The 57,671-nt window shown below is 39.2% G+C and carries 61 protein-coding genes and 2 riboswitches (2 of these 63 cut by a window edge); of the genes, 44 read left to right on the top strand and 17 right to left on the bottom strand.

Annotation, left to right across the window (positions count from 1 at the left end; genetic code table 11):
* From C9J37_RS03995 to C9J37_RS04010, 4 genes are all read left to right on the top strand, one after another.
* Window positions 1–180, top strand: partial view of an aminotransferase-like domain-containing protein gene (locus C9J37_RS03995; RefSeq protein ID WP_107894347.1) — the end only. It extends 1,224 nt beyond the left edge of the window; only the last 180 of its 1,404 coding nucleotides appear in the window; the start codon falls outside the window, past its left edge; the stop codon is at window positions 178–180.
* Window positions 181–482: 302 nt separating this feature from the next.
* The gene (locus C9J37_RS04000; protein ID WP_107894348.1) at window positions 483–947 is read left to right on the top strand and encodes an N-acetyltransferase; all 465 of its coding nucleotides are present in this window, start codon (window positions 483–485) and stop codon (window positions 945–947) included.
* A 22-nt stretch (window positions 948–969) separates the two neighbouring features.
* A complete protein-coding gene (argJ, locus tag C9J37_RS04005; protein WP_107894349.1) occupies window positions 970–2,157 on the top strand; it encodes a bifunctional glutamate N-acetyltransferase/amino-acid acetyltransferase ArgJ in 1,188 nt (395 codons plus the stop codon).
* A 206-nt stretch (window positions 2,158–2,363) separates the two neighbouring features.
* A complete protein-coding gene (locus tag C9J37_RS04010) occupies window positions 2,364–3,596 on the top strand; it encodes a DNA polymerase IV (protein ID WP_107894350.1) in 1,233 nt (410 codons plus the stop codon).
* A 40-nt stretch (window positions 3,597–3,636) separates the two neighbouring features.
* Here the strand turns inward: C9J37_RS04010 and C9J37_RS04015 are convergent, their stop codons facing one another.
* Window positions 3,637–4,185, bottom strand: coding sequence for a GNAT family N-acetyltransferase (locus tag C9J37_RS04015; protein ID WP_107894351.1), 549 nt, complete (start codon window positions 4,183–4,185; stop codon window positions 3,637–3,639).
* A gap of 197 nt (window positions 4,186–4,382) precedes the next feature.
* Here C9J37_RS04015 and C9J37_RS04020 point away from each other — a divergent pair, with 197 nt between their 5' ends.
* Together C9J37_RS04020 and C9J37_RS04025 are read left to right on the top strand one after the other, a co-directional pair.
* On the top strand, window positions 4,383–4,628 hold the full coding sequence (locus C9J37_RS04020; RefSeq protein ID WP_024361120.1) for a YkuS family protein: 246 nt from the start codon (window positions 4,383–4,385) through the stop codon (window positions 4,626–4,628).
* Between the two features lie 177 nt (window positions 4,629–4,805).
* Complete coding sequence (locus tag C9J37_RS04025; RefSeq protein WP_107894352.1) at window positions 4,806–5,246, top strand: GNAT family N-acetyltransferase; 441 nt, start codon at window positions 4,806–4,808, stop codon at window positions 5,244–5,246.
* 313 nt (window positions 5,247–5,559) lie between these two features.
* On the opposite strand, the gene C9J37_RS04030 is transcribed toward C9J37_RS04025, so the two are convergent.
* From C9J37_RS04030 to C9J37_RS04050, 5 genes are all read right to left on the bottom strand, one after another.
* Window positions 5,560–9,078, bottom strand: coding sequence for a S8 family peptidase (locus tag C9J37_RS04030; protein ID WP_107894353.1), 3,519 nt, complete (start codon window positions 9,076–9,078; stop codon window positions 5,560–5,562).
* 371 nt (window positions 9,079–9,449) lie between these two features.
* Window positions 9,450–10,286 (bottom strand): energy-coupling factor ABC transporter ATP-binding protein, encoded by an 837-nt coding sequence (locus C9J37_RS04035; protein ID WP_107894354.1) that lies wholly within the window; start codon window positions 10,284–10,286, stop codon window positions 9,450–9,452.
* Window positions 10,279–11,055 (bottom strand): cobalt ECF transporter T component CbiQ, encoded by a 777-nt coding sequence (cbiQ, locus tag C9J37_RS04040; protein WP_107894355.1) that lies wholly within the window; start codon window positions 11,053–11,055, stop codon window positions 10,279–10,281. The genes C9J37_RS04035 and cbiQ overlap by 8 nt, the downstream gene beginning before the upstream one ends.
* A 3-nt stretch (window positions 11,056–11,058) precedes the next feature.
* Complete coding sequence (locus C9J37_RS04045) at window positions 11,059–11,331, bottom strand: energy-coupling factor ABC transporter substrate-binding protein (protein ID WP_024361115.1); 273 nt, start codon at window positions 11,329–11,331, stop codon at window positions 11,059–11,061.
* A gap of 1 nt (window position 11,332) precedes the next feature.
* Window positions 11,333–12,079 carry an energy-coupling factor ABC transporter permease gene (locus tag C9J37_RS04050; protein ID WP_107894356.1) on the bottom strand — a complete coding sequence of 249 codons (747 nt, stop codon included), beginning with the start codon at window positions 12,077–12,079 and terminating at the stop codon, window positions 11,333–11,335.
* Between the two features lie 142 nt (window positions 12,080–12,221).
* Window positions 12,222–12,405: riboswitch (cobalamin riboswitch) on the bottom strand.
* A 254-nt stretch (window positions 12,406–12,659) separates the two neighbouring features.
* Window positions 12,660–12,839, top strand: a riboswitch (cobalamin riboswitch).
* 136 nt (window positions 12,840–12,975) lie between these two features.
* Here C9J37_RS04050 and C9J37_RS04055 point away from each other — a divergent pair.
* The 24 genes from C9J37_RS04055 (at window position 12,976) to C9J37_RS04170 (ending at window position 35,805) form a co-directional block, all read left to right on the top strand.
* Window positions 12,976–13,347 carry a (2Fe-2S) ferredoxin domain-containing protein gene (locus C9J37_RS04055; RefSeq protein ID WP_024361113.1) on the top strand — a complete coding sequence of 124 codons (372 nt, stop codon included), beginning with the start codon at window positions 12,976–12,978 and terminating at the stop codon, window positions 13,345–13,347.
* A 3-nt stretch (window positions 13,348–13,350) separates the two neighbouring features.
* Entirely contained in the window at window positions 13,351–15,021 is a 1,671-nt protein-coding gene (gene cobJ / locus C9J37_RS04060; RefSeq protein ID WP_107894357.1) for a precorrin-3B C(17)-methyltransferase, read from the top strand.
* 14 nt (window positions 15,022–15,035) lie between these two features.
* Window positions 15,036–16,013: a sirohydrochlorin chelatase gene (locus C9J37_RS04065; protein ID WP_107894358.1), complete on the top strand. Its 978-nt coding sequence runs from the start codon at window positions 15,036–15,038 to the stop codon at window positions 16,011–16,013.
* Window positions 16,010–16,771 carry a precorrin-6A reductase gene (gene cobK / locus C9J37_RS04070; protein WP_024361110.1) on the top strand — a complete coding sequence of 254 codons (762 nt, stop codon included), beginning with the start codon at window positions 16,010–16,012 and terminating at the stop codon, window positions 16,769–16,771. The genes C9J37_RS04065 and cobK overlap by 4 nt, the downstream gene beginning before the upstream one ends.
* A 12-nt stretch (window positions 16,772–16,783) precedes the next feature.
* Window positions 16,784–17,443, top strand: a complete 660-nt coding sequence (locus C9J37_RS04075; RefSeq protein ID WP_004231303.1) for a precorrin-8X methylmutase — start codon at window positions 16,784–16,786, stop codon at window positions 17,441–17,443.
* Window positions 17,443–18,576 carry a cobalt-precorrin-5B (C(1))-methyltransferase gene (locus C9J37_RS04080; protein ID WP_107894359.1) on the top strand — a complete coding sequence of 378 codons (1,134 nt, stop codon included), beginning with the start codon at window positions 17,443–17,445 and terminating at the stop codon, window positions 18,574–18,576. The genes C9J37_RS04075 and C9J37_RS04080 overlap by 1 nt, the downstream gene beginning before the upstream one ends.
* Complete coding sequence (gene cbiE, locus C9J37_RS04085) at window positions 18,533–19,753, top strand: precorrin-6y C5,15-methyltransferase (decarboxylating) subunit CbiE (RefSeq protein ID WP_107894360.1); 1,221 nt, start codon at window positions 18,533–18,535, stop codon at window positions 19,751–19,753. Before C9J37_RS04080 ends, cbiE begins: the two co-directional genes overlap by 44 nt.
* Window positions 19,746–20,453: a precorrin-2 C(20)-methyltransferase gene (cobI, locus tag C9J37_RS04090; protein ID WP_024361106.1), complete on the top strand. Its 708-nt coding sequence runs from the start codon at window positions 19,746–19,748 to the stop codon at window positions 20,451–20,453. Before cbiE ends, cobI begins: the two co-directional genes overlap by 8 nt.
* A complete protein-coding gene (gene cobM, locus C9J37_RS04095; protein ID WP_069513142.1) occupies window positions 20,453–21,238 on the top strand; it encodes a precorrin-4 C(11)-methyltransferase in 786 nt (261 codons plus the stop codon). The genes cobI and cobM overlap by 1 nt, the downstream gene beginning before the upstream one ends.
* Window positions 21,231–22,352 (top strand): cobalt-precorrin 5A hydrolase, encoded by a 1,122-nt coding sequence (locus C9J37_RS04100; protein WP_107894361.1) that lies wholly within the window; start codon window positions 21,231–21,233, stop codon window positions 22,350–22,352. The genes cobM and C9J37_RS04100 overlap by 8 nt, the downstream gene beginning before the upstream one ends.
* Before the next feature lie 11 nt (window positions 22,353–22,363).
* The gene (locus C9J37_RS04105; RefSeq protein WP_107894362.1) at window positions 22,364–23,731 is read left to right on the top strand and encodes a cobyrinic acid a,c-diamide synthase CobB; all 1,368 of its coding nucleotides are present in this window, start codon (window positions 22,364–22,366) and stop codon (window positions 23,729–23,731) included.
* On the top strand, window positions 23,724–24,362 hold the full coding sequence (locus C9J37_RS04110; RefSeq protein WP_107894363.1) for a precorrin-2 dehydrogenase/sirohydrochlorin ferrochelatase family protein: 639 nt from the start codon (window positions 23,724–23,726) through the stop codon (window positions 24,360–24,362). The genes C9J37_RS04105 and C9J37_RS04110 overlap by 8 nt, the downstream gene beginning before the upstream one ends.
* The gene (gene cobA, locus C9J37_RS04115) at window positions 24,359–25,126 is read left to right on the top strand and encodes a uroporphyrinogen-III C-methyltransferase (RefSeq protein WP_024361101.1); all 768 of its coding nucleotides are present in this window, start codon (window positions 24,359–24,361) and stop codon (window positions 25,124–25,126) included. The genes C9J37_RS04110 and cobA overlap by 4 nt, the downstream gene beginning before the upstream one ends.
* A 52-nt stretch (window positions 25,127–25,178) precedes the next feature.
* Window positions 25,179–25,739, top strand: a complete 561-nt coding sequence (locus C9J37_RS04120) for a nitroreductase family protein (protein ID WP_024361100.1) — start codon at window positions 25,179–25,181, stop codon at window positions 25,737–25,739.
* 14 nt (window positions 25,740–25,753) lie between these two features.
* Window positions 25,754–26,290 carry a cob(I)yrinic acid a,c-diamide adenosyltransferase gene (locus tag C9J37_RS04125; protein ID WP_107894364.1) on the top strand — a complete coding sequence of 179 codons (537 nt, stop codon included), beginning with the start codon at window positions 25,754–25,756 and terminating at the stop codon, window positions 26,288–26,290.
* Window positions 26,291–26,370: 80 nt separating this feature from the next.
* Window positions 26,371–27,870: a cobyric acid synthase gene (locus C9J37_RS04130; RefSeq protein ID WP_107894365.1), complete on the top strand. Its 1,500-nt coding sequence runs from the start codon at window positions 26,371–26,373 to the stop codon at window positions 27,868–27,870.
* Window positions 27,867–28,703 carry a class I SAM-dependent methyltransferase gene (locus C9J37_RS04135; RefSeq protein WP_107894366.1) on the top strand — a complete coding sequence of 279 codons (837 nt, stop codon included), beginning with the start codon at window positions 27,867–27,869 and terminating at the stop codon, window positions 28,701–28,703. Before C9J37_RS04130 ends, C9J37_RS04135 begins: the two co-directional genes overlap by 4 nt.
* 97 nt (window positions 28,704–28,800) lie before the next feature.
* Window positions 28,801–29,736 carry a ribonuclease Z gene (rnz, locus tag C9J37_RS04140; protein ID WP_107894367.1) on the top strand — a complete coding sequence of 312 codons (936 nt, stop codon included), beginning with the start codon at window positions 28,801–28,803 and terminating at the stop codon, window positions 29,734–29,736.
* 354 nt (window positions 29,737–30,090) lie between these two features.
* Window positions 30,091–32,085: a methyl-accepting chemotaxis protein gene (locus C9J37_RS04145; protein WP_107894368.1), complete on the top strand. Its 1,995-nt coding sequence runs from the start codon at window positions 30,091–30,093 to the stop codon at window positions 32,083–32,085.
* Between the two features lie 97 nt (window positions 32,086–32,182).
* A complete protein-coding gene (locus C9J37_RS04150) occupies window positions 32,183–32,413 on the top strand; it encodes a hypothetical protein (protein WP_024361094.1) in 231 nt (76 codons plus the stop codon).
* Between the two features lie 168 nt (window positions 32,414–32,581).
* Window positions 32,582–33,202 carry a sporulation-specific diadenylate cyclase CdaS gene (gene cdaS / locus C9J37_RS04155; RefSeq protein ID WP_107894369.1) on the top strand — a complete coding sequence of 207 codons (621 nt, stop codon included), beginning with the start codon at window positions 32,582–32,584 and terminating at the stop codon, window positions 33,200–33,202.
* 95 nt (window positions 33,203–33,297) lie between these two features.
* On the top strand, window positions 33,298–33,774 hold the full coding sequence (locus C9J37_RS04160) for a MarR family winged helix-turn-helix transcriptional regulator (protein WP_107894370.1): 477 nt from the start codon (window positions 33,298–33,300) through the stop codon (window positions 33,772–33,774).
* A gap of 20 nt (window positions 33,775–33,794) precedes the next feature.
* Entirely contained in the window at window positions 33,795–34,736 is a 942-nt protein-coding gene (locus tag C9J37_RS04165; RefSeq protein WP_107894371.1) for a ring-cleaving dioxygenase, read from the top strand.
* Window positions 34,737–34,749: 13 nt separating this feature from the next.
* Entirely contained in the window at window positions 34,750–35,805 is a 1,056-nt protein-coding gene (locus C9J37_RS04170) for an LLM class flavin-dependent oxidoreductase (RefSeq protein ID WP_107894372.1), read from the top strand.
* On the opposite strand, the gene C9J37_RS04175 is transcribed toward C9J37_RS04170, so the two are convergent.
* The 3 genes from C9J37_RS04175 to proC are packed head-to-tail and all read right to left on the bottom strand — an operon-like array spanning window position 35,783 to window position 37,847.
* A complete protein-coding gene (locus C9J37_RS04175) occupies window positions 35,783–35,965 on the bottom strand; it encodes a hypothetical protein (RefSeq protein ID WP_107894373.1) in 183 nt (60 codons plus the stop codon). The genes C9J37_RS04170 and C9J37_RS04175 overlap by 23 nt on opposite strands.
* 19 nt (window positions 35,966–35,984) lie before the next feature.
* Window positions 35,985–36,995: an NADPH dehydrogenase NamA gene (gene namA, locus C9J37_RS04180; protein ID WP_107894374.1), complete on the bottom strand. Its 1,011-nt coding sequence runs from the start codon at window positions 36,993–36,995 to the stop codon at window positions 35,985–35,987.
* 45 nt (window positions 36,996–37,040) lie between these two features.
* Window positions 37,041–37,847 (bottom strand): pyrroline-5-carboxylate reductase, encoded by an 807-nt coding sequence (proC, locus tag C9J37_RS04185; RefSeq protein WP_107894375.1) that lies wholly within the window; start codon window positions 37,845–37,847, stop codon window positions 37,041–37,043.
* Window positions 37,848–38,236: 389 nt separating this feature from the next.
* Here proC and C9J37_RS04190 point away from each other — a divergent pair, with 389 nt between their 5' ends.
* The 6 genes from C9J37_RS04190 to C9J37_RS04215 all read left to right on the top strand — a co-directional run bounded on the left by C9J37_RS04190 (window position 38,237) and on the right by C9J37_RS04215 (window position 45,068).
* Window positions 38,237–39,184: an MBL fold metallo-hydrolase gene (locus C9J37_RS04190; RefSeq protein ID WP_107894537.1), complete on the top strand. Its 948-nt coding sequence runs from the start codon at window positions 38,237–38,239 to the stop codon at window positions 39,182–39,184.
* Between the two features lie 15 nt (window positions 39,185–39,199).
* Window positions 39,200–39,949, top strand: coding sequence for an SDR family NAD(P)-dependent oxidoreductase (locus tag C9J37_RS04195; RefSeq protein ID WP_201262130.1), 750 nt, complete (start codon window positions 39,200–39,202; stop codon window positions 39,947–39,949).
* A 169-nt stretch (window positions 39,950–40,118) separates the two neighbouring features.
* The gene (locus C9J37_RS04200) at window positions 40,119–41,312 is read left to right on the top strand and encodes an argininosuccinate synthase (RefSeq protein ID WP_107894377.1); all 1,194 of its coding nucleotides are present in this window, start codon (window positions 40,119–40,121) and stop codon (window positions 41,310–41,312) included.
* A gap of 80 nt (window positions 41,313–41,392) precedes the next feature.
* The gene (gene argH, locus C9J37_RS04205) at window positions 41,393–42,766 is read left to right on the top strand and encodes an argininosuccinate lyase (protein ID WP_024361084.1); all 1,374 of its coding nucleotides are present in this window, start codon (window positions 41,393–41,395) and stop codon (window positions 42,764–42,766) included.
* A 222-nt stretch (window positions 42,767–42,988) separates the two neighbouring features.
* On the top strand, window positions 42,989–43,381 hold the full coding sequence (locus C9J37_RS04210; RefSeq protein WP_107894378.1) for a carboxymuconolactone decarboxylase family protein: 393 nt from the start codon (window positions 42,989–42,991) through the stop codon (window positions 43,379–43,381).
* 391 nt (window positions 43,382–43,772) lie between these two features.
* Window positions 43,773–45,068: an alpha/beta hydrolase gene (locus C9J37_RS04215; protein WP_107894379.1), complete on the top strand. Its 1,296-nt coding sequence runs from the start codon at window positions 43,773–43,775 to the stop codon at window positions 45,066–45,068.
* An 83-nt stretch (window positions 45,069–45,151) separates the two neighbouring features.
* On the opposite strand, the gene C9J37_RS04220 is transcribed toward C9J37_RS04215, so the two are convergent.
* Window positions 45,152–45,760 carry a GNAT family N-acetyltransferase gene (locus tag C9J37_RS04220; protein WP_107894380.1) on the bottom strand — a complete coding sequence of 203 codons (609 nt, stop codon included), beginning with the start codon at window positions 45,758–45,760 and terminating at the stop codon, window positions 45,152–45,154.
* Window positions 45,761–46,015: 255 nt separating this feature from the next.
* On the opposite strand from C9J37_RS04220, the gene C9J37_RS04225 reads away from it, so the two are divergent.
* From C9J37_RS04225 to C9J37_RS04240, 4 genes are all read left to right on the top strand, one after another.
* Window positions 46,016–47,620 carry a sensor domain-containing diguanylate cyclase gene (locus C9J37_RS04225; RefSeq protein WP_167397253.1) on the top strand — a complete coding sequence of 535 codons (1,605 nt, stop codon included), beginning with the start codon at window positions 46,016–46,018 and terminating at the stop codon, window positions 47,618–47,620.
* 116 nt (window positions 47,621–47,736) lie between these two features.
* Complete coding sequence (locus tag C9J37_RS04230; protein ID WP_069513162.1) at window positions 47,737–47,889, top strand: YpzG family protein; 153 nt, start codon at window positions 47,737–47,739, stop codon at window positions 47,887–47,889.
* Between the two features lie 126 nt (window positions 47,890–48,015).
* Window positions 48,016–48,426 carry a GNAT family N-acetyltransferase gene (locus tag C9J37_RS04235; protein WP_107894382.1) on the top strand — a complete coding sequence of 137 codons (411 nt, stop codon included), beginning with the start codon at window positions 48,016–48,018 and terminating at the stop codon, window positions 48,424–48,426.
* A 38-nt stretch (window positions 48,427–48,464) separates the two neighbouring features.
* Window positions 48,465–48,806 (top strand): cupin domain-containing protein, encoded by a 342-nt coding sequence (locus tag C9J37_RS04240; protein WP_107894383.1) that lies wholly within the window; start codon window positions 48,465–48,467, stop codon window positions 48,804–48,806.
* A 51-nt stretch (window positions 48,807–48,857) separates the two neighbouring features.
* Here the strand turns inward: C9J37_RS04240 and C9J37_RS29525 are convergent, their stop codons facing one another.
* Together C9J37_RS29525 and C9J37_RS29530 are read right to left on the bottom strand one after the other, a co-directional pair.
* Window positions 48,858–49,172 (bottom strand): GNAT family N-acetyltransferase, encoded by a 315-nt coding sequence (locus tag C9J37_RS29525; RefSeq protein ID WP_327440773.1) that lies wholly within the window; start codon window positions 49,170–49,172, stop codon window positions 48,858–48,860.
* A gap of 43 nt (window positions 49,173–49,215) precedes the next feature.
* Complete coding sequence (locus C9J37_RS29530; protein ID WP_327440774.1) at window positions 49,216–49,353, bottom strand: hypothetical protein; 138 nt, start codon at window positions 49,351–49,353, stop codon at window positions 49,216–49,218.
* A 75-nt stretch (window positions 49,354–49,428) separates the two neighbouring features.
* On the opposite strand from C9J37_RS29530, the gene C9J37_RS04250 reads away from it, so the two are divergent.
* Window positions 49,429–49,842: an NUDIX hydrolase gene (locus C9J37_RS04250; protein ID WP_024361078.1), complete on the top strand. Its 414-nt coding sequence runs from the start codon at window positions 49,429–49,431 to the stop codon at window positions 49,840–49,842.
* A gap of 126 nt (window positions 49,843–49,968) precedes the next feature.
* Here C9J37_RS04250 and C9J37_RS04255 read toward each other — a convergent pair whose 3' ends face one another.
* The 3 genes from C9J37_RS04255 to mscL all read right to left on the bottom strand — a co-directional run bounded on the left by C9J37_RS04255 (window position 49,969) and on the right by mscL (window position 52,953).
* Window positions 49,969–51,129, bottom strand: a complete 1,161-nt coding sequence (locus C9J37_RS04255; protein ID WP_107894384.1) for an aminotransferase class I/II-fold pyridoxal phosphate-dependent enzyme — start codon at window positions 51,127–51,129, stop codon at window positions 49,969–49,971.
* A 3-nt stretch (window positions 51,130–51,132) separates the two neighbouring features.
* Window positions 51,133–52,248 (bottom strand): methionine biosynthesis PLP-dependent protein, encoded by a 1,116-nt coding sequence (locus C9J37_RS04260; protein WP_107894385.1) that lies wholly within the window; start codon window positions 52,246–52,248, stop codon window positions 51,133–51,135.
* Between the two features lie 315 nt (window positions 52,249–52,563).
* Window positions 52,564–52,953 carry a large conductance mechanosensitive channel protein MscL gene (gene mscL, locus C9J37_RS04265; RefSeq protein ID WP_107894386.1) on the bottom strand — a complete coding sequence of 130 codons (390 nt, stop codon included), beginning with the start codon at window positions 52,951–52,953 and terminating at the stop codon, window positions 52,564–52,566.
* A gap of 168 nt (window positions 52,954–53,121) precedes the next feature.
* On the opposite strand from mscL, the gene C9J37_RS04270 reads away from it, so the two are divergent.
* Window positions 53,122–53,817, top strand: a complete 696-nt coding sequence (locus C9J37_RS04270) for a lytic transglycosylase domain-containing protein (protein ID WP_107894387.1) — start codon at window positions 53,122–53,124, stop codon at window positions 53,815–53,817.
* A 39-nt stretch (window positions 53,818–53,856) separates the two neighbouring features.
* Here the strand turns inward: C9J37_RS04270 and C9J37_RS04275 are convergent, their stop codons facing one another.
* Both C9J37_RS04275 and C9J37_RS04280 read right to left on the bottom strand, forming a co-directional pair.
* A complete protein-coding gene (locus C9J37_RS04275) occupies window positions 53,857–54,114 on the bottom strand; it encodes a GlsB/YeaQ/YmgE family stress response membrane protein (protein WP_024361073.1) in 258 nt (85 codons plus the stop codon).
* A gap of 113 nt (window positions 54,115–54,227) precedes the next feature.
* Window positions 54,228–54,773, bottom strand: a complete 546-nt coding sequence (locus C9J37_RS04280) for a cysteine hydrolase family protein (RefSeq protein WP_107894388.1) — start codon at window positions 54,771–54,773, stop codon at window positions 54,228–54,230.
* Between the two features lie 433 nt (window positions 54,774–55,206).
* On the opposite strand from C9J37_RS04280, the gene C9J37_RS04285 reads away from it, so the two are divergent.
* Window positions 55,207–56,382, top strand: a complete 1,176-nt coding sequence (locus C9J37_RS04285; RefSeq protein ID WP_107894389.1) for an amino acid deaminase/aldolase — start codon at window positions 55,207–55,209, stop codon at window positions 56,380–56,382.
* On the top strand, window positions 56,370–57,671 hold the 5' portion of the coding sequence (locus C9J37_RS04290; RefSeq protein WP_107894390.1) for an FAD-linked oxidoreductase, L-gulonolactone oxidase family. The gene runs 21 nt beyond the window's last position; the window shows 1,302 of its 1,323 coding nt (coding positions 1–1,302); its start codon is at window positions 56,370–56,372; the stop codon falls past the right edge of the window. The genes C9J37_RS04285 and C9J37_RS04290 overlap by 13 nt, the downstream gene beginning before the upstream one ends.

A 57,671-nucleotide genomic window follows, 5' to 3' on the forward strand; every position in this document is an offset into this window, starting at 1 on the left:
GCTTCGAAAGCGGGCGTCCAAGTTTATGCAGCAGAACGTTTTGCAGTAGGTAATGCCAAACCAATAAATGCCGTTCGATTGGCAATTACGGCACCAGAAAATAGCGCGCAGCTTGAGCAAGCCTTAACGGTATTAAAGGAATTGCTTGAAAGTGATGGTGACTATGGGTTTGTAGATTAACAGTGAATGAGTGGAAGGGAAAAGTGTTAGATTGCATGCAATCTAACACTTTTTTACTGTTGAGCGAAACAGCGGGGTTTCTCACAGGTTTACCCGCGAATCAGGGAGATTTATCCGCGGTTTTTCACAGTTTACCCGCGAATCGGAGACATTTACCCGCGTTTTCCAAAGGTTTACCCGCGAATCACAAACTTTTACCCGCGATTCAAATATTCTGTAAATTTTCACAAAAACAAATTGCATTTTAAATCAGTTTAGTGCATATTTATAACATATTAATTTTTTGGAAGAAGGAGAAATCTATGAAAATTTATAGTGCTACAACTGCTGATGTTACACCTGTCTATGAGTTAATCAAAATTTACGCAGATAAAGAGATTGTATTACCTCGTTCCTTATTATCAATTTATCAACAGTTACAGTGTTTGTATGTTGTAAAGGACAATTCTAAGGTTGTTGGGGTAGCAGGGCTACATGTCTTAGGGCAAGATTTAGCAGAGGTTCGTTCCTTAGTCGTAGATCCAGATTACCAACAAAAAGGAATCGGTCGAATGTTAGTGGAACATATTATTCAGGAGAGTCCTAAATTAGGGGTGGAAAGATTAATATCCTTAACATATCAAGTAAAGTTTTTTTCAAAACTTGGATTTCAAATTGTCAAAAGAGATGATTTGCCAGAAAAGGTTTGGACGGATTGCGTGAATTGCCCAAAAATTAATAATTGCGATGAAGTAGCGATGGTTAAATATTTAGAAACTGCAGACTAAAAGTTGAAAGGAGGAAAAGGCAATGCAAGAACTAGGGAAAAAAGAAAATGATATGCAAACATTGATGCCGAAAGGATTTTATACTTGTGTGAAGAACCTCGGTATTAAAGATGAAACGCTAGACTTCACGGTTATTATGTCATCTACTGTAGCAAACGCAGCTGCTATGTTTACGCAAAGTAGATTTTGTGGTGCGCCTATCCCCATTGGTAAGAAAAATGTAGCGAATGGTAAATTACAATGTTTTGTCATTAATAGTAAAAATGCGAACGTCGCAACAGGGGAAGAAGGGATTCGCAATGTTCAAGAAATTGTCAACTTGGTCGCACAAGAGTTAGCAATTGCACCTGAAAATATTTTACCTTCTTCAACTGGTGTAATTGGGCATCAATTACCAATGGAAAAAATAAGAAATGGAATCATCAATCTTAAAGAACAGTTAGTAGAAGGAGGCTTAGAAAAATCAGCCCAAGCAATTATGACGACAGATACTTATCCAAAATGTAAAATATGCAAAGTCGGTAATGCTACATTAGTTGGTATTGCAAAAGGTTCTGGCATGATAGAGCCGAATATGGCTACGATGTTATCTTACTTTGTGACAGATGCTGAAATTCCCGCCGCAACTTTACAAACAATTTTTAAAGAAGCTGTCAATCAATCATTTAACATGGTCAGTGTTGATACCGATACGAGTACAAGTGACACAGTAGCCATTATGGCGAATGGATTAGCAGGGAAAGTGGATATCAAGCAATTTACTGAAGCGTTAAATAACATGAGCATTGACTTGGCAAAAGAAATTGCCCGTGATGGGGAAGGCGCTACAAAATTAGTTGAAGTCACTGTCAATGAGTCATCGAGCTTTGCACAAGCAAAAAAAGTGGCTAAAAGTATTGTGAATTCGCCACTCGTGAAAACTGCTATTTTTGGAAAAGATGCCAATTGGGGACGTATAGCTATGGCGATAGGTAAATGTGAAGATGAAGTAGACCTTAATCCTGAAAATATCTCCATCTATTTTGGTGAAACGTTAATTTATCAAGGGAAACCAATCGATACCGTCGATTTATCTGTTATCCAAGAGTATCTTGAGAATTCTGAAATCCAGATTAAAGTATCGCTCGGCTTAGGCAATGAAGAAGCTACTGTATGGGGTTGTGATTTGTCCTATGACTATGTGAAAATTAATGGTTCCTATACAACATAAAATAACAGTGCAGCTATTGTGCAATCATTGTACAGTACCTGCACTTTTTTGCCGTAAAAAATGCAAATTGGTGAAAAAAAGAACAAAAGTTCTTATATGTGATAAACTATAGAAAAAGTTTAAATTGAAGGATTAGCATGACGAAGAAACGATACATTCTTTCTTTTAAAAATGTATGTAGATAATAATTAATGAGGTGAAAGAAAATGCATAAAGGAAGAATTATTTTGCATATTGACCTGAATTGCTTTTATGCCTCAGTGGAACAAATTTACGATCCCTCATTAAAAGGAAAACCAATCGCCATTGCAGGTAATCCAAAAGAGCGTAGAGGTATCGTGATTACATGTAGCTATGAAGCTAGAAAAAGTGGTGTTTATACAACGATGAATGTCGGTGAGGCAAGAAGAAAATGTGCCGATTTAATTGTTCTGCCACCGAATTTTGAGCGATATCGAGCAGCTTCAAAAGCATTTTTTAACTTATTAAAAGAATATAGTGAAATTCTTCAACCAGTTTCTATTGATGAAGGGTATATGCAATTGCCGATGGTAGAAGGTCAAAATGTAATGGAACTTATACAAGGCATACAAGACCGCATTTGGAACGAACTCCAATTGCCTTGTTCAATAGGTGTTGCACCTAATAAGTTTTTAGCGAAAATGGCAAGCGATATGAAAAAACCGATGGGAATTACCATATTACGTAAGCGTGATGTACCATCTATACTGTGGCCATTGAATGTCATAGAAATGCATGGAATTGGGAAAAGCACAGCCGAGAAGTTGAAAAAGTTGGGCATACAAACAATTGGTGAATTAGCTGTGACGGATGAACGGCTATTAAAGCAACAATTTGGCATCAATGGTGTTCGTATGAAACAGAAGGCGAATGGTGAGGATGATCGACCTGTTGATCCCGAGGCAATATATGATACGAAAAGTGTAGGGAACTCGACAACACTTTCGCACGATACGACGGATAGAGATGAATTATATAAGCTTATTACTACACTTTCTGAAAAGGTAGCGGATCGATTAAATGCTAAAAAACTTGCTGGCGTCACGGTGAGTATTTTAATTCGTACAGCTAATTGGAAAACCTATACGCGCAGTAAATCGGTCAACAATGCTATTTATTTAAAAGAAGATATTGTTGAACACGCATGGAGCCTTTTTCAAAAACATTGGAATGAGGAGCCTGTCCGATTATTAGGCGTAACCATTTCAAATGTCAGCAATTTGAAAGAAATGACACAGCAATTAACATTTTTTAATTTTGAAGAGCATATCAAAGAGGAGCCAATTTTAAAGGTAGTGGATGAGATAGAAGAACGATTTGGCAAAGGCATCATTAAACGAGGAGCAGATATTGCTAAACGATCATCTTTTCAATCACAGACAAGCTTTAGTAAAGATTTTTTAGATGATCTTAAATAAGGTGCTTACGTTTTTATGACGTAAGCACCTAGTTTGCCCTTTATTCTTTTGGGTTAATAATTCCGTAAAAAACAATATCTTCAAATGTATTATTTTTATAAATATGATCTTTTAAAGTACCTTCATATCGCATACCACACTTTTCCATAATCTTACCAGAAGCAGGATTTGATTTAAAATAGCGAGCATAAACACGATGATAGTTTTTCTCTGTAAATACAAAATCAATTAGTGCTTTAGCAGCTTCGGTTGCATAGCCATTGCCCCAATGTTCTTCACCAATCCAATAGGCAATTTCACCATTTTTGTATTGTGGATGATTGGAAATACCGATTGCCCCGTACAACTGTCCACTTTGTTTGTCTGTTATAGCAAATTCATACATAGTATCTAGATCATAATGCTTTTCATGATTTGCAATCCATGAGAGTGCACATTCTAATGAATAGGGATAAGGTAAATTTAATGTGCTTTTATAGATATTATAATTATTACAATAATTGCTGACTGCTTGTGCATCTGATTCCTGAAATAAACGAAGCAATAAGCGCTCTGTTTCTATTGTTTTGGCCGTTTTACTATAGATCATGTTTATCCTCCCATCCTGTTAGTAATTAAAGGTAAAAACTTTTTTACAGTATATCACATGGAATTGGATTATATGTATATTTTTAGGTGATTTTGTAGCTATCTGAAGCCTGTGTTATTTGTACATAATAAAATATAAAATAAGTGAATAATTAGGTAACCTATATGGCACATTAACATATAGGAGGTGGAAGAAGAATGTCTAAAATTATTGGTGTTGAACAATCATTATCAAATGTAGAAGATGCTTTAAAAGCAAAAGGGTATGAAGTGATTCAGCTTCGTAATGAAGCAGATGCAAAAAAATGTGATGCTTGCGTAATTACAGGACAAGATAGAGATGTCATGGGCATTAGTGATCCTATTATGGCAGGTCCTATTATCGATGCAGCTGGGCTTTCCGCTGATGAAGTAATACAACGTGTAGATCAATATTTCCATTAAAGAAAGTGTGCTATTTTTGAAGTCCTTCGTGACATCAAAGGTGGCACCTTTTGAATGTCGTATAGGACTAGTGAAGTACTATTGACAATATCTTTATCCTATCATTTCCTTTATAATGAACACTAGCTACATACATTTTAAGACCATCATGGGTAGACATAAGGGGAGAAGAATGAAATGGAAATACTTCACGCAACAATGGATGAATTAGAAGATGTAACAGTGCTATTTGATGAGTATCGGCAGTTTTATGGACTAGAATCGGATATTAGTAGTGCCAAAGCATTTATCCAATTACGGATGGCTTTAAAAGAATCCATTATTTTTATTGCTGTGGAAAATGGGAAATCAATAGGGTTTGCACAACTGTACCCAACGTTTTCTTCTATCGCATTACAGCGTGCCTATATACTAAATGATATTTATGTAACGGATGAAGCGAGGGGCCAAGGGGTAGGCACAGCATTGATGGAAAAAGTGTTTCAATATTGTGGGCAGCAATCGGCACGTTATGTGACATTACAAACGGCTGCCGACAATGTACATGCCCGAAAATTATATGAAAATCTGAATATGATACAAGATCAATATTGTAATTATGTAAAGTATTTTGGTTAGTAAAAAGAGAAAAAGTGTTAGATTGACTGCCATCAATCTAACACTTTTTTGCTGCGCCGTTGTTGTCCACTTCGGTGGTGCTTTCCGCTCAGCACAGTAAGCCGCAACCTTCGCTAACGCGCGGAATGCCCGCGTCTTACGCTATGTGGGTTCTTCTCAGGAGACACCGCCTTTGCTACCAACAACTAGTTTTTCTTTCTAATTTATTATTCATTGCAAAAGAAATAATAGGGGATATTTTATATATTTTTATCTTAGCAAAAATTTATCAAAAACAACCTCTTTTGTTTTAAGAAAACGGAAAAAATGAGCTTTAATTTATTTCGAGTGTATACGGTTGTGTACTTGCTCGACCATTTGCTTCACTAACTTCAATATAGTATGTTCCTGGTTCCAACGCTACGATACCTAGTTCGGCATCATCTGCACCGTAATTATCGATGATTTTCACTGTGCGTCCTTTAGCATCAATAATACGGATGACCCCATCCAAACCTTTTTCGGTTAGTAAGGTGAACGTTACATTGCGCTTACTGTGATTGAAAAATTCAAAATAATCTTTATCGCCAAATGGTACATTAGCATTTAAATATTGGCTAGCTACCCATTTATCGTCTGTTTTCGTTAGTGAAGATGGTTTTGTAGGTATACCATTGACTAATTTAGAATCCGCATCCTCATCATCCTTTTTATGATCAAAGAGCGTTAAAGTATATGGCTGAGTCGAAACTAAACCGTTATCAATTGTATTAACAGCAATAAAGTAACCATAATCTTTTTTAACTTTAAATGAAGTATTTAGCGCGGATGTCCCTGCTAAACCGAGCAGCCTTTCAAAAAAGCTTTCACCTTGACCAAATGGAATTTCTGTTTGCATTTCATTGCCGTCAATTTGCTTATTACCATTAGTATCTTCAATGATAGAGCCCATAAATTTCAAATCTATTTGTAGCTCTCTTGGTAACGACGTTCCCTGCTTATTTGTATAGGGCTCGGAATTGATGAGAAGACTTAATACTGTATCTTCTCCCAGATGTTTGTAGTAGTAATAATTTGTATCATCATAAAAAACGAGTTTATTTTGATAGTTGGTACCAGCTTCAATTGAACGTGCATTTTCAGCTGTATTGATTTCTTTATTTTGGTCTTGGGGAATTGCTGCAATTTTAGTTGCTTTAAAAATATAGGGTTCGGTAGAACGATCTCCGAAATTTAAGACTTTAGCAACATAAGTTTTACCCTGTTTCAATGCAATTGTCTTGGGATCATTTTCATTGATTGTTATGCCGTATAGTCGTGAAATAATCGCTGGATCATTCGTTAATGAAGAAATTAGTTGCAATTCTTTCGTTTCCTCATCATATTCTAAAATACTACCAGTTGGTCTTTGATTTTTGCCTTTTTGAAGTTGAAAACTATAGATAGCATCTTCTTGTGGTGTGAAAATAAAATAATCAATATCCTCATCTGTTTGGAAGTATGCCTTGTACTCATTACCAATCGTATATGGAATTGCATGCTCCAAAATTACTTTTGAGTCCTCTTCTTCATCAGATAATTCTATATTTGAAAATAGTTTTTTGTTAAAGTCCTGTTGACGTTTTTTGGATTTAGATGGAGTGGGTGAAGAAGAATTATTTTCCTCGGCTTCTTGTGTTGGTTCAATTAATGGAAGACCGTCTTCGTCTTCAGGTAAATAAACGACTTCACCAGTTAATGTGTAAGGTAAAATGGACTCGTTAATTCTATCGTTTTCTTCATTGTCAATGCCGCCGCTTAAGAACGTTAAGAAAGAATCGAAAGAAGAATCGTTATCACTATTATTTGTAACGCTTAGGACATATTCTTCATCAGGTTCGACATCGACAATAAGACTAACTCCTTCGCCTTTTGTTTTGCTGCTTAACGCAGAGATTGGAACGGGTTCATATTCTTCTTCATCGTCACCTTGTTCTGAAGGTTCAGGTTCTAAATCTCTTTTTAGATAAAGTTCTAAAGATGCAGTTACACCAGGGATACCAGATAAATCAAATTTCAATGTCGTTGGCGTTTTAACAGAGAATGTGAAGTAATCTTGGTCGCTCTCATGATCTTTAGAAAGCAGTGTATAGTTTTTCCCTTGTGTATTGAATGGGAATTTTTGTATCCCCACTGCTTGATCGATAGTTAAATTATCAATTGGTAATGTGTTTGTTGTTTGAGCTGTAAATGTAAAGTAAGACTTGCCCTTTAAGCTATAGCCTCCATTATGGTCTTTTACACCAATAAGAAGTGTTCCTGGTTGCTCTGCTTTATATAGATAGCCCTCTTGTTGGTTCATGCGCACATCATTTACTTTAATTGGTTCTACATCGCCACTATAACCTGTAGGGTAGAAGTATAAATCAAATGCATAATCGTAATTTTCGGCACCTTTTAAAGACAATTGAGCATATTCATTCGCATTTAAATCTACCTTGTACCATTTTTTCTCTTCTGGAAGCCTGAACTCACCTTTTTCTGTATTTAGAACATTCTTTTTCAGTACTTTGGCGTTATTTAACCGTTGTTCTTTTGTTTCGTTATAGCGTTTAGGTAGATTATTGATATCAAATTGTAGTGCTTTAACAGGATTAACGAGACCATGTCCATACGTAAGGTCGTAGCCTGGCTCACCTAAATCTTTAGCAGTCAATTCAAGAATAGCCTCTATTTCATAAGGCTTTAAATTCGGGTATTTGGATTTTAATAGTGCCGCTACACCTGCAACAACAGGTGATGCCATTGATGTCCCACTAAATATAGCAAAAGATGATCCTTTTTTTTCATCATAAACGGTACTATAAATATCCTCACCTGGTGCAACGATGTCTACTGAAGGGCCATAATTTGAGAAACTTGCTAATTTATTTTGTTCATTTGTAGCACCAACGCTAATAACACCTTCAAAAGAAGCAGGGAAGGAGTATTTATCGGTTGATTCATTGCCTGCAGCGGCTACAATCGTAATGCCACTGTCAAGCGCTCTTTTAACGGCCGCCTCCATTAAAGGAGACTCTCCATAGCCACCAAGACTCATATTAATAACGTCTGCTTTTTGTTCGATAGCATAAAGAATGCCTTGTGCAATGGCAAAGTCACTAGCGTCTTCTTGTCCGTTAAAGACGTCTATTGGCAGAATCTTGGCATTTGGATATATACCGTGCCCACCAATTCCATTATCTTTTGTTGCGCCAACAATGCCCGCGACATGCGTCCCATGTGGATCAGCAACAGAAGAGTCGGCAGGTTTTACCGCATTATATGGCGGCAGCACTTGCGCTTGCAAATCTGGATGCTTATAGTCCACACCTGAATCGATAACCGCTACTTTTACATCATGATTGCCAGCTAATGCTAGTGCTTTATCAACTTCAAGCAGTTGCAAATGATACATATCTTTTTTCTTTGGATCTACAATAGTGTTAAAGGAATGATACTTGTAGCTTGGGGATACACTTTTTACGCTTTTTTGCTTGGCGTAGTAGGAAACAGCTTCTGTTAACGATTGTCCCTTTTTAAGTTGGATGACATCGTAACCTAATGAAGGAATAGAGCGAATTACTTTTGCACCTATTTTACTATGTACGTTCTTAGCAAGACCCGAATGTTTGACGATAATCGTATTATCACTAATCCATTCGTTTCCTCCTGTTTGTTGCTTGAACTGCTTCGCTCCTTGTTTGTTGTTGCTAGCGAGCATAGCTGTCACTGATTCTGGGTTCTGTGGTGCTTCAGCAAAGGCAGAAGCAGCAGGAACCAGTAATGCAGAACATGCTACGACAGCGATTGATTTCATCACCCAGTTTTTCAATTGTTTTTACCTCCTTAAGTAAATTATAAACTACAATATTTATAACGGACGGCAAAGAGAAAGGTTTCATACCACAATAAATTTTTTTTACAAGTTTTTTTGTTATAACTAGTATATTGTTTTATAAATGATAGTTTTATATGGTTTTTCGCATGAGTTGTTAATTGTTATTTTGCGGAGTGAAAGGCAGTGGTATATTAATCTTCCCGTACGTAACGGCCGGTGTTTGACAACAACACGGTTCGTTGCGTACGGGATATTGCAAGTTTGGTAGATATTCATAGAAGAGGGTGGGGACTACTAGAATTGTTCCTTAAGAAGGAGTGTATAGCGACAACTAGCATCTAGTACTCGTTATTCTCGGAAAGTTCTTAAAGTTGTTCAATAAGTTTGTGTAAATCCTTTTTGGAACGAGGCATTGCTATATTGTCGCCCAATAGTTTTTTCGTTTGTAAGGCAAGCGTCATTTCAAATACCCATGGTCGTTCAAGGTGGGCTTTTTCAAGCAATTCCTCTTGGTAGAACATGTCGATTGGATCCCCATTATAAATGATTTTCCCTGCCTCCATCACGATTATTTGATCCGCCCATTCATAGGCTAAAGCGATATCATGCGTCGCTAATAAAAACGTACGTTGCCCATCTTCTAATTTAGCTAAGTACTGTAAAAATTGTGAAGCATAATAAGTATCTAGCCCAGCAGTCGGTTCGTCTAATAGTAAGACGGAAGGTTCCATTGCGAGCACACCAGCCATGGCAACACGTTTCTTTTGTCCGACGCTTAAAAAGTGAATGGGCTTATCAAGCAATGCTTCAACCTCTGTTTGCGCAACAGCCCACGCGATTTTTTCTTCAATTTTTTCGTTTGACCAGCCAAGATTTAATGGCCCGAAAGCTATGTCTTGCTTGACGGTACCAGAAAAAAGTTGATTGTCCGCATCTTGGAATACGATGCCAACTTGTTGTCGTAATGTTGCTAATGCTTTTCTAGAATAGCTAAGCGTTTCGTTACAAAAAGAAATAGTGCCAGCTGTCGGTTTTAAAATACCATTTAAATGTTGAAATAACGTAGATTTACCTGCGCCATTGTGACCAAGCAGGGCAATTTTTTTCCCCTTTGGTATTTGCAAAGTAATATCTGTTAAAGCTTTAGTGCCGTCTGCATAAGCATAAGATAAATGTTGAAGATCAAAATATAGCTCAGTCATGAGAAATACCTCCATAGATAATGAGGGATACGAAAATAATAACAATGCCTAACCAGTTTTTCTTGTTGTAGCTACTACTTTCTTGCCAATAGACAGCTTCACCACCGCGCGCCTGCATCGCATTATTTAGTTCGCGACTGCGTTGGAACATTTCGGCAAACAGTGCTGCAATAAGCATGGAAATCGACCGAAGCCATTGCATTGGTGATTGATAACCAAGACGAGCTTGTTGTGCAAGATGGATTTTTTGCATGCTGTTCAAAAAGATAAAAATAAAACGGTATGTTAGCTCTACCAACTCTACAAATAAAGCTGGCAACCGCCATTGCCGTAAGACATAACAAATGGATTGTACGGAAGTCGTTAAAATTAAAAAATATAAACAACTAATACTGCCCAAAACGGTGAAAAACAGGTGCTGCGCTGTGATCAAGCTGTTATTTCCTATAAAAATCGTCCACTGGCTTAGCGAAAATGTCCATAGATGCGCCGGCAAAATACTAGCAGTAGGTGCAATCGAAATCAAAATAGATAGTAAACTGGAGAGCAAGAAAAAACTCGGTAAAAGCAGTAGTTTTGCATAATATTGTAAAGGAATTTTAGCGCCTAAAATGATAAAAGCACTCATTACAAGAAATGTAATGAGTGAAATTTGTTCATCTCTCATGATAAGTGTCAATAGCAACAATCCAAGGGAGAACGTCATTTTTTCTAACGGATGAACGGACGCTAGTTTATTCATATAAGCATACTTATCAATAAGTAACATTATTTAACCTTCTTTATGCTTACCGCGCATATAGCCCACGAAATAGCCAATAAAACCAGCGCCAATAGCGGCTTGTAAGACGAATAATAAACTTTCAATTTCACCACTTGGTGGCTCCCATAAGCTTTCAAACCATGGTTCGTATTCTTTGTTTATTTCACCAATGGCTGCTTCAGCTTCACCGTCAGCACCGCCGAATTCAGCGCCTTTTTGGATGAATAGAGGGATGATTGCTAAAAATATCACAATAGCTAGTAACAGTAAATTTTTCTTCATGTTAATGTGCCTCCTTTGCAGAGAAAACACGTAAAGCTTTTAATTCGCTTACATTGTATTTTTTTAAGAAATTCATCACAATGACAGTTAAAATCCCTTCACTAATCGCTAGAGGAATTTGTGTTAACGCGAAAATCCCTGCGAATTTAGTGAATGAAGCCATAAAGCCTCCCACTTCTGAAGGGAAGGCAAGTGCAAGTTGAACGGACGTGACAACATATGTACCCAAATCCCCAAGCATTGCTGCAAAAAAGACAGCGAGAGAAAAGGATAGACCGATTTTTTTTGCACCTTTAAAAACAGCATACGCAATCATTGGTCCTACAATCGCCATTGAGAAAGCATTTGCACCAAGAGTGGTAATGCCACCATGCGCTAAAAGTAACGATTGGAATAACAAGACGATTGTCCCAATCACACTCATTGCTAATGGGCCAAACAGGACTGTGCCAAGTCCAACACCAGTAGGGTGTGAGCAACTGCCTGTAACAGATGGAATTTTTAATGCAGATAAGACGAATGCAAATGCCCCTGATAGCCCTAATATCATTTTCGTTTCAGGGTTTTCATCAATTGTTTTGCGAATTGAGCGTAACCCTAAAATAATAAATGGAATCGAAATAATCCACCAGAATATCGCCCATTCAATCGGTAAAAATCCTTCCATGATGTGCATGGCAAATGCTCGTTTTGGTACTAGTAAAAATGCTAGTAGGAAGTAACTAAGTTTCCAAAAAGATAATTTCAAAATCTCTCCTCCTTAAATCAAAATTTTCGAATGTAGCGTGCGCAATAAAAAAAGCACTTCTCCTAATTTAGGAAAAGTGCATAGCTGAAAAAGCAAATAGAATCATCATCTGCCAAGCCGCACACCTATCCTCGTAGGTTGAAACGATCACGTTTTTTCGGCAGGTCTCCTGGCTTTAGTTCAACGTTATATAGGCCTTCCCGTCCATTGGACAGTGACATTCTCTATAAAACTCCCTAATACAGTGGCGGGACCGCGCCGGACTTGAACCGGCTTCCCTTTTAAGCGAAGTGAATACACTTCGCACCGAAAAAAGATGAAATTGTGAGATTTCACGACACAGTGTAACATGTTTTTCCGTTTATAAGCTATCCTTTTTTATAAAAAATTTTTTTGTTATTTGACATTCTAGAAAATTCAGATAAATATAAGAGAATAACGGTCGCTTTCAATGAAATACTTGTTGAAATTTTATTAAAAATCTAATAAATGAAAAAGAAATGTTGAAAAGTATGAAAAAAATAGGCTATGATAGAGACAGTTTTTCAATTCATTTTAAAAACTTACAGCATTTCAATTTAATATAGATACATCTATAAGTGCTCGAAAAAGTTCGAGATAATAGGGAAATCGGTGTAAATCCGATACAGCCCCCGCTACTGTAATAGCTGATGAAATCGCAATGCCACTGAAAACTTGGGAAGGCGCGAGAGTAAAAAGAAGCTTAAGTCAGGAAACCTGCTTATTGATGGCATGCAAACTTTTCGGAGGGAGAAGTGAAGCGAGAGCGGATACGTGTATATTCGTTTTTATTTTGGCTTCTACAAAACCTTTACTCTTCGATATAGAGTGAAGGTTTTTTCTTTTTCCTAAAAGTAAATGAGGGGAGAAAAGCAATGACAACTTGGAACTTAGAGGGAATGAAAACGCATCTTTTTATTTGTAATGGCAGTAGCTGCATGAAAAAAGAGGCAGAGGAAATTACCCTAGCAATACGAGATGAAATCGAGAAATTAGCACTTGATAAGGAAATACATACGACAAGAACGCGCTGTAATGGCAGATGCAAAGATGCCTGTGTTGTCATCGCTTATCCACAAGGAAATTGGTATCGTGTGCCATCGGTTGAACACGGAAGAACACTTGTACAAGATTTAAACCATGACTCTTTACATAGTGAACATGTTTTTACACTGAAAGAAGGTACATTACAGCGTACACCGCAAACAACAGCCATTAAAGGCATCGACAAGGTGAAAGAGGGGTAAAAAATGGCGCAAAAAGGAAAGATTTTTGTTGTGGGCTTTGGCCCTGGTGATTTTAACCATATTACGACTCGTGCTGTGGAGGCACTGCAACAAAGTGAATTTATTATTGGCTATAAAACGTATGTTGAGCTTATTCAAGATTTAGTTAGTGCAAAGTCGATTGTTAGTACGGGCATGACAGAAGAAGTTTCACGAGCGCAAGAAGCAGTACGTCAAGCGGAAGCTGGCAATATTGTATCCGTTATTTCAAGTGGAGATTCGGGTGTATATGGGATGGCGGGGCTTGTCTATGAAGTGCTTATTGAGCTTGGTTGGACAGAAGCAACAGGTGTTGAAGTCGAAATCGTACCGGGTATTTCAGCTATCAATTCCTGTGCAAGTTTACTAGGTGCACCGATTATGCATGACTCTTGTACCATTAGTTTAAGTGACCATTTAACGCCATGGAATTTAATTGCCAAGCGTGTGGAAGCAGCGGCTATGGCAGATTTTGTAATCGCTTTATATAATCCAAAAAGTGGGCGTCGTACACGTCAAATTGTAGAAGCCCAGCGGATTTTACTTGAATATCGCTCGCCTGACACGCCTGTAGGTCTTGTCAAGAGTGCCTATCGAGAGCGTCAGGAAATTACGATGACGACTTTAGCGGAGATGCTTGAGCATGATATCGGCATGTTAACAACGGTTATTATCGGCAACTCTTCGACGTTTTTCTATGATAATAAAATGATTACACCGCGTGGCTATCAGCGTAAATATACGCTCGGGGAAGAAAAACAGCCTTTACGTCCACATCAGCGTTTAAGAGAAGAAAATGAACCTTGGGCGATGAACCAAGAAACAGGTACTGCAAGCCATGATTTTGCGGCAGATCCAAATGCAGGACGGATGAAAAGTAATATTGCCATTACGCCTGTATCAACACCGACAAAATCGTCTTTAGAAATGGCAGCAACGGCACTTGCGATGGTGCAGGGGACAACTGCAACGAAAGTCACACCAAAGCTAGTTCAACAAAAAATAGAGTCAATTTTTGAACTAGCTGTTAGCCCTGGGGTAGCAAATAAATTTTTTACACCACAGCAGATGATGGCATTGGCTGAAGTTGTGGGAGACGAAGGCACGATGGAATATACGCCAGACCATCAAATTCACTTGAAAATCCCAACGACAGAACCACAAGCGATAACAGAGAAGTTGAGAGAAGTAGGCTTTTTACTCTCACCAATTGGGGATGTATTGTCATTAAAGGCATGTGATTTCTGTTATGGGGAGAAGGCTGATTCCATCCCATATGCAGAAGAACTTCAAGCAAAACTAGGTGGCTTGTCATTGCCGAAAACATTAAATATTGGCTTTAATGGCTGTGGCATGGCATGTTATCGTGCTGTGTTTGATGATATTGGTATTGTTTATCGAAAAAGTAAATTTGATGTCTTTATTGGAGCAAAGCCAGTAGGTCGAACAGCACATGCAGCACAGCCTGTCGTAGAGGGGTTAGAGCCAGAACAGCTTATTCCGCTTATTACAGCGATTATCGAGGAATATAAGGCAAATGCACATCCAAATGAACGCTTGTTTAAGTATTTTAAACGAGTGAAAAAAATATTGCATTTTACGTATCAAGATATGTCATCCAAAATAAAAGTAGAGCCAGCACCGTGCGGCGACTAGTGAGGAGAAAAGAAATGAAAGCAATTTTATTTATTGGCCATGGGAGCCGTTTAGCAGCAGGAAATGATGAGGTACGCACGTTTATTCAACAATTGACTCCTTCAATTGACGACAGCTATATCGTTGAAACTTGCTTTTTAGAATTTGAAGCACCTAATATCCCAGCAGGTATTGATGCATGTGTAAAGCGTGGCGCTACAGAGGTGTATGCTGTGCCCATTATTTTATTGCAAGCAGGCCATTCAAAAATTCATATCCCTGCAGCGATTGATGCAGCTCGTTTAAAATATCCGGATGTAACTTTTACATATGGGCGACCACTTGGTGTGCATGAAGAAGTGTTAAATATTTTAACAGAACGTTTATCAGCAACAGGCTTGAATATTAAAGAAAAACAAGAAGATACTGCGATTTTATTTATCGGTCGCGGTGGTAGTGATGCGGATGCAAACAGTGATTTTTATAAAATTGGTCGTTTGCTTTGGGAACAATTAGATGTCCTAACAGTGGAGTGTGCATTTATGGGCGTAACGAATCCCTCAGTGGACGAAGGAATCGAACGCTGTTATCGTCTTGGGGCGAAAAAGATTATTATGTTGCCGTATTTCTTATTTACAGGCATTTTAATGGAGCGTATGGAGGGGATGCAAAAGAGCTATGCAGCCACATATGCTGATTTAGACATCCAATTGGCAGATTATTTTGGCTACCATCCAAAATTAAAAACGGTGTTGCTAGATCGTATGGAAGAGGCCATTGCAGGAGACGTAAAAATGAACTGTGATACATGTCAGTACCGTATTAATGCATCGGCATTCGTGGAGCATCATCACGACCATGACCACGACCATGGTCATCACCATCACCATCATCATGACCACGATCACCACCACGATCATGACCACGATCACGATCACCACCACGATCATGACCACGATCACGATCACCACCACGATCATGACCACCATCATGAAGAGGAGCTAGTGAAATGATTTTCATGTTAGCAGGGACAAGCGATGCAAGAAATCTTGCACTTGCATTGCAGTCAGCAGGCTATGCTGTTACAGCTACCGTTGTCACGGATTCAGCTGCTACAAGTCTTGCACAAGTTGGACTGCCTCATTTAGTCGGTCGATTGACGGCAGAGGAGATGGCTGCACTTATTACTGAACGAGGGGATCGTTTAGTCGTTGATGCATCGCACCCATTCGCAGAGGAAGCTTCTAAAAATGCTATGGCAGCGGCAAAAAGTGCAGGTGTTCCATATATCCGCTATGAACGCGCAAATGAGCATTACGAACATCCACTGATTACAGTCGTTAAAGATTATGAGGAAGCAGCACAATTAGCTGCGACAAAACGAGGCGTCATTATGCTGACAACAGGTAGTAAAACACTTGCTACATTTACAAAGGTCTTGCAAGGGTTAGAACATACTCGTGTCATTGCACGTATGCTGCCTCGCCTTGATAATATGGAAAAATGTGAAGCGCTTGGTGTGGCACAACGAGATATTGTAGCCATTCAAGGACCCTTTTCAAAAGAGTTAAACGAAGCATTATTCCGCCAATATGATGTCACTTTAATGATTACAAAAGAAAGTGGTAAAGTGGGCTCAGTAGATGAAAAACTAGAAGCCGCTCTAGCATGTGGTATCGAAACGATTTTAATAGCACGACCAAATATCCAATACGGCCAGCAATATTCCTCATTTGAGGACGTACTTCAGGCTGTGCAAAACATACTTTAGGAGGCAATTGAAATGGACTTCAAAACAGATTTTAAACCATTAACAGTAGACCCAGACAAAATTTATGATTATAGTTTCTCAATTATTGCAGAGGAAATGGGCGAACATGATTTTTCAGAGGATGAGTGGAAAGTTGTCCGTCGTATTATTCATGCTTCGGCAGACTTTGAATTAGGACGTAGTGTAATTATTACACCAGGAGCGATTGAAGCAGGGATTAAGTCAATTCTTGCAGGACGTCATGTTATTGCAGATGTGCAAATGATAGAAAGTGGTTCAGGTAAAAAACGTTTCCAAAAACATGGCGGAGATTTACACTGCTATATCGCAGATGAAGATGTGTCGATTGAAGCGAAAAAACAAAATACTACACGAGCTATTATCTCGATGCAAAAAGCGTCAAAATTACACGAAGGTGGTATTTATGCGATTGGGAATGCCCCAACTGCTTTACTAGAATTAATTCGACTAATCAAAGAAGGTTTAGCAAAGCCAGATTTAATTATTGGTATGCCAGTAGGCTTTGTTTCAGCAGCGGAGTCGAAAGAAGAGTTATTAAAACTAGAAGGCATTCCATATATTACAAATGTTGGGCGTAAAGGCGGTAGTACAGTGACGGTTGCTGCATTAAATGCCATTTCATTATTAGCGGACGAACAGGCGAAAAAATAATGGAGCGGAAGCCAAAAAAGGATCCTAAAGACATGCGTCACGGTTATACAACAGGAGCCTGTGCAACAGCCGTTACGAAGGCCGCCTTGCTAGCACTTATTACGAATGAAGAACAAGAAACGAGTACGATTCATCTGCCAATAGGGAGAGATGCAACGTTTACGATAGAAAAATGTACGTTCGGTCATAACGAAGTAAGTTGCGAAACAATAAAGGATGCTGGTGATGACCCAGATGCAACACATAAAGCCCTCATTATTGGTACGGTAAGTTGGGCTGATACACCAGGGATTCATTTAGATGGGGGTATTGGGGTCGGGCGAGTAACAAAGCCCGGCTTGCCCGTTGCTGTTGGAGAAGCCGCCATCAATCCTGTACCACGTAAGATGATACATAGTACCGTGCAAGATGTGCTAGATGATTTTCAAATTACACGCGGCGTTAATGTTGTAATTTCTGTACCAGATGGTGAGGAAATAGCGAAAAAAACATTAAATGGACGGCTCGGCATACTTGGTGGCATTTCCATTTTAGGCACAAGGGGAACCGTCGTGCCTTTTTCGAGTTCCGCTTATATGGCAAGCATTGTCCAAGCTATTAGTGTTGCAAGAGCTGCTGGCTGTGACCATGTTGTCGTGACAACAGGTGGACGTAGCGAAAAGTTTGGCATGGCTGAGTATCCTGCATTACCTGAGGAAGCATTTATAGAAATGGGTGATTTTGTCGGCTTTACGTTAAAGCATTGTAAACGGCTTGGCATTAAGCGCGTATCGCTCGTTGGCATGATGGGGAAATTTTCAAAGGTAGCACAAGGGGTGATGATGGTTCACTCCAAAAGTGCAGCGATTGATTTTAATTTTTTAGCACAGTTAGCTACAGATATTGGAGCAGATGAAGAGACCGTTGAACAAGTTAGAGCAGCGAATACCGCCTCTCAAGTTGGTGAAATAATGGCGGATAAAGGGTATGATGCATTCTTTCATCATTTATGTGAAGCGTGTTGTTATTCATCATTACACCATATTAGAGGTGGCTTGACGCTCTCCACATCGATTTATTCGATGCAGGGACAATTACTAGGAAGGGCTGATGACATTGCATCAATCGATGAAATTGATTGGGATCGGGGATAACGGACAGGAAAGTTTACTTCCTCAGTATAGACAGTGGATTACAGACTGTGAAGTGCTCGTTGGTGGTGAGCGTGTCCTTGATTTTTTCCCAAGCTTTGCAGGCGAAAAAATCGTCATTAAGGGTGGTCTTTCATCGCTCGTTGAAAGACTATCTAAAGAAACGAGAAAGACCGTTATTTTAGCGTCGGGAGATCCACTTTTTTACGGTATCGGAGGCTATTTAGCAAAAAAGCTTACGATTGAAGTGTATCCATATATGAGTTCCGTACAGCTTGCCTTTTCAAAAATGGGTGAGAGCTGGCAGGATGCCTATGTAACAAGTATTCACGGGCGCCCAATAAAAGGTCTGGCACAACGTATTGATGGCAAAAAGAAAGTGGCATTGCTGACAGATGCCGATAATAATCCAAATGTGCTTGCACGTTATTTAAAGCATTTTGGCATGACGGAATACCGAGCTTTTGTTGCAGAAAATTTACAAGGTGCTGATGAAAAATATGGCTGGTACTCTCTTGATGAATTAGAAGAAGCGCAATTTTCCTCTCTAAATGTCGTGATTTTACAGCAAACATCAGCTCCAAAGCGCTATGCACTTGGCATTGATGATGAAGAGTTTTCACAACGTAAGCCGGACAAAGGACTTATTACGAAAAAAGAAATTCGTGTATTAAGTTTGCAAGCAATGCAGCTTCAAAAGGACAGTACGATTTGGGATGTAGGCACGTGTACAGGCTCCATGGCCATTGAAGCAGGAAAACTTGCGCCAGAAGGTCAAGTGTTTGCAGTAGAAAAAAATGCACCTGATTTAGAAAACTGCCTGCAAAATCAACAGAAATTCCGTGTTGATATAACAGCTATTCATAGTAAAGCGCCTACTGGACTAGAGCAATTCCCAGATCCAGATGCCATTTTTATCGGCGGTACAGGCGGGGAAATGGTCGAGCTATTGCAGTTATGCTGCACCCGTTTAAAGCCAGATGGTCGCATTGTCTTAAATGCGGCTACTATCGAAAATTTATATAAAGCAGTCGAAGCGTTTAAAGCATGTGGCTTTGCAGTGGAAATTTTACAGGCACAACTTGCGCGTAGTAAACCAATTTTAGATATGACGCGCTTTGTCCCATTAAACCCGATTTATATTATTTCGGCATATCGAAAGGAAGAAAATCATGAGTAATCTTGGCATTTTATATGGCTTAGGCGTTGGTCCTGGCGATCCAGAATTAATTACAGTAAAGGCATTCCGCGTTATTCAGGAATCCCCCGTTATTGCGTACCCTAAAAAGTTAAAAGGTAGCAAAAGTTATGCGCATCGTATTGTAGATGTCTATATTAACCCAGAGGAAAAGGATATGCTAGGTCTCGTTTTCCCTATGACAAAGGATGAAGCCGTCTTAGAACGTGAATGGACGAAATCTGTTGAATTGGTCTATGGCAAATTGCAAGAAGGGAAGGACGTAGCGTTTGTGACAGAAGGTGATCCTCTGCTCTACAGTACGTTTATCCATATGATGAAGCTCATGCAGGACATGCATCCAGATGTAGAAATTCGTACTGTACCGGGTATTTCTTCATTCAACGGTTCAGCATCCCGCCTAGGCATCGCCCTTGCTGATGGAGATGATCGAGTTGCCATTATACCAGCCCATGATAATTATGAAGCGATGCGTGAAGCGATAGAAAGCCATGATGCTGTCGTATTTATAAAAGTAGCAAAAGTGATTGATCTAATGCTAGAAGTACTGCGTGATTTAGATTTACTTGATAAAGCGTCCGTTGTCACAAAGGTAACATCTGATGAGGAAATTATTTGGGATGTACGTGAACTAGACGGTGTTGATTTAGAATATTTAACGTTAATGGTGGTGCGTAAATAATGAAAAAAATATATATTGTCGGTGCAGGACCAGGGGACCCCGATTTAATTACTGTAAAGGGTTTACATATGCTACAAACAGCAGACGTTGTGATGTATACAGACTCATTAGTAAATGAAGATCTTATCGCAAAAGCAAAGCCAGATGCGGAAGTAATTCGAACAGCCGGCATGCATTTAGAAGAAATGGTTGCCGTCATGGTTGAGCGTGTCAATGCAGGGAAAGTAGTCGCGCGTATGCATACAGGCGATCCTGCGATGTATGGTGCCATTATGGAACAAGTTGCATTATTAAAGAAGGAAGGAATTGGCTACGAAGTGATTCCGGGTGTTAGTTCGGTATTTGCTTCAGCCGCAGCAATTGGTGCCGAGTTAACGATTCCTGATTTAACACAAACGCTAATTTTAACGCGTGCAGAAGGGCGTACACCTGTGCCAGAGTTTGAAAAGCTACGAGATCTCGCTAGCCATCATTGTACGATTGCGCTGTTCTTAAGTGCCACGCTAACAAAAAAAATCGTTAAAGAATTGCAAAGTGCTGGATGGGCTGATAATACACCGGTTGCGGTTATTCAACGTGCCACATGGCCAGATCAAAAAATAGTCCGTACGACATTAGTTGAGCTAGATGAGGCAATGCGTGTCAATGGTATTCGTAAACATGCCATGATTTTAGCAGGATGGGCGTTAGACCCGAATATTCATGATAAAGATGAGTACCGTTCAAAATTATATGATGCGACCTTTACACATGGCTTCCGCAAAGGTGTGAAGACAAGTGATTGAATTACAAGAAGGTGTGCTACCTGAAGTGGAGCAGCGCAATCCTTATGCAGTGGTTGCCATTACAAAGCATGGTGTGCAAATCGGACGTAAACTACAGCAGACTTTTGCAGCAAGCGATTTATATTATATGAGTAAGTTTGAGCAGGGCGACGAAGATGAAAAGCATATTCAGCTTTTTACTGGAACGGTTCGTTTATTACTGCCAACACTCTTTAAGCAGTATAAAGGGTTAATATTAATTATTTCACTTGGTGCGGTTGTGCGCATGATTGCACCTATTTTACAAGATAAGAAGACTGACCCAGGTGTTGTGGTGATTGATGATAGAGGCGAAAATGTCATTAGTGTGTTATCGGGTCATTTAGGTGGCGCCAATGAGCTAACGCATGAAGTGGCAGCGGCATTAGGAGCAAATCCTATTATCACAACAGCTTCTGACGTTCAAAAAACAATTCCCGTTGATTTATTTGGGGCACGTTTTGGCTGGGTATGGGACAGTGCTGATAAATTAACACCAGTTAGTGCTTCAGTCGTCAATGAAGAACATGTGGCGATTGTACAGGAAGCGGGTGAACGTGATTGGTGGATGCGTGATACGCCAATGCCAGCACAAATTAAAATTTACCCAACAGCACAAGCTGCGATTGTAGCAAAACCGCATGCTACGCTGTTTATCACCGACCGACTCATTGAACCAGAGGAAGAAGTGCTGTTGGAAAATGGTGTTATTTATCGACCAAAATCAGTTGTCCTTGGCATGGGCTGTAACCGTGGGACATCTGTTGAGGAAATTGAACAGCTGATTGATGAAACACTTGCTGAATTAAAGCTATCGAAAAAAAGTGTCAAAGCACTGTGTACAATTGATTTGAAGAAAGATGAAACGTGCTTTATTGAACTAACAAAAAAGTATGATTGGGAGTTCGTAACATATACGCCAGCACAATTAAATGAAATAAATTTCCCATCACCATCTGAAACGGTCTTTAAATATACAGGGGCTTATGGCGTAAGTGAACCAGCTGCGATGCGTTATGCACAGGTGGAATCGCTCGTATTAACTAAGAAAAAATCAGGCAATGCTACGATTTCAGTAGCAAGATTAGTATTTTAAGGAGGGGGCTTATGCAAACAAATCGCTTTGTACTTGCAGGGACAGGCAGTGGCGTTGGTAAGACAACATTCACGATAGGACTGATGAAAGCATTGCAAGAAAAAGGCAATGTCGTGCAAGGGTTTAAATGTGGTCCAGATTATATTGACCCTAGTTATCATACAGCGGTAACAGGACGTGTATCACGGAATATTGATAGCTGGATGTTTTCGCATGATGCAGTCCGAGATATTGTTGCACGTGCAAGCAAAGATGCAGACGTCTCAATTATTGAAGGCGTGATGGGCTTTTACGATGGCAAAAGTCCATTATCGGATGAAGGTTCGGCAGCAGAAATCAGTGTCGTTACAGAAAGCCCTGTTATTTTAATCGTCAATTGCGCAAGTATGGCTCGCAGTGTAGCTGCTGTAGTCAAGGGCTTTCAACTTCTATCTGACAAGCCTACTATTGTTGGCGTTATTGCCAATCAAGTAGGCAGTGTCGGTCACTATGAAATTGCCAAAGCTGCGATTGAGCAAGAATGTGGTATTCCTGTTATCGGCTATTTAAAGCGAGAAACAGGCATCGACATTCCAAGTCGTCATTTAGGGCTTATTCCAGCTATTGAACGAGGCGAGCTTGATACATTTTTTAACAAGCTAGGTGCTTTAATGGCAGAGACGATTGATTTGGATTTATTGTTAGCTTTAACAAAAGCACCTGTCCTACAAGAGACAGGTCAACTATTTGCGGCACAACCATCAAAAAATATTTGTATTGCAGTTGCAAAAGATGCTGCATTCAACTTCTATTACGAAGAAAATTTAGCCTTATTACGAGCAAAAGGAGCTACTTTGCAATTTTTCTCACCACTTGCTAATGAACCTGTTCCTGCTGAAGCAGATGGTCTTTATATTGGTGGGGGGTTCCCAGAGGAATTTGCCGATACGCTTGCAAAAAATACGGACGTAAAAAATTCCATTCGTGAGGCAATTGCAAAAGGTTGCCCTACATTAGCTGAATGTGGAGGCTTTATGTATTTAACAGAAGCTATTACCAACAGCCAAGGTGAGCGCTATGAAATGCTAGGTGTTATTCCGGGTGAAGTAACGATGCAAACAAAGCTTGCAGCACTTGGTTATCGTGAAATTTTTGGCACGGCGTCTAACTTTTTAATCGGAAAAAATGAAGAAGCAAAAGGCCATGAATTCCATTATTCTACATACAGTGGTACGCACGATACGCCCGCTTACGAAACACAAGGACGTTTTGGCAAAAAACAAGAAGGTTATCAAACAGGCAATGTAGTAGCGGGGTATACGCATTTTCATTTTGTTTCTAACCCTAAGCTAGTAGATAACTGGTTAACTGCTTGTAAGAAGGTGAAAACATATGACTAATTATTTTCCTATACATCTCAATATCGAATTTAAAACCGTTGTCATTGTTGGTGGTGGGCATGTAGCGACTCAAAAGGTAGCTTCCCTACTACCAGCGAAAGCAAACATTGTCGTCGTTAGTCCGACTTTACATGACACTTTAATGCCCCTTGTCAAATCAGGTGAAATTACATGGCGTGACAAGGAATTTGAACCACGTGATTTAGATGATGCAACGCTTATTATCGCTGCGACAAATGATACCAACGTCAACGATGCGGTACAAGAGGCAGCCCAACATTGGCAGCTCTTAAATCGCGCAGATGTGCAAGGTGAAAGTGATTTTATTACACCAGCAACTGTTCGTCGCGGTCCTTTAGTGCTGACGGTATCTACATCTGGTGCAAGCCCAGCTCTTGCACGAAAAATAAAACAAGATTTAGCTGAGCAATTCGATGCTGTTTATGAAGATTATGTTTGTTTTTTACAGCAAGCTCGACTAATGGTTGCAGCCAATTTTGAAAAAGGTGAGCAAAGACGTGCAGCGTTACAAGCACTTCTTGAGCCAAGCTTATTAGAATGGACACGTAATGGAGAAATTGATCGACGAGAGGCATTTTTACAACAATTATTGACGGGAGAAACGCGATGAAAGAGGGAATTGTATATTTAGTAGGAGCTGGCCCAGGAGATCCTAAGCTCATTACAGTATATGGGCTGGAATGTATTCAAAAGGCCGATGTCATTGCGTACGATCGTCTAGTGAATCCAAAATTATTAGAATTTGCGAAAAAAGATGCTGACCTTGTGTACTGTGGTAAATTGCCTGGTAAGCACCACCTTATTCAAGATGAAATTAATACATTGCTTGTTGAGAAAGCTCAAGAGGGCAAAGTGGTAACACGTTTAAAGGGTGGCGATCCTTTTGTTTTCGGCCGTGGTGCTGAAGAAGCAGAAATATTAAAAAATAATGGCATAGCCTATGAAGTAGTACCAGGTATTACGGCTGGCATTGCAGCTCCCGCTTATGCAGGTATTCCAGTGACACATAGAGATTTTGCCACAAGCTTTGCACTTGTGACAGGTCATGGGCGCGAGCAAAAGGGTCAAGATTTTTTAAATTGGCCAGCACTCGCAACTGGAATTGATACGGTCGCTTTTTATATGAGTGTTGGTAACATTGCCTATATTTCAAAAAAGCTTATCGAAAATGGACGTCCAGCAACTACACCTGTGGCGGTTATTGAATGGGGTACTACCGAACAACAGCGCACCATAACTGGACCACTTCACAATATTGCTAGCATTATTGAACGGGAGGGATATCATAATCCTTCTATGATTGTCGTTGGAGATGTAGTCAACGTACGTGAAAAAATACAATGGTTTGAAGAGCAAGGGCTCGCTTTTAGCTAGTCAGACAACAGAGCAGTTGACTAAAAAGACCTACTTAAAGGAGGACATCATCATGACAGTAATCGAAGCGTTAAAAAATCGTCGTGCCATTCGCAACTATACAACACAGCCAGTGGAAAAGGAAAAAATTGAACAAATTTTACAAGCAGCAACCTATGCTCCAAACGACCGCATGCGTGAGCCGTGGCATTTTTATGTTTTACAAAATGATGCCATGAAGCGCTATGAGAAAATGGCAAGTACTTATTTGCAAGAACGTTTTCCAACGAAGCCTCATTTAGTGGAGAGTTCATTAAAAGTTGTGCAAACGACGCCTGTTGCCATTGTAGTGACTGCTGATATGGTGGAGAATGATGAAGATGCTACAGCAGATAATATTTTCGCTGTTTGTAGTGCCATTATGTCTATGTGGTTAGCCGCAGAGGAGCTGGGGCTAGGATTTGTGTGGCGGACACGAGGTGTTGGGCTTGTTCATGATGCACGTATGCATACATTTATCGGTGCGGACCAAAATCAAAAAGTTGTCGGTACTATTTTCATAGGTTATCCAGAAGAACAAGAGCTTAAAGATAAAAAGCGTACATCATTTGAAGAAAAAACCACTTGGCTTTAAAGGGGGTAGGGAAAATGGCTAGAAAAGGTTTGTTTTTGGTATATACAGGTGATGGCAAAGGTAAAACAACAGCTTCTCTAGGTGTAACATTGCGCGCTGTAGGTCGTGGTTTAAAAGTGCGTTATATGCAATTTATCAAATCGCCAGAGCGTACGTATGGTGAGCAAATTGCCCTTTCGAAACTTGGCGTAGAAATGGAACAAATGGGCATAGGCTTTACATGGACGAAAACACCAGAGGAGCACCGTGTTGCAATAGCGAAGGCTTGGCAAAAAACAAAGGAAGCTTTACAAGATGACAGCATTGATTTACTTGTGTTAGATGAGCTGAACAATGCACTTGCCATTACTAAATTTCCGATTGATGATGTGCTGCCATTAGCTGAAGTGCTTGAAGCCATTGCACAACGCCCTTCTACAATGCATCTTGTCGTAACAGGACGCAGTGCTAATCCTGCTCTTGTTGCTATGGCGGATTTAGTGTCAACAATTGATGCAACGAAACATTACTATGAAGAAGGAATTCCCGCTGTCAAAGGCCTTGAATTTTAACATCAACTGGATTCATTTCGATCATATACGCATTGGGGGATAGTCTAATCTTCCTTAGTGTTGTTAGGAGGAAAATCAAAATGTCAGCAAAATCAATTATGATTCAAGGAACAGCCTCTGACGTTGGAAAAAGTATGATATGTACAGCATTATGTCGTATTTTTTCTGATGATGGGTTGAGAGTAGTGCCATTTAAGTCTCAAAATATGGCGCTTAACTCATTTGTAACAGAGGATGGCGGAGAAATTGGGCGTGCACAAGGGGTTCAAGCTGAAGCTGCAAGGGTTGTGGCGACAACTGATATGAATCCGATTTTACTGAAACCAAAGCAGGATATGGTATCAGAGGTCATTGTCCACGGCAAGCATTTTTTAAATATGGATGCGAAAAGCTATCGCAATCAATTTGTCCAAGAAGCCATGCCGATTGTAGAGAAGTCGGTTCGTACGTTACAAAATACATATGATGTTATTGTATTAGAAGGTGCTGGTAGCCCAGCTGAAATTAATTTAAAGGATCGTGATATCGCCAATATGCGCATGGCTCATTTAGCCGATGCAGCTGTTGTTTTAGTTGCTGATATTGACCGCGGTGGTGTATTTGCCTCCATTATCGGGACGCTTGCATTGCTTGATGATGCAGAGCGTGCCCGTGTTAAAGGGCTGATTATTAACAAATTCCGTGGTATGCGCGAGCTATTAGATGATGGCATTGAATGGGTCGAGCGAGAAACAGGCATTCCTGTTCTTGGTGTTGTACCTTATGTTGATGTCAATATTGAAGCGGAAGATTCATTAGCACTATCTGCCTTACGCTTTAAAAAGCCAAAGCCTGGCGAATTTCCAGTAGACGTGGCGATGATTCGTTTACCTCGCATTTCAAATTTCACTGATATTGACCCATTTTTTGATGAGCCAGAGGTAGGGGTACGTTTAATCGGCAATGTGACGGAGTTGGGCACACCGGATTTGCTTATCCTACCGGGCACTAAAAGTACAATGGACGATTTAGCATGGCTGAAGGCACAAGGCTTTGAACAAGCAATTGCAAACCTACGCGCACGCGGAACAAAAATTATTGGCATATGCGGCGGTTTTCAAATGCTTGGTGAAGTGTTACTAGATCCAGATGCCGTAGAAGGAAATGGCGAGTCAGCGCAAGGTCTCGGCTTGTTACCGATGGAGACCGTATTTGTAGGAGATAAAAAAACCGTACAAATGTCTGGAACACGTGGGCATGCTATTTTAACAGGCTATGAGATTCATCTTGGTCGTACAAAAATTTTACGGGATGAAGTGTCACCTTTTTTACAGCTAGCAGATGGTCGTGTAGATGGAGCAGTAAGTGCTGATGAACAAGTAATCGGTACATATTTCCACGGAATCTTCCATAATCGTACGTTTACACGTCAGCTTGTGAACGAAATGCGTACGAAAAAAGGGCTTGCTACATTGCCAAGTGAAGTCAAAAGTGATGCGGAACGACGAGAAGATGCTTACAATATGCTAGCATCACATGTGCGTGCCAATTTAGATATGGAAAAAATATATGATATGTTAAAAATTGAGGTAAATGGATGACAAGAAAAGGACCATTAGCTATTAATTATGAAGCATTATGGCAAGAAGGCATGAAGGATTGGCAAGGACAAATGCCAGAGCGTATGGTGAACGATCAATTAGAGGAACAATTTTGGTCTCAATCGATCGCTCGCAAAAAAACGGGGCAAACGGATCCTTATGCGGCGCTTATTTTTGAAGCAATGAAGCAACATATTCGTCCAGAACATTCAGTGATTGAAATTGGACCAGGGTGGGGCAATTATACATTCCCGCTTGCAGATTATGTACGAGAGTTAACGTGTGTAGATAGCTCAGACAGCATCCTTGATTATTTACAACAATGTTTACAAGAGAACAAGCATATTTCCTATGTCCATGCGAAGTGGGAGAAACTTGAAGAAAATGAGCTAACAGCACATGACATTGTGCTTGGGGTAAACTGTTTTTATCGTATGTACGAAATTAAATCGGCATTATATCACATGAATCGGTTGGCTAAAAAGCGAGCAATTATTGGCATGACTACAGGCCCGATTCAACCACACTATGAAGTATTACATGAGAAATATGGTTATGATATTAAATATCCACGAAGAGATTATATTGAATTTTTAAATTTATTGTATGAAATGGATATTTATGCAGAATGTACCATTATTCCTTTAAAGCGTACGTATGAATATGAAACGTATGACCAGCTTGTGACAACGCAAAGTAAAAAAATATTAAGTACAGACTTTAACCGCTCGCATGTTGAGGACTCACTTGCTCCATTTATAGAAGAAAAAAATGGGCGTTATTACTACCGTCATGATTTCCACGCAGCACTTGTATCATGGCAACCGAAATAATACGACAAACCTTTGGCGATTGCTTTCACCAAAGGTTTTTCTTATGTTTCGCAATAAGGTACAATAGAACAACAGAAAAAGAATTGAGGTGGCAGTTATGCAACTACATTTTTTAGGAACAGGAGCAGGCATGCCTTCGAAGGAGCGCAATACGAGCGCATTAATGGTTAAGCTATTAGAGGAAAACGGTGAAATGTGGCTTTTTGATTGTGGCGAGGCGACCCAGCATCAAATTTTGCATACGTCTTTAAAGCCACGTAAAGTGACAAAAATTTTCATTACCCATTTACATGGCGACCATATATTTGGTTTACCTGGATTTTTGAGCTCACGTTCATTTCAAGGTGGAGATGAGCCGTTGACCATTTATGGCCCAGCCGGCTTACAGCAATGGGTAGAGCAGACATTTGCTTTATCTAAAACCCATTTAACGTATCCATTGCAATTTGTAGAAGTACATGAAGGCGTCATTTACGAAGATGATAAATTTACGGTGCGTGCAAGTGAATTACGCCATGTCGTGCCATGTTTTGGTTACCGTATAGAGCAAAAGGATTTACCTGGCGAGTTACTGATGGACAAAGTCCAAGCTTACGGCGTACCGAAAGGACCATTGCTTGGACAGTTGAAGAAAGGACAAGATATTGCGCTTGATAATGGCACCATTATTCAAGCAAAGGATGTTGTGGCACCTCCAAAAAAAGGCTTTACGCTTGCGATTTTGGGGGATACAAAATATTGTGAACAAGCCATTTCCTTGGCTGAACAAGCAGATGTTGTTGTGCATGAGGCGACATTTGATGGGAGTACTACGGATTTGGCTGCGAGCTATGGTCACTCTACCAATGTAGAAGCAGCGATGGTAGCAAGTAAAGCTGGTGCGAAATATTTACTTCTGAACCATTTAAGTGCACGTTTTTTACCACATGATTTACCAATTTTTTTAGCCCAAGCACAAGCCATTTTCCCACAAACCTTCCTTACATCGGATCAAGCAGTTTTTTATTGGAGTAATAATAATTTGTTATTTTAGTATAATTATATGCATTGGATGAAAAGTAATTATTTTGAAATTGAAACACCTATTTTAATGAGCCTTCATTAAAATAGGTGTTTTTATATTGGGTCTATAAGTCTAGGAAAAGTCGAGAAGAGAAAAAGTAAACTTCTAAAATATATTATTTTTTTACAATAAATATGAGTAAAAGACCATTATATTGGTATTTTTCTAGCAACTTTTTAGAAGGGTAATTTTTTATTACAAATTAATGACATTTTCATGGCAGGAATAAATATATTATTTAAAATTATGAGAAATTACATTAAATGTAGGGAAATGATGTTGTATGATGAAATGGAAACAATCCTATTTTAGGGGGAATAGTCAATGGGGAAATCAATGAAATGGAAAATGATGCTGGAAATTATGGCCGTCGTTGTGTTAATAATTGGCGCATTTTCTGTTTACATCTTTCAGGCGACCTATAAAAGCGTCAAGAGTAATGGTGAGGCACTCGCTAGCTCTATAGTTATGGGAATGGAAGGGGCTATTCAATCCAGAGCAAAAGCAGAAGAAATTATGGAGAGGGAAATGATTGCGGAATCTGTGATGGCTTCGTACATTATTGACAAAGGTGCTACATATGAAGATTTAAAAGTAATCGCAGAACGAGGCGGGATTGACGAAATTTGGAGTACCGATGATAAGGGGAATACGGCAGTGACATCGGTGGCACCCTTCATTGATTTTAATTTTGGTTCCGATCCAAATGGACAAGCTGCTGAATATATGCAGCTATTAGATGGTCGCGCTACGCAAATTGTGCAAAAAGCACAGATTCGTGACGTGGACAGCGAATTTTTTAAATTTGTTGGTGTTAGTAGTTGGAATCCAGCTACACCGCAAATTATCCAAGTAGCAAGACATGGTCAACAGCTGTTAGATTTAGAAGCAAGTATTGGCAGTGAATATTACATAAATGAACTAAATAAATATTTATCTGAAACTGTACTTTTTGCAGCGGTTGTTAATGAACAAGGAGAACCCATTGTTGCGACAACGGATAAAAATTTAGCTAAGATTGGCTTTACGAAAGAACAATTTACTTCGGCGAAAAATACTGAATTTTCTGGTCATTATGATGGAAAACGCGTTACGCAATATGTAAAGCCTTTATCAAATGGTACCTCTTTAGCGATTATTGTGTCGAATGAAGTGTTATCGAATATACTAATGGGAACAATTATTGCCTCCATAATCGTCGTATGTGTTATATTCCTTATCACAGGCTTCTCTATTAATAGACAAGTTTCTCGCATTTTAAATGTGCGTAATTCACTAGAAGATATTAGCAAAGGAGAGGCAGATTTAACGAAGCGGATTGATGTAAGTTCGAACGATGAGATTGGTCAATTGGTTACATCTTTTAATGGCATGATGGACAATTTCCAACACATTATGAGAGATTTAAAACAGGATGCTACGCAAATAAAAGAGGCGACGTACATTATTCATGGAAATGCCCATCAAACTTTGGATTCAGCGCACAATATTCAAGACGAATCGCACCAAGTTGCACAAGCTTCATTTGGGCAATTAAAAAATACTGAGGATAGCGCCCAATCTATGGAAGAATTAGCGCGTAGTATTCAGCATATTTCTGATTCTATTGCAGAAATTTCTACGATTTCTCGTAACACCGAAGAAAATGCCAATAATGGTCTGCACATTATGAATCGCCTGCAAAATCAATTGGAAGATGTTCACCAAAAAACAGATCTTTCAGTTGCGAGTATGCAGGAGTTAGAAAAACTATCTGCAATGATTGGTGAATTTACGAATGTTATAACAGGTATTTCTGATCAAACGAATTTGCTAGCACTTAATGCATCAATCGAGGCAGCTCGTGCTGGTGAGGCTGGTAAAGGCTTTGCCGTTGTTGCGGAGGAAGTGCGTAAATTAGCAGAGGAATCGAAATTTGCTGCAGATCGCATTTCTCATGTTGTGATGAATGTCCAAAAAGAAACGACGAATATAGTATCTACTATCTATACAACAGCAGATGTTTTACATGCAGGTCACGCAATTGCAAGTGAGGCTCGACAATCCTTTGAAGGCATCCATAATGATGTGCAAGTGTTAGCTGAGCAAGTAGATTTAGTTTCTAGTTCAACGGAAGAAATTGCCGCGAGTACGGAAGAAGTAACCGCTACAATGGAAGATGTTTCATTATTAGCCAAGCAGACATCCGCTAGTGTAGATGCGGTTGCACAAAAAGCGCAAAATCAAGCAACGAGCATGAATGAGATGACGGCGATTATCGATATGCTAAATGGGACAGCAGAAAAACTAGAACAATCTGCTGGAAAGTATAAAGTATAATCGTTGACTTCGTATAATGAGTAGCGTGTCTTATTATAGAAATATAGTGCGTTTAATAGATGATTTCCGTATAATTAAGTAAAAAGGGAGTGGTTGAATGGATCAACAAAAGATGCCACCAGCTGTTTTACGTTTACTTGTTATCTTTCCCAACGTATTAAGCTATTTATTACTAGGCGGACTCATTATCTATGTTATTTCAAATTATGAAGTGTTAAAAACAACTGAAAGCTTGAAAGTATGGCTAATTCTTATTGCAGTTCTTGCCCCTGCAGCGGCCTATACAACTTTTAGCATTATAAAAAAAATTCGTGCTGGTCATATGTAGCAGTCATGACAACGCGTTGCATCTTTTCGATTATCAAAAGATGCAGCGTGTTTTTTTATTAGACTTTCATAAATGGCAAAATGCGCGGAATACGAATAAAAAATTCCCTTCAAGGAAAACTAAAAGGACGAAGTGGTGAATCATTCTATAGAAAAAGAGGTGTGTTACATGAAGCAATCAAACTGTGACGCTGCTCCACTAAAGCAAACAATAAAAGAAGAGCTTAGACAAGTCATTACTTCTTTACAGCAAAGTTTAGCCTCAATGGATTCTCAAGAAGATTGTCTACTGACAGATTTAGAGCAAATAAAAGGCAACTTTTTAACGATTGAAATGCAAGCGGCAACGTTTTATTTAAATTGCTATTTGTCCCCATTTACAGAAAAATACCCAGAACTATCAATTTGCGTACAAAACATGTCAAAAAGACGACACGGTGGATTAATTGTCTTTGAAAGAAAAGACGCCGTAGATCATTTGATTAAGCCAGGAATTCATATTGGTGCAGAACTTACGCATTCTTTATTAGAATCTATTTTTTTCCCAGGTAATCCTCTCCATGATGGTGCTGTGTTAGTTAGAAGTAACCGCATTGTTTCAGCGGCCAATGTGCTTCCACTGTCAGATATTTATACCGGTGATAAAAAACTCGGTACAAGACACCGAGCTGCAATTGGTTTAAGCGAGCGTAGTGATGCCCTTATTATGGTCATATCAGAAGAAACGGGAAGAATTTCATTTGCTTTTAACGGAAGCTTACATCCGATTACTTCACATGGAATAGTATAATTAAAAAAATATCTCAAATTCGAGATATTTTCCTTGCACCGTTCTCGCTTGCATGGTAAAGTGAGTTTACAGATCGAGGAAGGGAGGGCAAAGTGATGGAAAAACATACACTCGGCTCACTTACATGGTTGCGGATGATGCGCTTTACCAATCAAAGTAATCAGCTATCGAATGAATTTTTAAAGCGTTTTAACTTAACAACTGCACAGTTTGATGTGCTAATTCAAATCAAAACCTATGCACCGTTAACGCAATCACAACTAGCTGAAAAGGTTACTGTGACCCAAGGTGGTATGTCACGAATGCTTGCACGCCTTGAAAAAGAGGGGCTTATAGAGCGCAAGCAAAATTGGAAGACCAAAACGATATCGCTAACGGCAAAAGGGATGGAATTGATTGATGCTACTACCCCAAGCCAACTTCACTTTCAATCCTCATTTTTTGAAGAGGTTTTATCAGAAGAAGAAATGAAAACTTTATATACGTTGCTGTCAAAACTAGAAAAACATAGTCGAGAAAAAAATTACCCGAGGTGTGATTTTTTTTACTTCATCACTTGCGTAGTCAAGTGAAAACATTTGGAGGACTTTATATGCAAAAAATTAGCGGTCATCATCATATTTCAATGTTAACGAAAAATGGCAAAAAGAATAACGATTTTTACACAAAAATCCTCGGTTTACGTCGGGTGAAAAAAACAGTCAATCAAGATTCTCCTTCGATGTATCATTTATTTTATGGAGATCTTACAGGGGCAGCCGGAACAGAATTAACTTTTTTTGAAATGCCTGTAGCTGGACGTACTGTCCGTGGAACGAATGCCATTACGCGCATCGGCTTATTAGTACCTAGCTATGATAGTTTACTATATTGGAAAAAACGTTTTGAGCTATTACAAGTGGAGCACAGTGATATTACAACATATGCAGGCAAAGATGCTTTGCTTTTTGAGGATCATGAAGGCTTGCGCATGCTGCTGTTAAATCATAATGGACAATCAATACCAGCCGAGTGGCAAGCATGGGATGGGTCTGATATTGCATTAGAGCATCGTATTTTAGGGATGGGCACAGTGGAAATGACTGTTCGTTATTTACAGCGTACAGTGAACTTATTACAAGAGCTTTTTAACTATACTGTTGTCACGGAAGATGACACAGAAGTACGACTTCAGTCAATTGCCGGCGAAACGTTTGGTGAAATCGTCGTCAAGGAGTTGGAAGGACCAAGTGAAAAACCAGGTCGAGGAAGTATTCATCATCTGGCACTGCGCGTAGCTACAGTAGAAGAACTTCAACAATGGGATGCAGTAATTAAAGCGCGTGGTTTAGACAGCACAGGCGTTGTCGATCGTTATTACTTCCAAAGCCTTTATTTTAGAGATCGTAACGGCATTCTTTTTGAAATGGCAACAGATGGGCCTGGTTTTACGGTAGATTCTGCTATAAAGGAATTAGGAAGAGAACTTGATTTGCCACCATTTTTAGAAGCAAAGCGCACAGAAATTGAAGCGATTTTAGAACCACTCGATTAAAGGGGAGAGCACAATGGAAAATTATCGTATCGACCAATCAGCAGGTTTAGAATTTGGACTTTATTCACTCGGTGATCATATTCCGAACCCTTTAACAGGTCATCGGATTTCAGCTCAGCAACGTATACAGGAGCTAATTGAAATGAGCCAATTAGCGGAGCAAGCTGGCATCGATGTTTTTGGCGTAGGGGAAAGTCATCAGTCGTATTTTACAACACAGGCCCATACAGTCGTGTTAGGCGCCATTGCACAAGCGACGAAAAAAATTAAAATTGCAAGTTCTGCCACCGTGTTGAGTGTATCTGATCCAGTAAGAGTCTATGAGGATTTTGCCACCATCGATTTAATTTCAGATGGGCGTGCGGAAATTGTAGCAGGTCGAGGGTCGCGCGTTGGAGCCTATCATTTACTAGGTGTCAATTTACAAGACTATGAAGAAATTTTTGAGGAAAAATTAGCACTGTTAAAAAAGCTAAATGAAGAAGAGCTTGTGTCATGGGAAGGGCAGTATAGAGCACCGCTTCATAATGCGCAAATTTTACCACAGCCGAAAAATGGCGCATTGCCTATTTGGCGCGCGGTTGGTGGTCCTCCTGCAAGTGCCATAAAAGCTGGCTATATGGGCATTCCAATGATGTTAACGACTTTAGGTGGCCCTGCCATCAACTTTAAACCTTCCGTGGATGCTTATCGTGAAGCAGCTGATCGAAGTGGTTTTGATGCAGAAAAGCTACCGATAGCAACCACAAGTTTATTTTACGTGGCTGATACATCAAAAGAAGCTTTGCACAATATGTACCCTCATCTTAATGGAGGCTTCCAAGCAATTCGTGGGGGTGGCTATCCAAAACAACAATTTGCTGAAGCAATTGATACACGAGATGCCCTTATGGTTGGTAGCAAGGAACAAATTATTGAAAAGTTACTTTATCAATATGAACTGTATGGCATGCAACGTTTTATGGCACAAATTGATTTTGGAGGCGTACCTTTCGATCAAATTATGAAGAATATCGAAATCATTGGCCATGACATCATACCAGCAATTAAAAAATATACAGCAAAGTAAGTTTGGGAATCGCCACGAAAATCAGCTCAATCGCCACAAAATAGGAAGTAATCGCCACGAAAATCAGCTCAATCGTCACAAAATAGGAAGTAATCGCCACGAAAATCAGCCCAATCGCCACAAAACGCCAAAAAAACGCTGATAGCTTGAAAGATTCCAAGCTATCAGCCAACTTTGTATTACCAACCACGAACATATTGCACGGGTGGTTCGATTTTTGCGCCGAGTTCTTTGGCAGCATGCAGAGGCCAGTAAGGTTCGCGCAATAAAACACGACCTAAGAAAATTAAATCAGCTCTATTATTTTGCAATATTTCTTCTGCATGTTGCGCAATTGTAATTAGACCCACCGCACCAGTAGGAATATTTGCGCCAAGTTTAATCGCTTCCGCATGTGGCACTTGGTAGCCAGGGAATGGATGAATATCTGCCTGTACGACTCCGCCAGTAGAGACATCCACTAAATCTACGCCTTGCGATTTCATCCATCGACTAAAGACGATAAAGTCCTCCATTGTTGTGCCATCTTGTGCATAGTCTTCAGCAGATACACGAACGAGTAAGGGACCTTCCCAGACGCTTCGGATGGCATCAATGACTTGACGCAATAAGCGATAGCGATTTTCCTGTGAGCCACCGTATTGATCGTTACGTTTATTTGTTGCAGGTGATAAAAATTCACTAATCAAATAGCCATGTGCGCCATGAATCTCCAACACATCAAAGCCTGCTTGACGTGCGCGCACAGCTGCATTTTTAAAGGCTTCAATAACATTGTCAATATCGGCAAGTGTCATCTCACGTGGTGTTTTATAAGCATCACTAAAAGCCATCGCTGAAGGGGCAAAGATTTCACCCTCTACAGTTGCTTTACGCCCTGCATGGGCAAGCTGAATGCCCGTTTTAGCTCCGTAAGCTTGCATATTTGTTACTAATTGTTGTAACCCTTCGATATGAGCGTCATCCCAAATACCAAGGTCATTACTAGAGATGCGTCCTTCAGGTACTACTGCAGTAGCTTCCAATAGTATTAAACCAATTTGCCCAGCGGCGCGTGTTGCATAATGCACAAGATGGAATGGTGTTACAAGTCCGTCTTCCTTCGCAGAATACATACACATGGGGGCCATGACAATGCGGTTTTTTAAGGTAATCGATTGCAATTGGTATGGTTCAAATAATTTAGTCAATTCAAGCCCTCCTAATTCCTAGTTATTACCTTTATTTTGCATGGATTATTTGCTTTTTGCAAGCGCGCGAGATCGAGCTTCTGCTTCTTTAATGCATGCTTCAATCGCTGCATTAAATTGATACTGTTCAAGTGCTTTAATGCCAGCTTCTGTTGTACCACCTGGACTTGTCACTTTTTTACGAAGGACATCAGGTTCGTCAATAGATTGTTTGAGCATTTCAGCTGTACCAGCAAGCGTTTGGGTCATTAGAAGTCTGACAGTATCTTTTGACAGCCCCACTTCCATACCAACCCGTTCAAAAGCTTCCATTAGATAATATATATAAGCAGGACCACTTCCAGAGAGTGCTGTCACGGCATGTAATTGGTCTTCCTCCACTTCAATTACAGATCCAACAGCTTCTAATAATTGTAAAAACATGGCGCGCTGTGTAGTCGATACTTGCGCATTAAATGCTATGCCACTTGCCGACATGCCAATTGTTGCAGAAGTATTAGGCATTACGCGAGCTACTGGACGTAATCCTAATTGCTCAGTAATTGTGCTAATAGCAATGCCAGCTAAAATGGATAGAATGGCTGTATGTTCAGTCATTTTGTTTTTCAGTTCAAGCATTGCCTTGATGGCATCCTTTGGTTTCATCGCCAAAATAATCAAGTCTGCTTGCTGGTATATCGCATCCTCAATGCTAGTCTGGACGCCATACGTATCGTGTAAAAACTGTAAACGTTCCTTATCTGAGCGATTGGTGACATAAATTTCGTGTGGTGTAAATACGTTCTGTTTTATCCAACCTTGCATCAATGCTTCTGCCATGGAGCCAGCACCGATAAATAAAATTTTTTTCATAAGAAAAACCTCCGATTCAAAATAAAAAAGCGCTCTCGTCCTTAAATAGAAGGACGAAAACGCTGTCGTTTCCGCGGTACCACCTTTGTTTGCCAATTCGGCACAACTCTTAGCCCTTTTATCGCAAGGGGGAACGGTTATGTTGTCATAACTGCTCAGAAGTAGGTTCTGTATTGGGAGTGGGTGATGTTACTTGCAGCAAATGTAACACTCTCTAGGCACCTTCACCATTTACATACTTGGCTTCCTCAACGCACATCTAATAATTTGATTATTCAAAATTATAGTAATAATACGTCAAGCTGTCAACAGGAGGGTGACTTAAGAAAGAAAAACTTGTAAAATAGGTGAATGAGTATTCATTATTTACACTAAAGGGGGAGACAGCTTTGTCGATACACAAAATAGAAATTCCAACACCCTATGAAGTAGGAGATGTCAATGCATTTATTGTCAAAGGTGATGCATTAACGATTTTTGATGTTGGTCCGAAAACAATGGAAGCTTATGATGCACTGAAATGGGGTATTCGCGCAGCTGGCTTTGATTTACGAGATATTGAACAAGTTGTGTTAACCCATCACCATCCCGATCATGCAGGTTGGGTGGATGCTTTTCCACATGCAGAAATTTTAGGCCATGCCTATAACGATAAATGGTTACGTCATGACGAAGATTTTTTACGTTATCATGAGCAGTTTTACAGTGAGTGTTTGTTCGAACACGGGGTTCCACAGGCATATATTGGGCATAGTGTCCATGTTCGACGGGAATTAGAGCTTGTAGGGGAGCGACCATTAACCCAAATTTTATACGATGGCGATGAAGTTCCAGGTCATCCTGGGTTAAAAGTATTTGAAACATTAGGGCATGCGCAAAGTCATTTTATTTTTTGGGATGAAAAATTACATTATGTAATTGGTGGAGATTTATTATTAGAAAAAATCACTCCTAATCCATTAATCGAACCACCTTTAGATCGCACATCAGGTCGTCCAAAATCATTGTTACAATATAATGCTTCACTAGAAATATTGCGTCAATTGCCAGTAAATATCATGTATACAGGACATGGCGCAAATTTAGAAGATATACCAGCTCTCATTGATAAGCGACTAGAAAGACAACACCAACAATCCATGAAGGTCTATGAGTTACTAGGAAATGATCAGCTAACAGTTGTACAAATGACAAAGCGTTTATATCCTTCGATTTTTCAGCATCAACTAGGCTTGACATTATCTAAAACACTTGGACATTTGGATTATTTAGAGGCAAATCATCTTGTGGTTTCAGGGAAAAATGAGGCAGGTATCTATTTGTTTAAAAGAAAGTAGGGTTCATACGTGAAAATGAATAAAAAGACAATCTTTGTAACAGGTGCAACGAGTGGTGTAGGGTTAAAGATTACAGAATTATTAGTTGCACAAGGTCATCGTGTGTATGCAACAGGGCGTAATGAAGTAGCGTTAAAAACATTACAACGTTTAGGTGCCAATGTTATACAAGCTGATTTAACGTCACTTACAGCAATTGATGATGTATGTGCGCAACTGCCTCCGCTCGATGTAGCTATTTTTTCTGCGGGAGTTGGTAAGTTTGCGATTGCGCCTTTGTTATCGGATGCAAATATAAGCGAAATGCTGGAGCTCAATGTGCGCGTGCCGATGTATTTAGCAAAACGTCTAGCTGCACCAATGATTGCGCGTGAACAGGGGCAACTGATTTTTATCGGTTCACAGGCCGGCAAAGTCGCTACACCGAAGGCTAGTGTTTATGCGGCAACTAAGCATGCCATTGTTGGTTTTACCAATGGTCTGCGTATGGAGCTAGCACCCTATAATATTAAAGTAACAGCCATTCACCCGGGACCAATTGATACACCATTTTTAGATAAAGTAAACGATGAAAGCGGTTATCGTGAGTCTCTAGGTCGATTTCTTTTAACACCTGAAGAAGTGGCACAGGCGACAGTAAAAACGATAGAGCACCCAGTTCGAGAAGTAAACTTGCCAAAAATAATGGGCTTGACGAGTAAACTATATGCTTTAGCGCCTGCTACAATCGAATTTTTAGCCAAACCACTATTCAATAAGAAATAACGGTGCCAGTCACCCGAAAAATTCTGAATATTTTGTGTGCCAGGCACCAAATATTTTTTATAAAAATGCACTTGTATTTATTTTTATAACATGGTACTATTCGTGTATAAACTTTTAAGTGAATGTATAAACATACATATCATATAGAGCAATTGGAGGCGCATTTTGTATGGCAAATAAAAAAGTAGTTTTAGCATACTCAGGCGGTCTTGATACTTCTGTAGCAATTCCGTGGTTAAAAGAACAAGGTTGGGACGTTATCGCAGTTTGTCTAGACGTTGGTGAAGGAAAAGATCTTGAATTTGTAAAAAATAAAGCACTTCAAGTAGGTGCTATTGAATCATATATGGTGGATGCGAAAGATGAATTCGCTGAAGAATACGCGCTTATTTCATTACAAGCACATACTTGGTACGAACAAAAATACCCATTAGTATCAGCACTTTCTCGTCCTTTAATTTCTAAAAAGTTAGTGGAAATTGCTAACCAAGTGGGTGCGGATGCAGTAGCTCACGGTTGTACAGGTAAAGGAAACGACCAAGTTCGTTTCGAAGTGTCAATAAAAGCATTAAATCCAGATTTAGAAGTACTAGCTCCTGTACGTGAGTGGGGTTGGAGTCGTGATGAAGAAATCGAATATGCAATGAAACATAATGTACCGATTCCGGCAACATTAGATTCACCATTCTCAATTGACCAAAACTTATGGGGCCGTGCAAACGAAGCAGGCGTAATGGAAGATCCTTGGGTATCTCCACCAGAAGAAGCGTATGGCTTAACGGTTTCTGTTGAAAACGCGCCAAATGAAGCTGAATATGTAGAAATCGAATTTATTGCTGGTAAACCTGTAGCTTTAAACGGCAAAGAAATGAAGCTTGCTGATTTAATTCAAGAACTAAATGCAGTAGCAGGTGCACACGGTGTTGGCCGTATCGACCATGTTGAAAACCGTTTAGTTGGTATTAAATCTCGTGAAGTATACGAAATTCCAGGTGCAAAAGTACTGTTAACTGCTCATAAAGAGCTTGAAGATTTAACACTTGTGAAAGAACTAGCACACTTCAAACCAGTGATTGAGAAAAAATTATCTGAATTAATTTATGATGGTTTATGGTTCTCTCCTTTACGTGATGCATTACAAGCATTCCTTGCTGAATCACAACAATACGTAAATGGTACAGTACGTGTGAAACTTTACAAAGGTCATGCCATTGTAGAAGGACGTAAATCACCAAACTCATTATACAACGAAAAATTAGCAACATACTCTAAAGAAGACCAATTCAACCACGCATCTGCTGTAGGCTTCATCGAATTATGGGGTCTGCCAACAGTGGTTAACTCTTCAGTTAATAAAAAATAATTATTAAAAGTAGGGTGTAGTGTAGCATGAACGCTGTACTGCACCTTTTCGATAAGTAATTTAGGAAAAGGTGAGCTGTTATGACAAAACTTTGGGGCGGACGTTTCCAAAAATCAGCAGAAGCATGGGTCGATGAGTTTGGCGCATCAATCGGCTTTGACCAGCAACTTGTATTGGAAGACCTAGAAGGTAGTGTCGCACATGTCACGATGCTTGGTGCAACGGGAATTTTACCAGCAGAGGATGTAGAAGCCATTCTTGGCGGTCTCGCACAATTACAGGAAAAAGCAGTCGCTGGTGAGCTTGAATTTACTGTTGCCAATGAAGATATTCATTTAAACCTTGAAAAAATGCTCATTGATTGCATAGGACCAGTTGGTGGTAAACTGCATACAGGCCGTAGTCGTAATGACCAAGTTGCAACGGATATGCATATTTTCTTAAAGAAACGTGTAAAGGAAGCCATTGATTGTATCGAGACATTCCAAAAAACGTTACTAGAAAAAGCAGAGGAGCATGTTGAAACAATTGCTCCAGGCTATACGCATTTACAACGTGCACAGCCTATTTCTTTTGCACATCATCTAATGGCATACTTTTGGATGCTTGAACGCGATAAACAACGTTTTACGGAATCCATTAAACGTATTGATATCTTACCATTAGGTGCTGGTGCCATGGCAGGGACAACTTTCCCGATTGATCGTCTAAAATCAGCGGAGCTACTTGGTTTTAGTGAAGTGTATGCAAATTCTATGGATGCTGTCAGTGATCGTGATTTTATCGTCGAATTTTTAAGCAATTCATCATTATTAATGGCGCATTTATCTCGCTTTGCTGAGGAAATCATTTTGTGGTCAACAGATGAATTTAAGTTTATCGAATTGGATGATGCATTCTCGACAGGCTCATCTATTATGCCACAGAAGAAAAATCCAGATATGGCGGAGTTAATTCGAGGTAAAACTGGTCGTGTGTATGGTAACTTAATGGGCTTACTGACAGTTCTCAAAGGAACACCGTTAACATACAACAAGGACATGCAAGAAGACAAAGAAGGAATGTTCGACACAGTGCATACAATTCTTGGTTCTTTGAAAATCTTTGAAGGTATGGTACGCACGATGACCGTTAATACGGAGCGTCTGCACAAGGCAGTCCACTCTGACTTCTCAAATGCCACGGAATTAGCAGATTACCTTGCAACGAAAGGCATGCCATTCCGTGAAGCACATGAAGTAACGGGTAAATTAGTGTTTACATGTATTCAAAAAGGCATTTATTTATTAGATTTACCGATTGAAGACATGAAAAAAGAAAGTGAGCTTATCGAAGCGGATATTTATGATGTATTAGCACCTGAAGCCGCTGTGCGCCGTCGTCATTCATTAGGTGGTACTGGTTTCGATCAAGTCAATATTCAAATTGCTAAAGCAAAAGCTTGTCTTTCTTAACTATTTTGCGTGCAAGTCCTTTGTGACATTTGCATAGATATTCATTAAAGCTGTCCAGAGAGGCACTATGAAAAACCTTAATCCTTTTTCTGTGGAGCCAGAGGGTGAAACAAAAAAAGAGCACCTTACATATGTGAAGGACAATCCCCAATTTTCGGAGACGCGAAATTGGGGTTTTTGTATAAGGAACATATAGTCATGTAAAAAGGGGAGAAATGTCATATGACGGATCGTTTTACAAAGGGGTTAGAAACAATGAAGCACTATGTGACAGAAGAAGAGGTAGACCGTATGGTAGAATCGGATGCCCTCGCTGACATAGCGCCCGATTTACGCAAAATGATTATCGAGTTTGCCTATGGTGATGTCTATTCACGCCCAGGGCTTGATGCGAAAAGTCGAGCACTTGTCGTAATCACAGCAGTTGTTACACAAAGTGCTGTACCACAAACGAAAACCCATATAACACGAGGGTTGCATGCAGGATTAACACCTACTGAAATTGTGGAAGCACTTTTGCAATTAGTGCCTTATATCGGCTTTCCTCGTGTACAAAATGCGCTAACGATTGCTCAACAGGTATTTGCAGAAAAGCAGCTAACTGTAAAAAAATGAAGCGATAAAAATTTTTCAACAACATGTATAGAGTTTTGGGATATGGCCCATACTGTTAAAGGATACACTTAATCATCTAATATGATGAGGAGGATGCAGAATGAGTAGTTCAACTCCAGTAGACAACGAATCTCAGGAAAGTCCGCCACAGCTGAATAAGGTTTATACTTCACATATCTTAAGGAGTAGGTAATGAGAGATATCTCTGGGTTACTGTATCTTAAGATGAAGTAGAGACCACAACTGTACAATCAAATAGAAGGTATAAGTGTCCAAGGACCCAGAATTTTTCTGGGTCTTTCTTTTTTGCTAAATTTTGTTGATATTGCAAATAAACTGTTATACTCTAAGTATGACAGATGGAGGCGTCTTGTTATTAAGGAGGGTTTTTATGAAAAAACTTTTTGTACTATGTTTAGTAGCATTCGCATTAGTTGCCTGTTCGCCAAAAGAAAAAAACGCAACTCAGGTAGACAAAGAGGAGGATGAGCATGCTATGAATGAAGAACTAATCGGAAAATGGGCAGGGGATATTGAACTTCCAAATGGTTCACTACCAATTATTGTAGACTTACAAAAAGAGAGCGGAACATTATCTGTTCCTGCACAAGGTTTAAGTAATTATCCATTTAAAACTGTGTCATATAATGATAATAAAGTACACATAATCATTCGTTTAAATGGCTCGGCAATTGAGGTAAACGGGACGTTAAAAGACGAGCAAATTAAAGCAACATTTAATCAAAATGGAGGGGAATTCCCCCTTATTTTAAAGCGCTATGAAGAACAGCCAGAACAACCTGTCTCCTACGAAACATTCACAGTACCGGTTAAAGATGGCGATTTAACGGTCGCACTGCAAAAAAGCAGTAACAAGCCTTCACCAGTCGTACTCATTATTGCAGGCTCTGGTCCGACAGATAAGGATGGAAATTCCGCAATTGCTGGAAAAAATAATAGTTTGAAAATGCTTGCTGAAGGATTAGCTCAAGAAGGTATTGCAAGTGTACGATACGATAAACGAGGTATCGGGGATAATGCATCTCTATTGAAAAAGGAAGAGGATATCTCCATCGATCAATATGTTGACGATGCAGTGCAAATCATTCATGCACTGTCCGCCAATCAAGCTTTTTCAAGCGTTCATATTATTGGGCATAGTGAAGGGTCATTAATTGGAATGCTCGCCGCTCAAAAGACCAATGTGGAATCATTTGTGTCAATAGCAGGCGCAGGTAGAACGGCTGATACGTTACTTTTAGAGCAATTATCAGGACAATTAACACCTGCTCTAACGACTGAAACTAATATGATTCTAGCCGCGCTGAAAAAAGGGGAGCAAGTGCAACATGTATCGCCTGAGCTACAAGCATTATTTAGACCTTCTGTGCAGCCATATATGATGTCATGGCTGAAATATAATCCTGCTACTGAACTTCAACACGTAAAAGGACGCGTGTTACTGATTCAAGGAACGACAGATATCCAAGTGAACGCAACAGATGCCGAAGCGCTTAAGCAAGGCAATGAAAAAGCTGAACTTCTCTATCTGGAGGGCATGAATCATATTCTAAAAAGCGCACCGGAGGATAGAACGAAGAATTTAGCGACTTACGCAGACCCAACATTGCCGCTACATCCAAAGTTATTGCCAGCCATTTACAAATTTATTGCCAATGATCAGTAGCGATAGAAAAATGGTCACAACATAGGTCTGGTTCGACTTATGTTGTGGCTGTTTTTATTTTTAAAAGAGTCAAGTAACGAGCATCAACATGATGAATGCTTGGGCATGTCACACAGTTTTTTCTCAAAACAAATACATTCATGTACTCTCGTAAAGCGTTTCATGATCATCTCTTGATCGTTCCCTACATAATGGGCAAAGGCTTGTACAGGAAAAAGGTCGGGTATTTCAGATGAAATTGTCTGTTTCATTTCTTTATTGTCAATAAAAACTTGTAAATAAGAATCTACAATTGAAAATTGATTGTTTATGTACCAATCGTTGACCCATTTATCATCCCTTGTCCAAGCTTCTAAACGATTTAACTGTTTTTCTTTCGCTCTTTTTTCGGCTGCTTGCAATAATTGAAGACCTACACCTTTTCTTCGATAGTCAGGATGTACAGCAATGTGCCAAATCATTCCTCCTAAACCTTCTCCTCGCGAACAAACAGTCTGAGCTTGCACTTCGTATTCAATATCTATTAAACCAATCACTTGTTGATTTTCTATTGCAACTAGTTCAATGGTTGGCCCTGCATAAATTTCTTTTTTTTGAAGAACATTGTCAAAATAAGCAGTATCTAAAAATGCTAATGCTCTACATCGTACCCAACCTATTTCATCCTTTACTTGATAATCTCTTATTTCCATAAAATCCCCCTAGTAACAAACGAATTTTAACTTCAATTCCAATTATATCAAAATATATCTTTAAAAAGTTAACTAACTATGTAATTTCTCACTGTCACAATCATTGTAGTGTGGTATTTTTAATATGAAAAATAAAATTTTTTCCATATAAATAGAAAATAATGGATGTGTTTTTACGGAGGTAAGGCTTTGAAAACTGTTAAGAAAGTTTTGTGCCAAAATACGATAAAAAATCAGCTTCGAAGAGGCCATATAGTGATTATTTTTATCATTAGTTTATGTATTTTTATTCCTACAATTTTTATTGAATATCAGCAAACGATTAACCAACAAAAAGTAGAAATGACCAATTACTTAGACGCCCAAACTTATTTTTTTGAAAGCTGGTTAATGGAGCGCTCAAAAGATATACATACTATGACGAATTTAGATTTTGTGAAAGGCTATCAGCATGAAGAATCACAAGATTATTTTCAAGATTTTAAAAAGCAATCCGTTTTTACTGATTTAGTTTTTGTGAACAAAGAGGGGATAGTACAGTTTGATACTGTAACCGAATATCAACAAAATGGAGTTGGGATTGATGTGAGTAATCGTGCGTATTTTCAAATTGCGAAGAAAACGAAACAGCAATACATAACAGATGTATTGATTAGCAAAGTCACAAAACAGCCAATTATCGCTTTTGCCTCTCCGATTTTTGATGAGCAACAACAATTTAATGGTGTTGTGTTCGGCACAGTGAATTTTAATACAATCGATCAGCTTTTAAACGAATCAAGAGTCGGTTTTCAAGGGCATGCTTATATTGTCAATCGAGACGGAACCTTACTAACGGAATTCGATTCCAATAAGAAAAATAAAGAAGCAAATCGTCAAAATATCATTTTTAAAAATGAAATGATTGATAAACGAATTTTTATGATTGCTCAAACGAATGCTTTAAAGTCCCCATTAAATACCTATCAGGATGCTAATGGACAATGGGTTTTGGCTAAAAGTAAGCCAATTAATCAAGGGAAATGGTACATTATTTCTGAAGTCAATCTGATGGAAACGTATACACCACTCTTTAAAAGATTAGGGTTGCTAGCTGTATGTATCTTATTAGGTACATTTTTCACTATTAAAGTAATGTTACTTATAACGAAAAAAATAGAGGAACCAATCCAACAGCTACTCGAAGGCGTTGCCAAAGTCGAGCAAGGTAACTATGATTATAAAATCAATGAAAAACAGCTAGCGCCTTATGCGAAAGAGTTTCAGGAGCTTTGTTCTTCTTTTAATGAGATGAGTACAAAAGTGAAAGAAGATACAATTTTGCTAAAGGAATTATCGGTTACTTGTCAACTAACAAAACTATATAACCGTCGATATTTAATCGAGCAAGGAGAGCATGTATTTCAGGAATGTAAAAATGAAGACAATCATTGTTCCTGTATTGCGATTGACATCGATTTTTTCAAAAAAGTTAATGACCATTACGGCCATTTAATTGGTGATGAGGTATTAAAGCATGTTGCAACGATTATAAAGGAATCTGTCAGAAGAAAGGATATTACAACAAGATACGGTGGTGAGGAATTTGTTATTTTGTGTCCTTCGACTTCGTTAGAGAGTGCTGTGAAAATAGCAGAGCGTATAAGAAAAAATGTTGAACAACATCCTTTTCATATAGGTGAACAGTTTATTCATATGACAGTGAGTGTCGGCATAGCTGAATATGCAAATGAGGCTGATATCTCAACCTTTTATGAGTTAATTGATAAGGCAGATCAAGCTCTTTATATTGCAAAGGAGAGCGGACGCAATATGTTAGGGATTTATAATGAAGAAAATAACGTTGCTACGCGTAATTAAATAACAAACAAAAAGATTTTTTCGCGATTTCAAAAAAAGAGGTGTAGTCTTTTAATCGAACGGTCATACTAACATGGATTCACTTATAAAGTCTATAATGATGAGGAGGATGTCAAATGAGTAGGCCGGAACAATTAGACCCGAAATCTCAAAAAATCCACCGTAACTGGACAAGGATTAAGCGTTCAAAATCTCAAGTAAATGGTGAAACGGAGATTACTCTCCATAACCGTATCTTGAGAAGTGAAGCGAAAGCCCGACAGTTTTAATCATGCTAGAAGTAATAAGTGTCATCAAGCCCAGAAATTTTTCTGGGCTTTTTTTATTTAAGGTTATGTACTATATAAGTATTGGATGTGTAGTAAAATAAAGGAAGTGAGAAGGGAGGAACTAGAATGAGCAAGCAAATAAACATTCGCGTCGCATGTTTTGCAGATGCACAACAAATGCTGAAAATTGATCGTGACATAATCCTTATTGCCGAATGCAATAAGACGATAGTTGGCTGGCTAGCATTTCAATCGCCAGAACGAAAACGTCTAGCCCATACAGGTAGCTTTGGACTGATGGTTCGAAAAGACCAACGAGGGCAAGGAATTGGGAAACGTTTAATTGAAGAACTACTGACATGGGCAGCTGCCAATCCAATAATTGAGAAAGTTTGTTTAGGCGTATTGTCCAGCAATATCAGTGCTATTGCCCTTTATCGAAAAATGGGTTTTATCGAAGAAGGTAGAAAGATACATGAAATCAAAATCGCTGACAATCTATATGTTGATGATGTATTAATGTACAAATTGGTTTAATGTATATTTCATTCTGTTAATTAGAAAGAGGTTGTTTTATGAAAATTTATAAGTTTACAAAGGACGGCGCTAATGCCATTCACAATTACAACTCGTTGCATTCATTTTACACAAAAATCATGACAACAGTGGAGCCAACAAATATAGGGTTTATATACATAGAAGCGGGTGGACTGGTAGGTCTGCATGAAGCACCTGTTCCACAGCTATTTATAGTTATTGAAGGAGAGGGATGGGTCTGTGGTGAGAATCGAGAGAAATTAGTCATAAAACAGGGGGATAGTGTTTTTTGGCAAGTGGGACAAATCCATGAGTCCGGCAGTGACAAAGGGTTAACAGCCCTCGTTATTCAATCTAAGCAAATTGACTTGCCTATATAAATAGAGGGCAACATTAGAATATTTCATAACAAGACGGAGACAGTGACACCGTTATTTTTTTGCTAATGGTAGAATCAAACGTATTGTTTTTAACATATGCCCTTCAAATAACTCATCAAATTCGTCAACTTGTTGAAAGCCCTTTGCGCTGTAGAATTGTCTACCAATTCTATTGTCTTTCTCAACGCATACAGTAAGCGAAGTTGCTCCTTGTAATCTTTGAATACCGTTTTCCAGTAGAGCTGAACCGATGCCTTTATGTTGAGCGGTTGGAAGGAGGTAAATAGCGAATAACTCGGCTTGTCCCTCTTCATTAACATGTGAAAAATTAGCAAAGCCAATAAGAGATTCACCAACTGTTGCCACTAAAAAAGGGCTTGTTTGAAGATGGCATGTTAACCGTTTGTCACTATAGGCGGCTTAAAGAAATCTTCTTGAATATGCTTTGGTATGATTCCTTTTCATAGGTTGCAGTCCAAGATGTTTGTGCAATTTCTTGGACAGAAGAGATGTCATCTTCATTCATTTGTCGTATAATAAGTGTCAATATATATCACCTACAATTTCAATAATTTCTATATATTGTATCATATAACATAACGACAAAAGGGGGGATGTTTTTATGCAAGTTTTAGAAAAAGCATTTGGTTATATTACCCGAAACTATGACGATCGGATTCAGGTCCTTGTATTTGAGCAAAATACAGAGGGAGCAGGCATTCAAATTCCAAAAGGTACAATTGAAGACGGAGAGACGCCACTTGAAGCAGTTATACGAGAGATGGTGGAGGAAACGGGTTTAACAAATTTAGAAGTACAAGGCCTTATCGCACAGGATTATGCCGAGCATTATTCAGGAGCATTGCAAAAACGCTATTTTTTCCATTTAACTTCAAATGAGTCCCAACATACTTGGCAACACAATCCAACAGGCTTAAACGAGGGCAACTTACAGTTTACGTTTTATTGGATTGAAAAGGAACATGACGTTGAGCTCGCAAAAGGACATGGCGATTATTTATATCGTATTGTCTAGTGCCAGTCACCCAAACAATTCTGAATTTTTAGGCAAAATAAAAACCCACTTAGATTTCGGCGGCTTACACTGTGCTCGCCAGAAATTCGAAGTGGGTTATGGTGCCAGTCACGCAAGTTTCTATTTTTACGCTTTAGCGGCGATTTCTAATGCTTGGGCAAAGTCTGCAATTAAATCATCCACATGCTCCAAACCGACTGAGAATCGTAATAATCCATCCGTAATGCCACGTTTGATCCGTTCTTCGGGTTCCATTGCTGCATGGCTCATTTTTGCTGGGTAGGAAAGAATAGATTCCACACCACCAAGAGAAACAGCAAATACGGGAATCTTCATCGCTTCTACTAATGCTTTCGCTGCTGCATAATGAGGTAGGCGGAACGACAAGACAGCGCCTGCACTTGTACATTGGCTTTGATGAATGGCATAGCCAGGATGTGAGGCAAGACCTGGGTAATACACTTGCTCAACAAGGGAATTTGCTTCTAAAAACTGTGCAATCTTTTGTGCTGATGCAGCAGAACGGCTAAAACGTACATCGGTTGTTTTCATATTTTGTAGTAGTGTGAAGGAATCTTGTACACCTAAAATATTACCAAAAGAATTTTGGATGAAATACAGGTCATTTCCGAGTTGTTCATCTGCTGTTACAGTGAGTCCTGCAATAATATCTGAGTGACCAGATAAAAACTTCGTTGCACTATGAATGACAACGTCTACACCTAAGTCTAGAGGTCGTTGGTGTAAAGGTGTCATAAATGTATTATCTAAAAACGTTAGACATTGATGTTGTTTAGCTAGTGCGACTATTGCACGGATATCTGTAATCCCTAATGTAGGATTCGATGGTGTCTCCATGTAGAGAAGCTTTGTAGCAGGTGTAATGGCTGCTTCAACCGCTGCTATATCAGTAAAATCCACGAACGTATGCGTAATACCGAATCGAGGTAATACTTTTGACACAAAGCGGTATGTTCCACCATAAACGTCCTCTGTAATGACAATGTGATCACCTTGTGATAATAACATTAAGGCTGCGGAAACCGCTGCAATACCAGAGGAGAAGGCATGTGCACGAACGCCACCTTCAAGCTCGGCAACGGCTTTCTCTAACGCATCACGTGTTGGGTTACCAGAACGTGCATAATCGTATTCACCGAATTCATCGATGCTTTCTTGGTGAAATGTTGAAGAAACATATAGTGGTACATTAACCGCACCTTTTTTATTTTCGTAGCCATCACGCACACCTGCGTGGATAAGCGCTGTTTCAATATGTTGTTTCATTTTCTATGCCTCTTTTCTCAGCGTATCAAACACTTGTTTTAAATCTGCAATTAAATCTTCAGCCTCTTCAATGCCGACAGAAAAGCGTAGTAAACGATCGCAAACGCCGCGTGCTACACGTTCCTCGTAAGGCATATCGGCATGTGTTTGTGTAGCAGGGTACGTGATAAAGCTTTCAACGCCACCAAGACTCTCTGCAAAAATAATTAACTTTAAGTTACGAAGAAATGGGTCAATCCATTCTGGCTTTTGTAGTCGGAATGACAACATACCACCTTTGCCCGTATATAATACGTCTGTGACAAGTTCTTCTTCCTCTAAATAAGCAGCAATCGCTTTGGCATTGGCATCATGTTGTTTTAAGCGAAGATGTAACGTTTTTAAGCCACGAATCAATAACCAAGAATCCATTGCTCCTAGTACCATTCCACTACCATTATGAATAAAGCCGAGACGTTCGGATAGCTCAGCACCTTTTGAGACAACTAAACCGGCTAATACGTCATTATGTCCGCCAATATACTTTGTTGCAGAATGCAGTACAATATCGGCACCTAGTTCAATTGGTCGTTGGAAGTAGGGTGTATAAAAAGTATTATCTACGATTAGCAATGCACCATGTTGATGGGCAAGCTCAGCATACACTTTGAGATCAAATTCCTGCATAAGTGGGTTTGTTGGTGTTTCGATAAAGAGGGCACGTGTATTGTCATTGATTAACGCCTCTACTTGCTCAAGCGATTCAAATTTAGAATAGATTGGTTTAATATTGTATGTTTCTTTAAAAAAGTTAAAAAGACGATATGTACCACCATATAAATCATCTGGTACGATGAGTTCATCTCCTGGTTTAAATAGAGACATTACAAGTTGGATTGCAGCCATACCGGAACTACAGGCAAAGCCAGCGTCGCCACCTTCTAAATCTGCAATACCTGCTTCTAAAATGGCACGCGTTGGGTTTTTTGTACGAGCGTAGTCAAATCCTGTCGATTCACCGATCCCTGTATGTTTATAGGCCGTTGATAAATGAATGGGCGGGCTAACAGCGCCAGTTCTAGGGTCACTCAAATTGCCAAGCTGTACAAGTTTTGTTTCAATACGTCTATTGTTTGTCATGTCGTCACTCTTTTCTTCATCGTTAATTTAGAAAGAGTCCACACTAGGGGGACTCTATTCCTTAATAGAATAATTCAATTAGTATCTTCAATTTTCTCTATAATTGTTACTTAATTTAACATGGAAAGTACAGAAGGACAAGATGATTTCAGAAAATTACATAGATTATTGAAAATAAATCATGTAGGAATAGTAGGGGATTGATGTTTGACAATGAAAAGAGGCTTGAAAGAGGCACAAATAAAAAAGCTATAGATTCGTTTTCGCGTAGCACGAAAATATCTATAGCCTTTGTGGCACATAATGCCTTGTCCATTATGCTTGTTGTTTTTTTAATAAATCTCGAATTTCTTTTAACAGTTCTTCTTTTGCATCTAGCACAGGTGTCGGTTCCTCTACAACCGCTTCCTCTTTTTTTCTAGTAAATTTCGTCATAAGACGTAATGCTAAGAAAATAGCAAAGGCGATAATTAAAAAATCAATAATTGATTGTAAAAATATACCTAACTTTACTTGAGCTGTACCAGAACCAAACATAAAGCTTTCAGTTAAATCAATGCCGCCTGTTAACACACCGACTAATGGCATAATAATATTCTCTACTAAGGAGGTAACGATTTTCCCGAAAGCCCCACCAATTACAACGGCAATCGCTAAATCAATTATATTGCCTTTCATAGCAAATTCCTTAAAGTCTTTCCACATATAATATATCCTCCCTATAATTATCCAAAAAAACAATCGAATTGTATTCTACTATATTACCCTAATTATAATCAACTATAAACATAGGAAAAAGAAAGAAAAAATCTACAACATAAAACGGTAAATTTGGTAATATAGAAGTAGACAAAGAATGATTAGGTGTGACATATGGCGAAAAAAAAACAAAAGAAACCATTGCTATCTCCAAGCATGAAGATGGGGATGATAGCACTATTAATCCCTGTAGCCATTACTGTATATGTACTTGCTTTTTTTGCTTGGAAGGAGCTACAAACATTCCCTATTTTCGAAAAACTTGCACAACAAAAGGCGATTGAAGAAATACAGCAGCATTTCGACATGAACATTCCAGAACAATATATTCCGGTGTATGTTGCTGCCGAGGAGAAATATGGCGTGCCTTGGACATTGTTAGCTGCCCATCATCGTATTGAAACACGATTTTCTTCCATGAAATCACTTGTTTCGCCAGCAGGGGCAGTCGGACATCTGCAATTTATGCCTTGTACTTTTGTAGGATGGAAACATCCAACTTGTGAGGGATTAGGTAAGGGCAATATTACAAAGGCAGAGCTGATGAATCCCGAAACCATTAAAAAATATGGAGGCTACGGTGTCGATGCCAATGGAGATGGTGTAGCGGATCCCTATGATATCGAAGATGCTGTATTTAGTGCGGCCAATTATTTATCAAAGTATGGCGCGGCAAAAGGTGACGTAAAACGAGCCGTTTTCAATTATAATCATAGCGAAGAATACGTTAAAAATGTCTTACATTACTATAATTTGTATAATGATTACCACGATGAATTAAAAACAGCCGTCCTTCTTAATGCAAAATAATAAAAGAGCCATCTAAACGATGGCTCTTTTTGTACATAATTACGTAGCTTTACGCATACTTTTAAGAATAATGCTTACAATGAAGATAAGCACAATTGCACCTATTAACGCTGGAAATACATAAAAATCGCTGACTTTCCAACCCCAGTTACCTAAAACCATACTACCTATCCAAGAACCGACAATCCCGGCAATAATATTACCAATAATGCCTCCAGGAACATCTTTTCCTAAAATGACGCCAGCTAACCAACCTAAAATTCCTCCGATGATTAAATACCAAATGAAACTGATCATAATGATTCATCTCCTCAAAGTTAAGATATAATGGCATTACTTAGTTATATCCTTTTTGGAGATAATTAAACCTACATGACCGACCTTTTTATTTTTACAATGACTTCATCTGTTTATTTCACTACTGTGGCACCTAAAGTATGTTCAAAATGACGCAAAGCCCAATCATGTCCAGCTGCATCAAAACTTGCTACTGCATGTGCATAAATAACAGTAGAAATGCCCAAATTATAAGCATCCACAGCTGTATGCAAAATACAAATATCTGTACAAACACCAACTAAATGAACTTCCTCGATGTTCCGTTCTTTTAATAAAATGGCTAAATTTGTTCCTGCAAAGGCACTATAACGTGTTTTGTCGAGCCAAATCACGTTGTCCTTATACAAGTTATAGACTTCACCAACATGACCGTAAAGATTGCGACCCGATGTTCCGCGAATATTGTGAGGCGGAAAAAGCTTTGTTTCAGGGTGAAATGGATCGTTTTCTTCATGTAAATCATTAGCGAAGACGACGACATTTTTTTCTACAATAAATTGTTCAATTAAATTTGCAATAGGCGTATCGAGTAATTGTCCTGGTTCCCCACACGTTAATTTACCATCTGTTGCTACAAAATCATTTGTATAATCAATTACCAGTAATGCTTTTTTCAATTTCGTCCACTCCTTTAGGCATGATTTCACTCTTTATCATGCCATATTTGGTTTTGGCTGTCAGAAAATTAGTTATATTTTAATATTAAGAATAGTTTGAAAATTGAACAAGGTGAGCGTATAATGTGAAAAAAGGAGAGGGGATAGTTTATGAATATGACTGTTATGAAACGTTTAGATCGCCAAGGATTCTTTATTGCTGCGCTACATTTGGTGGTAATGTTAAATTTAGCTGCTGAGTTTTTATTGGCATCCTAATCTCTTAAAAATCTAATAGAAAGGTGAGTACAATGCTTGACCTATACTAAAACAACCGTGAAGGCAATTTCGTCGTAATACACGGTTGTTTTTTGTTGCCTATTGTGAAGTAGACAAGCATTTCCGCGTATTTTTCTAGTACTTGACCAATATAAATCATACGAGGGGGGAATAAATGACAACGAGATTTCAACAGGCTTTCCATGGCATAGAGCGCCCATTTGCTTGGTTAGACCTTGATGCACTTGATGATAATATTGCAACGGTGCAACAAGCTTGTGGGCAAAAAAAAATTCGTATAGCAACAAAATCAATACGCTCGGTGGAGGTGTTGCAATATCTACAACAACATCTTTCGAATATAACAGGATTTATGACATTTACCGCGGCAGAATCCATCTTTTTACTCCAAAGAAATTTCGATGATGTACTGCTTGGTTATCCTGTTATGGAAGACATGGCTGTACGTCAACTATTGCACTATGTAAAAGAGGGAAGAACCGTCACATTTATGGTGGATAGATGTGAGCAAGTTGCGTTTTTAGAAAAAATAGGAGCGGAGCTTGATGTAAAGGTATCCATCTGTATCGATATTAATTTATCTACTGATTTTAAAGTACTTTATTTTGGTACAAAGCGCTCATCTCTTGACTCGCTGGAGTCTATCACGCCTTTTTTAACTTATATAAAACAGCAGTCCCATATAGAAGTTGTAGGCGTTATGGGATATGAGGCGCAATTAGCTGGTGTTGGAAATCGACCTGCTAATGCTATAAAAGGTAGGCTAATAGATTTCATGCAAACACAAGCCAAAAAGCAAGTAACCCAATTTCGTAGATTAGCTATTGCGCATGTAAAAGCTTATTTTCCTCGATTACGCTTTGTTAATGGTGGAGGTACAGGCAGTATGACCTATACTGCGGAGCAGAAAGAAGTGACAGAAATGACAGTTGGTTCAGCATTTTATGCACCAGCCCTTTTTGATCAATTTGCCCATTTGCAACTGTCAAAAGCAGCAGGCTTTGCACTCCGTGTGACGCGGAAACCTGCGCCTAATATTGTTGTCTGTCATGGTGGTGGTTATCCAGCGTCTGGAGCAATGGCGAATGATCGATACCCGGCATTTTACGAGCCGAACTATTTTTCCTTTCTTCGTTTAGAAGGAGCCGGAGAAGTGCAAACACCGATTAAGGTAAAAGGCAAAACACTCATAATTGGGGATACCATCTATTTTCGCCATGCAAAGGCCGGAGAGCTTTGCGAAAGATTTCAAACACTTCATGGCATAAGGCAAGACGAATATGTAGGTAGCTTTGCGACGTACAGGGGGGATGGTCAATGTTTTCTGTAGAGAAGTGGAAAAATGGGGAAAAATGGACGAACTGGGCTGGCAATATAATAGCGTATCCAAGTGAGATGCACTTACCTCGTTCTATAGAAGAAGTTGTAAATGTAGTGAAGCATGCGCGTGATAGGAAAAAAACCATTCGTGTAACAGGTGCAGCTCATTCATTTAGTGCTGTTGCCATGCCGGAGCATATTGCACTGTCATTACATAATATGCGCGGGCTTATTTCGATAGATGCCGAAAACCAAGAAGCTACACTGTGGGCAGGAACTTATTTATATGAGATCGGACCACAGCTTGCAAAGCATGGGTTTGGCTTAATGAATATGGGCGATATTCAAGAACAGACCATTGCCGGAGCAGTATCAACTGGTACACATGGAACAGGGGTGACTTTAGGTTCGTTGTCGTCTGCTGTGACACGCTGGTGTTTTGTTGATGGAAATGGAACTTACCATGAGCATATTCGAGGGACTGACGATTTATCCGAGGCGCTTCATGTCTCACTTGGCATGCTCGGCGTATTTGTAAAAGTGACGCTAAAAGTGTTGCCGCTCTATAGTTTACATTATATTGGCACAAGGGACACATTAACAAACGGACTAGCCACATTTGCACAAGATATTCGACAGCATCGACATGTTGAATGGTTCTACTTTCCTGGTAGTGAGACAATTCAAATTAAACGTATGAATGCGATGGCCCCAGTGTATCAAAGTGAATGGCGCAAGTATGTAGAAAATATAAAACTTCAAATAGTAGAAAATGGTGCATTTTTTGCGATTTCGGAGCTATGTAAATGGAAACCAGCTTTAAGTAGTGCAATGAGTAAATTAGCTGCTGCCAATGTTGTGGAGGCGGAGAAGATTGGCATTAGCTATGAAATCTATCCATCTCCTAGAAGTATCAAATTCCAAGAAAGTGAGTATGCCATATCATTACCACAATTTGAGGCATGCATGGAAGAAATTCATGCAACGTTTCAAAAAGGGCATTTGCATGTGCATTTTCCATTGGAATGCCGTACAACAGCAGGTGAGGTCGGTTATATAAGTCCTACACAAGGACAAGAATCCGCCTTTATTGCTTTTCATATGTATAAAGGAATGTCGGAAGAGCCTTATTTTAAATGGGTGCACAATCTAATGCAAAAATATCATGGTCGACCACATTGGGGAAAACAAAGCCATTTAACTGCACAGCAAGTACACACATTATATCCAAATATAGATAAGTTTTTAACAGTTCGTGCACAATATGATCCTGACAAAGTATTTTTCACACGTTACTTA

Origin of the sequence: Lysinibacillus mangiferihumi (genome assembly GCF_003049665.1) — a bacterium.
In the GTDB taxonomy this organism is placed as follows: domain Bacteria; phylum Bacillota; class Bacilli; order Bacillales_A; family Planococcaceae; genus Lysinibacillus; species Lysinibacillus mangiferihumi.

Bases quoted from the DNA above. Each gene is read 5' to 3' on its own strand.
- C9J37_RS04000 (WP_107894348.1), top strand. From the start codon at position 483: ATGAAAATTTATAGTGCTACAACTGCTGATGTTACACCTGTCTATGAG.
- argJ (WP_107894349.1), top strand. From the start codon at position 970: ATGCAAGAACTAGGGAAAAAAGAAAATGATATGCAAACATTGATGCCG.
- C9J37_RS04010 (WP_107894350.1), top strand. From the start codon at position 2,364: ATGCATAAAGGAAGAATTATTTTGCATATTGACCTGAATTGCTTTTAT.
- C9J37_RS04015 (WP_107894351.1), bottom strand. From the start codon at position 4,185: ATGATCTATAGTAAAACGGCCAAAACAATAGAAACAGAGCGCTTATTG.
- C9J37_RS04020 (WP_024361120.1), top strand. From the start codon at position 4,383: ATGTCTAAAATTATTGGTGTTGAACAATCATTATCAAATGTAGAAGAT.
- C9J37_RS04025 (WP_107894352.1), top strand. From the start codon at position 4,806: ATGGAAATACTTCACGCAACAATGGATGAATTAGAAGATGTAACAGTG.
- C9J37_RS04035 (WP_107894354.1), bottom strand. From the start codon at position 10,286: ATGACTGAGCTATATTTTGATCTTCAACATTTATCTTATGCTTATGCA.
- cbiQ (WP_107894355.1), bottom strand. From the start codon at position 11,055: ATGTTACTTATTGATAAGTATGCTTATATGAATAAACTAGCGTCCGTT.
- C9J37_RS04045 (WP_024361115.1), bottom strand. From the start codon at position 11,331: ATGAAGAAAAATTTACTGTTACTAGCTATTGTGATATTTTTAGCAATC.
- C9J37_RS04055 (WP_024361113.1), top strand. From the start codon at position 12,976: ATGACAACTTGGAACTTAGAGGGAATGAAAACGCATCTTTTTATTTGT.
- cobJ (WP_107894357.1), top strand. From the start codon at position 13,351: ATGGCGCAAAAAGGAAAGATTTTTGTTGTGGGCTTTGGCCCTGGTGAT.
- C9J37_RS04065 (WP_107894358.1), top strand. From the start codon at position 15,036: ATGAAAGCAATTTTATTTATTGGCCATGGGAGCCGTTTAGCAGCAGGA.
- cobK (WP_024361110.1), top strand. From the start codon at position 16,010: ATGATTTTCATGTTAGCAGGGACAAGCGATGCAAGAAATCTTGCACTT.
- C9J37_RS04075 (WP_004231303.1), top strand. From the start codon at position 16,784: ATGGACTTCAAAACAGATTTTAAACCATTAACAGTAGACCCAGACAAA.
- C9J37_RS04080 (WP_107894359.1), top strand. From the start codon at position 17,443: ATGGAGCGGAAGCCAAAAAAGGATCCTAAAGACATGCGTCACGGTTAT.
- cbiE (WP_107894360.1), top strand. From the start codon at position 18,533: ATGACATTGCATCAATCGATGAAATTGATTGGGATCGGGGATAACGGA.
- cobI (WP_024361106.1), top strand. From the start codon at position 19,746: ATGAGTAATCTTGGCATTTTATATGGCTTAGGCGTTGGTCCTGGCGAT.
- cobM (WP_069513142.1), top strand. From the start codon at position 20,453: ATGAAAAAAATATATATTGTCGGTGCAGGACCAGGGGACCCCGATTTA.
- C9J37_RS04105 (WP_107894362.1), top strand. From the start codon at position 22,364: ATGCAAACAAATCGCTTTGTACTTGCAGGGACAGGCAGTGGCGTTGGT.
- C9J37_RS04110 (WP_107894363.1), top strand. From the start codon at position 23,724: ATGACTAATTATTTTCCTATACATCTCAATATCGAATTTAAAACCGTT.
- cobA (WP_024361101.1), top strand. From the start codon at position 24,359: ATGAAAGAGGGAATTGTATATTTAGTAGGAGCTGGCCCAGGAGATCCT.
- C9J37_RS04120 (WP_024361100.1), top strand. From the start codon at position 25,179: ATGACAGTAATCGAAGCGTTAAAAAATCGTCGTGCCATTCGCAACTAT.
- C9J37_RS04125 (WP_107894364.1), top strand. From the start codon at position 25,754: ATGGCTAGAAAAGGTTTGTTTTTGGTATATACAGGTGATGGCAAAGGT.
- C9J37_RS04130 (WP_107894365.1), top strand. From the start codon at position 26,371: ATGTCAGCAAAATCAATTATGATTCAAGGAACAGCCTCTGACGTTGGA.
- C9J37_RS04135 (WP_107894366.1), top strand. From the start codon at position 27,867: ATGACAAGAAAAGGACCATTAGCTATTAATTATGAAGCATTATGGCAA.
- rnz (WP_107894367.1), top strand. From the start codon at position 28,801: ATGCAACTACATTTTTTAGGAACAGGAGCAGGCATGCCTTCGAAGGAG.
- C9J37_RS04145 (WP_107894368.1), top strand. From the start codon at position 30,091: ATGGGGAAATCAATGAAATGGAAAATGATGCTGGAAATTATGGCCGTC.
- C9J37_RS04150 (WP_024361094.1), top strand. From the start codon at position 32,183: ATGGATCAACAAAAGATGCCACCAGCTGTTTTACGTTTACTTGTTATC.
- cdaS (WP_107894369.1), top strand. From the start codon at position 32,582: ATGAAGCAATCAAACTGTGACGCTGCTCCACTAAAGCAAACAATAAAA.
- C9J37_RS04160 (WP_107894370.1), top strand. From the start codon at position 33,298: ATGGAAAAACATACACTCGGCTCACTTACATGGTTGCGGATGATGCGC.
- C9J37_RS04165 (WP_107894371.1), top strand. From the start codon at position 33,795: ATGCAAAAAATTAGCGGTCATCATCATATTTCAATGTTAACGAAAAAT.
- C9J37_RS04170 (WP_107894372.1), top strand. From the start codon at position 34,750: ATGGAAAATTATCGTATCGACCAATCAGCAGGTTTAGAATTTGGACTT.
- proC (WP_107894375.1), bottom strand. From the start codon at position 37,847: ATGAAAAAAATTTTATTTATCGGTGCTGGCTCCATGGCAGAAGCATTG.
- C9J37_RS04195 (WP_201262130.1), top strand. From the start codon at position 39,200: ATGAATAAAAAGACAATCTTTGTAACAGGTGCAACGAGTGGTGTAGGG.
- C9J37_RS04200 (WP_107894377.1), top strand. From the start codon at position 40,119: ATGGCAAATAAAAAAGTAGTTTTAGCATACTCAGGCGGTCTTGATACT.
- argH (WP_024361084.1), top strand. From the start codon at position 41,393: ATGACAAAACTTTGGGGCGGACGTTTCCAAAAATCAGCAGAAGCATGG.
- C9J37_RS04210 (WP_107894378.1), top strand. From the start codon at position 42,989: ATGACGGATCGTTTTACAAAGGGGTTAGAAACAATGAAGCACTATGTG.
- C9J37_RS04215 (WP_107894379.1), top strand. From the start codon at position 43,773: ATGAAAAAACTTTTTGTACTATGTTTAGTAGCATTCGCATTAGTTGCC.
- C9J37_RS04220 (WP_107894380.1), bottom strand. From the start codon at position 45,760: ATGGAAATAAGAGATTATCAAGTAAAGGATGAAATAGGTTGGGTACGA.
- C9J37_RS04230 (WP_069513162.1), top strand. From the start codon at position 47,737: ATGAGTAGGCCGGAACAATTAGACCCGAAATCTCAAAAAATCCACCGT.
- C9J37_RS04235 (WP_107894382.1), top strand. From the start codon at position 48,016: ATGAGCAAGCAAATAAACATTCGCGTCGCATGTTTTGCAGATGCACAA.
- C9J37_RS04240 (WP_107894383.1), top strand. From the start codon at position 48,465: ATGAAAATTTATAAGTTTACAAAGGACGGCGCTAATGCCATTCACAAT.
- C9J37_RS04250 (WP_024361078.1), top strand. From the start codon at position 49,429: ATGCAAGTTTTAGAAAAAGCATTTGGTTATATTACCCGAAACTATGAC.
- C9J37_RS04255 (WP_107894384.1), bottom strand. From the start codon at position 51,129: ATGAAACAACATATTGAAACAGCGCTTATCCACGCAGGTGTGCGTGAT.
- C9J37_RS04260 (WP_107894385.1), bottom strand. From the start codon at position 52,248: ATGACAAACAATAGACGTATTGAAACAAAACTTGTACAGCTTGGCAAT.
- mscL (WP_107894386.1), bottom strand. From the start codon at position 52,953: ATGTGGAAAGACTTTAAGGAATTTGCTATGAAAGGCAATATAATTGAT.
- C9J37_RS04270 (WP_107894387.1), top strand. From the start codon at position 53,122: ATGGCGAAAAAAAAACAAAAGAAACCATTGCTATCTCCAAGCATGAAG.
- C9J37_RS04275 (WP_024361073.1), bottom strand. From the start codon at position 54,114: ATGATCAGTTTCATTTGGTATTTAATCATCGGAGGAATTTTAGGTTGG.
- C9J37_RS04285 (WP_107894389.1), top strand. From the start codon at position 55,207: ATGACAACGAGATTTCAACAGGCTTTCCATGGCATAGAGCGCCCATTT.